Raw genomic sequence first — 42,419 nt, 5'->3', positions numbered from 1 at the left:
ATCCGTTCTCGTTCGACTTGCATGTGTTAAGCACGCCGCCAGCGTTCACTCTGAGCCAGGATCAAACTCTCCATAAATGAAGTGTATGATTTAACATACTGTTTGATACTGACAATTTATGTATTGTTATACAAAATTATCACTCAAATTAATAGACAAGAATTATATTCTTGTTATTATATGTATTTTATTTTATATCGCATTACTTACGATCATATTTAGAGTATTATATTCAGTTTATAAAGATTACTTTACAAACTTAAATTACATTGTTAAAGATCATCCATTTCTCGTAACACTTGGTGTCACTTAAATTGGACGGGAATTATAGGGGGTTTTATTTGCTTTGTCAAGGGAGTTTTGCTAAATGTTCGCTTAAATTTGTTAATTTGTGGATTTACTCTATTCTTTGTATACATAACCTGTTTTACTTTCAAGTTGTATTGTTCTTTTTTCATTAAATATATCGCTTAATTCAATTTTACAGTTGTTTATTATTTCATAAGAAATAGAATCATTTTCATTAGCACTTAATTTTGAATATATTTTTCCATCACTTCCAAAACTTAATTGTCCTAAAGAACTCGTTTCATTACAAGAAATATTTACAGTTCTAATATTAAAATTTTGTGATATTAATACATATTTACTATTTTTAATATTCTCAGTACAAGAGTTTGTACTATATATATTTTTTAAGGTGAGACTATCTTTTAGACTATCATCAATACCTGGATGACCAGAAGCATTTTTATCACTATATATTACATAATAGATACCACCAATAGTTTCTCTACATCTAAAAAATTTTAGAGTCCATCTTTTTTTGTGCCAAAGATTATCTGAATTACTAAATTTATCATTTATTAAAGACTGGTATCTTGTTTGTTTCAAATATAAAACTAATCTATTTGTTAAATCATCAATTTTACTTACTTTTACTTTTGGAATAAAAGATGTGTATAAAAAACCTAATAATACAATCATTAAAATTAATTCAAGAAGAGTAAAAGATTTTTTCATAATCTTATTTTATATAAACTTTATATAATTTTCTATTGTAATAACTTATTATAATTTTCAATTTGTATGTATCAAATTTTTCTAAGCTTATAAAATGTTTTGTACCTTCCTTTATTCCATAAAATCTTAATCTTAATAATAATTCATTATCATTACTTGAAACCATATTTATATTATTCTTTTTTAATTCTTGAGCCAATTCTTTTACAAAATCATATTTATAAATAAAATGTTTTTTTGGATTTGGTAAAAGTAAATATAAAGGTTTATTTACAATAGTAAAAAATACATTTATAAACAACATTAATAAAACCAAGGCCACACCAATATTATGTTTTTTTCTAAATTCTTTTAATCTAACCCTATATGAATGAAAAAATATTTTAAGCATTAAAGGCAAAGATATTACAACATAAGGAGCAAAATCTTCAATATAAACTCTTTGTCTAAAAGAAAAAAGAAAAGATAAAACTAAAGCTGTAGTCGAAATATACCAAGTTAAAGATTTTTCTTTTTGCTTAAATCCAATTCTATAAATAGTATAAAAGAAATACATAAAAAGTAAAGGTGAAAAAATAGATGCATAAATTGCAAAAGTATCCAAAAAGAAAGCTCTTGGTTTCCCAACTGTAGAAAAACCATAAATATACATAGATAAAGCAAATAAAATTAGTGAGATCCAAGGTAATTTGCTTTTTTTATCTTTAAGTGAATAGAAGAAAAGTGATAAATACAATATAGCAAAAGAATTATCTACAAATAAAAATAAAAATAACAGTACATAAGAATGATTGTTTGTTAACTTATAATAATATAAATATAATAACGTTAAAAAAATTACAATTATTGCACTATTTACCAATAAAGATGCACTTAATACACCTGGTAAAAGCATAAAAATACCAATAGATATTAATCTATCACTTTCATATGTAAAATATTTATCTGTTATCTTATACATTAAAATAACACTTAAAATATAAAAGACTATAAAGGGTAATCGTAGAGCAATATCATTTTGTCCAAATATATAAAGTGATGTATTTGTAATATAAGTTAAAACAGAAGTATTTACAAATACATTTAGGGCTTCTTTATATGAAATACTAAGCGTATTTGAAACAAACAGTAATACAATAACTAATAATGCTAATAAGGAATAGAAATAGTACTTGTATCTGTTTGTATTTGTCATAATTTTAGGAAGTTATCTATCATTTCATATCCATATTCACTCATAATTGATTCAGGATGAAACTGTACTCCATATATTTGTTTATCTTTTATTTCTAATGACATTATTTCATCATCATCAAGACTAACTGATGTAGGTATTACAACATCTGGTAAGTTATCTTTATTTACAATTAAAGAATGATATCTTGTTTCAATAAATTCTTTAGGTAAACCTTGAAAAATAACTGTATCTTTTAATACTTTTATTTTTGATGTTTTCCCATGCATCATATTTTTTGCTCGAATTACTTCTGCTCCAAACACTTGTGCAATACTTTGGTGACCCAAGCAAATCCCAAATATTGGTTTTTTACCTGCAAAATATTTTATTACATCTAAGCAAACTCCAGCATCATTTGGTGTTGCAGGACCTGGAGATATAATTATTTTTTCAGGATTAAGTTTTTCTATCTCTTCAACACTTAATTCATCATTTCTTATTACTTTTAAATTGGCACCTAATTCTAAACAATACTGCACAATATTATATGTAAATGAATCATAGTTATCAATCATTAAAATCATTTTATTTTATCCTTATGGAAAACCTATATTTATATAATTTGAGTATGATTATATCTTATTAAGGTTAGATTTTACATAAAATTTAACTTTTCTAATTTCTTTGATTAAAAGTCTTGAAAAATTTTTAACAAGTTTACATATTTAATTATTTATAAATTAGTTCAAATAATTTATATTATATTCTTACTGCTACTACAAAAATTACTTTTTTCAATATATTCATGTCCATAAAAATAACTGAAGATTTAACTTTCAATATAATATTTATTAAACTTGATAATCATTCTTACTATTAAGAGTAAATAAAGCTACTTTTTTCTATTATTCTAATAATAATTATCATTAACGATAAAAATAAGAAGGAAATTTATGTTCAAGAAACTATTATTAAGTGTAGCTGTATTATCAAGCTCATTATTAGCTAATGATGTAGTAAATGTTTATTCAAGTAGACATTATGATACAGATAAAATAATTCATAAAATGTTTGAAGAAAAAACAGGAATTAAAGTAAAAGTAATTCAAGATAAAGCTGATGCTTTAATCAAAAGAATGCAAAGTGAAGGTAAAAATTCTCCTGCTGATGTTTTTATCACAGTTGATGCAGCTAGAATTCAAAGAGTAAAAGAAAACAATTTATTCCAATCTATTGAGTCTGAATATTTAACAAAAAATATTGATAGTAAATTAAGAGATAAAGACAACGAATGGTTCGCACTTACAAAAAGAGCTAGAGTTATTGCAGTTAGAAGAGATAGTCCTCTTGCAAATGGTATTAAAACTTATGAAGAATTAGCAGATCCTAAATATAAAAACCAAATTATGGTTAGATCTTCAAGTAATGTTTATAACCAATCTTTAATGGCAGCTATGATTGCACATCATGGTGTTGAATATGCTACAAAATGGGCTAAAGGTATTGTTGCAAATATGGCAAGAGCTCCAAAAGGTAGTGATAGAGATCAAGCAAAAGCAGTAGCTGCTGGTCTTGGTTCAACAGCTATTATGAATACATATTATTTTGGTAAATTAGCTGTTAGTAATGAGTCTGATAAAGAAGTTGTTTCAAAACTAAAAGTTATTTTCCCAAAATTTGAAAATGGTGGAACTCATGTAAATATTAGTGCAGCTGGTGTTACTAAAACTTCTAAAAATAAAGAAAATGCAATTAAATATATTGAGTTTTTATTATCTAAAGAAGCACAAGAAGTTTACTCAAAAGGAAACTTTGAGTACCCAATCTTAAAAGAAGCACAAACTGCTCCTTTAGTTGCAGCTTGGGGTAAAGTTCAAGATGATAGTGTTACTATAAATGACCTTGGTAAATACAATAAAGATGCTGTAAAAGCTCTTGATGTTGCTGGATGGAAGTAAGAATTATTGAAAAATAAACTTTCATTTTTAAAAATAAGTAGTGTTTTTATAACACTACTTATTTCCATTCCTATGATTACAATATTTGTATACCTTTTTATCTCAAATACAGATAATTGGCAACATATAAAAGATACTGTTTTATTTGAGTATATTTATAATACTTTATTTGTAATGATAGGAGTTGGAGTTCTTACAACTCTTATTGGTTTTACTACTGCTTATTTAACTTCTTTTTATACTTTTTCTTTTTCAAAGTTTTTTGATTATGGACTTATTCTTCCTTTTGCTTTTCCTACTTATATTATCGCTTTTATGTACAATGGAATGTTTGGGATAACAGGTAATATCACAACTTGGGTTTTAAACTTAATGGATAAAAATTTAAGTGAAGTAGTATTTTTTGATATACAATCCGTACAAGGTGCTATTTTAGTAATATCTTTGGTTTTATATCCTTATGTTTATCTTGTATGTAGAACTTATCTAAACTTTGAATCTGCATCAATTATAGATGCTGCTAAGACTTTTAATCTTTCTTCTTGGAAGATTTTAAAAAAAGTAGTTTTACCAATTTCTAGACCTGCAATAATTGCAGGTGCAACATTAGCAATGATGGAAGCAACAGCAGATTTTGGTGTAATGCAATACTTTGGAGTAAATACATTTGTAACAGGAATATTTAAAGTTTGGGAAGGAATGGGAAGTATTGAAGATGCTTCAAAATTAGCAAGTATGCTAATGACTTTTCTTTTTATTTTAATTATTTTAGAAAAATTCCAAAGAAGAAACAAAGTATATAAAAGTTCAGGAAAAGATTTCCGACCAATTGTAAAAACAAAACTAACAGGTTCTAGTAACTTTTTTGCTTCTTTTATCTGTTTTATTCCAGTTTTCTTTGGTTTTATCTTACCTTTTATCCAATTAAGTGTTTGGTTTATACAATCTTATAAAACAGTTATTGATGATGAATTTATAGATTTATTAGTAAAAACTGTACAACTGGGTTTAATGTCTGCAACAGCTATAACTATTATAGCTTTATTAATAGTATATAACGCAAGATTAAACAAAGACAAAACTTCTTCATCATTAACTCAAATAGTTAAATTAGGTTATTCAATTCCTGGCGCTGTTGTAGCTATTGGAATATTGTCATTTTTTGGTATTTTAAATACTTATGTATTTGAAGTTTTATCTTTAGATTTTATAATATCAGGAACAGTTATAGCTGTACTTTTTGGATATATTGTAAGATTTATGGCTGTTAGTATTAATAACTTTGAATCTGGTTTCAATAGAATTCCTCAAAGTTATGATGATGCAGCACAAATATCTGGAATTGGAAAATTTAAAACATTTGTAAAAGTTTTTATTCCTTTACTAAAATCATCAGCTGCTGCTTCTTTTATAATCGTATTTATAGAAGTTGTAAAAGAGCTACCTCTTACTATGGTTTTAAGACCTTTTGATTACAATACTCTTGCTATTAGAGCATTTGAATTAAACGAACAATCTCAAACTGTAGAATCATCAGTTCCATCTATGTTTATAGTTATAATTGGAATTATCTCAGTTTTATTATTAATAAAAAATATGAAAAAGGCTCAAGATGCTAAGTATTAATAACTTATCAATATCTTTTAATGATACAAAAATTTTAGAAGATGTAAACTTTCAAGTTATGCAAGGTGAAATCACTACACTTTTAGGTTCAAGTGGTTGTGGTAAAACTACAATTTTAAGAGCAATTGCAGGACTACAAAGAGAACATGAAGGAACTATTTGTATTGGAAATACTTGTGTATCTTCAAAAGAAGTTTATACACAAGATAGAGAAGTTGGATATATTTTCCAAGATTATGCACTATTCCCTCACTTAAATGTAGAAGAAAATATAGCTTTTGCTTTAGATAAACTATCAAAAAAAGATAGAAATAAAAGAGTAAATGATTTATTAGAACAATTTGATATTGTATCTCATAGAAAAAAACAAATCCATCAGCTTTCAGGTGGACAGCAACAAAGAGTAGCAATTGCACGTGCGATGGCAAATAAACCAAAGATTTTATTATTAGATGAACCTTTTGCAAACCTTGATGCACAACTTAGATATAAAACTAAAATGTGGTTAAAAAATATTATCAAAAAGTATAATCTTTCTGCAATTTTAGTAACGCATGATAAAAAAGAAGCTTTAAGTATTTCAGATAAAATTGGTATTATTCATAATAAAAAATTACTACAATTTGATAAAACAGAAATCATTTATAATAAACCAGTTAATTATTATATTGCAAATTTTTTAGCAGAAATAAATATATTACCAGATATTTTTGTGGAAAACTTAGGATTAAAGATAAAGAATAATCAAATAGCAATAATAGAAATATCTAAATGTAATCTATCAAATAAAAACAATCTTGTTGAAATTGAGATTATTGATAAATCCTTTTGTGGAGAGTATTATGAAGTACTTATTAAACCAAAAGAGACAAAAAATAATGACTTAATAATGATCAAATCAACACTTGAAAACATAAATTTAGAAAAAAATATCTATTTAGATTTATTAAAAGAGGATGTAAAAGTTATTTTAAAATAAAATAATTAACTTCTGTTTATAATTATTTATGTATAATAATTTATGAAACTTTTTTATGTCTTATTTTTAATAATTATATCTATATCAAATCTTTTTTCAAAAGATACCCAAAAATTGACTTTACAATTAGATTGGCTAAATCAATTTCAATTTGCTGGGTATTATATTGCAAAAGAAAAAGGTTTTTACAAAGAAAATAATTTAGATGTAACAATAAAAGAGTTTAAAAATAAAACAAATCTTATTAAAAGTGTTTTAGAAAATAATAATACATATGCAATTGGAAAATCTTCATTAATAATTGATAAATTGAATAATAAAAATATTATTCTACTTGCAGCAATTTTTCAAACATCACCTTTAAGTTTAATGAGTCTAAAAAAATCTAATATAAATAATATTAACGATCTAAAAAATAAAAAAGTTATGATTACACCTTCTGCAAGGAATTCTGCAAGTATAAAAGCCATGATCAAATCTCAAGGTCTTTCCCTAGATGATATAGACTTTATACCTCACTCACTTAATATAAATGATTTAATTAATGGGAAAACTGATGCAATAGCTTGTAATTTATCAAATGAACCATATATCTTAAAAAATAAGAATATAGAATTTAATCTATTTAACCCAATTGATTATGGTTTTGATTTTTATTCAGGGATACTATTTACATCAAGTAAAGAATTAAATACAAATCCACAAAGAGCAAGAGATTTTTATGATGCTAGTATAAAAGGTTGGAATTATGCATTTTCAAATATTGAAGAAAGTGCCAAAATTATATATGAAAAATATAACACTCAAAATAAAACCTTAGATTCTTTAATATATGAAGGAAAGATATTAAAAACATTTGCTTATAAGAATAATCCAAAATATTTAGGTTATATAAATCCTTCTAAAATTAATGAACTTAAAAGATTATATTTAATTTTAGGTTTAGCTCATAATTCAAAAATCAATCTTGATAACTTTATTTTTGATGAGAAAAAAGTAATTTTAAGTTATCTAGAGAGTAAGTTCCTAAAAGATAATACTTTTGCTTTAATGACTAGTACAAAAAATATACCTTTTAGTTTTAAGAAAGAAAATACAGTAAAAGGTATTGAATTTGATCTGTTTAAATTAATTAGTAAAAGAATGGGTATTACCTACAATATAATTGAAAAACCAAAAGATCTTTCAATATTTAAATATATTAAAACTAATGATATTTATTTTGAATTTAATTACTCAAAAGATTTACTTGATTTAGACAAAATGATTTATAGTAATTCTATTTTTAATATTCCAATTGCACTTGCAACTAGTAATGATAAAAATTTTATTACAGATTTGTCAATATTGAGCGGAAAAAAAATTGCTATTTTAAAGAATTCTGATATTTATCATAAATTAAAATCAAAGTACAAAGATATAAATTACATACCTATTAAAACAAAAGAAGAAGGTTTTAAGTTACTAAAAAATAAAAAAGTTTTTGGATATATTGATAATGTTTTGTCCCTTTCTCACACCATAATAAAAGAAAAATTACCAAATATAAAAATATCTGGTACAGTTCCTTTTAATCTTGAAATGAGAATAGCGACAAATAAAGAAAATTTTCTATTAATAAATATTATTAATAAAATTATTCCTTACTTAAAGAAAGAAGAAAAGGAAGAGATTCTAAAACAATATCAGTTAACATTAATTAAACAAATTGATGATTATTCTTGGATTTATAAATATATTCTTCCATTGTTACTTGTATTAATAATTATTTCTATTTTTAATAATAGAATGAGAAAAGAAATTTTTAAAAGAAAACAAGCTGAAAAAGATTTAAAAGATTCTGCCAATAGAGATAGTCTAACATGTATTTATAATAGAGGCAAAATAGATAAGCTTATTGAATTACAAATTAAGAATTCTAAAATTTCAAAAGAAATGTTTTCTATAATATTCTTTGATATTGATAACTTTAAACAAATAAATGATACTTTTGGCCATAATAAGGGAGATAGTGTACTTATAGAAATGACTTCATTAATATCAAAAAATATCCGAGAAACAGATATTTTAGGAAGATGGGGAGGAGAAGAATTTATTATTATCCTTCCTAAAACAACTTCGGATAAAGCCTTTATTTTAGCAGACAATTTAAGGGAATTAATTAGTAAAAATGATTTTAATTTAAATAAACATATTACAATTAGCTTAGGCATAGCTCAATATACGAAAAAAGATACAAAAGAAGATTTAATTCAAAGAGCAGATGAAGCAATGTATTATATAAAAACAAGAGGGAAAAACGCAGTAAAGATTTTATAAAAGATAAGAAATAAATCTTATCTTCTATAGTTGATACTTTTTCTTAAACTCTTCACTTATATCAATAATTCCTCTTTTCTGAAGTGATTCTAATACACTTGGAGTACAATCAACATCATCAGGCCATCTTCTCTTAAAATTATCAAATGAGTTTTTATTTGTACCATCTAAACAAATAGTATTTGACTCGAAATAAAGATCTCTATTTGAATCAATATTATTAACAACTCTCCAAAGTAACATATAAAGATTATCTAGGTCATTTTGATTTGATGCATCTACAATAATCAATATTTTAATATTTTCTAAAAGTGGTTTTAAATCTTCAAATAAATGCTTTTGGTTTCTAGCTTTATCAACGCTTATTAGAGTTAAAGGATTTTTTGTATTTGTAAAATATTGTCTTAAATCTTTTACTTCATCTGTAATTGTTTGTGCTTTTAATAGTAATTCTTCATCACTTAACAGTGTAATTCCTAATTCATCTATTTCATCACCTGTACAATCAAGTCCTAGTTTTCCACCAAGTGCAAACTTTGGACTTGAATGATCAAGAGCATCAACTACACCTTTTGAAATCATAATATCATCAATATTTATTCTATTTAATATATGTTCAGTAATTGCTTTGTGATCATCTAAAGCAGGAGCATCTTCATTTACAAAAAGTGCGTGTTTTACAAAAGACATTTGTCCAACACCCCAAAAAGCATGCATCATTTGCTGAGCGTGACCTGGATATAATGTTTTTATTTTTGCTAAGATTAAATTATGAAATACTCCATTTTCAGGCATATAATAATCAATTAAATCGGGAGCAGTTGTTTTAAGTAATGGCAAGAAAATTCTCTCCGTTGCATGACCCATATATTTATCTTCTAAAGGTGGTTTTCCTACTACAGTTGCAAGAAAAGTTGGTTTTCTTTTACTTGTAATTGCAGTAACTTCCATAAATGGATACTCTTCTTCAAGTGTATAATAACCTGTATGATCACCAAATGGTCCTTCTATTTTCATTTTTGAAGGATCTACAAAACCTTCTATTACAAAGTCATTATCTTTTGGAACCCAAATATCATTTGTAATTGATTTTACTAATTGTGCATTTTTGTTTTTAACAAAACCATAAAGCATAAGTTCAAAAATTCCAATAGGAAGTGGTGCTTGTCCACACCAAATATACATAGGATCGCCACCAATTCCAATTGAAACTGGCATTTTTTTACCTGCTTTTTTGTATTCGTGGAAGAAGTGATTTGAATCTTTATGAATTTGCCAATGCATTCCTAAAGTATTATCAGAATAAACTTGAAGTCTATACATTCCAAGGTTTTTAAGCTCACCATTTAAAGAAGTAGTATAAACCTGTCCCATAGTTATAAAAGGTCCACCATCTTGCTCCCAAGTTGTTAAAATTGGTAAATCAGATAGCTTTGCATCAGCTCCAAGTTTTATAACTTCTTGACACTCCCCTTTTCCTTTGTTCTTTTTTGGAATTGTGTTTTTTAGTGCAAACATTTTTCCAAATGTTGATAGTTTTTCTGACATTGTTGTAGGTGGTTTCATTTTTAGTAAACTTTCAATTTCAGCACCTATTTTGTCCCCATCACCTATGAATAATTTTACTGCTTTTTCATTTGCAAAAACATTCATTAAAACTGGTATATCAAATTTTTTATTGTTTTTTTTATCAACTACATTTGTAAATAACAATGCTTTAGAATCTTCTTTTTTCACTTCAATATATGCGATATGAGGAATTTCTAAATTAATATCTAGTTCATCATCTATAATTTTTAATAAATCATTCTTTTTTAATAGTTCAATTGCTTTTTTCATATTTTCCTCAATTTTTTCAACCTAATAAGGTAATTAGTATAAATCTTATATCATTTTAGCAATAAAATATAGTTTATGGTAGGAGTTTTATATATGATTTATAATTTTGATGAAAAAATTAATAGAAAAGGTACAAATTGTACTAAGTATGATGGTCTAAAAAAGAAATTTGGCTATGAAGATTTAAAACCACTTTGGGTTGCAGATATGGATTTCAAAACTCCAAGTTTTATAAATGATGAAATAATCAAAGCTACAAAAAATTCTCTTTATGGATATAGTGTTGATAGTGATGAATTATATGAGTCTATTATTTCATGGCAAAAAAATAGACATAGTTGGGAAATAGAGAAAAAAAACATTTATATGATAAATGGTGTAGTTCCTGCTTATTCTGCTTGCATTGAAGCTTTTAGTGATATTGGTGATGAAGTTATTGTTCAAACTCCTATTTACCCTCCTTTAGTTAATTGTGTAAACACAAATAAAAGAAAAGTAGTAATAAATGAATTAAAAGAAGAAAATGGTTATTACACAATGGATTTGGAAGATTTAAAATCTAAAATCACTAAAAAAACAAAAATTTTAGCTTTATGTTCACCTCATAATCCAGTAGGAAGAGTTTGGAGTAAAAAAGAACTAGAAGATTTAAGCGATATTTGTATTGAAAATAATATCACTATTGTATGTGATGAAATTCACTCAGATATTACATTTAAAAAGTTTATACCTCTTGCTTCAATTAGTCCAAAAATTGCAGATATTACAATTACTCTTAATTCAGCTGGTAAAACATTTAATATTGCAGGTTTAAATTGTGCTTATGCAATTAGTAAAAATCCTAAACTTTTAAATACATTTAAAACAATTGCAATAAAAAGAGAGATAAATTCAATAAACTTCTTTGGATTTATAGCAACAAAAGCAGCTTATGAAAATGGTGGAGATTTTGTAGACCAATTAAAAGAATATTTAAAAGAAAATATAGAATTTACAAAAGAATATTTAGAAGAAAATGCTCCAAAAATTGATTTTATGTTACCAGAAGCAACATATCTTTTATGGTTAAATTTCAAAAAAACTGAGTTAAAACATAAAGAAATTGAACATAAATTATTAACACAATCAAAGGTAGCTTTAAATGATGGAGAATCATTTGGTATCAATGGAAATTCATATTTTAGATTAAATGTGGCACTTAGAAAAGAAGAGTTAAAACTCGCATTAGATGATATATCAAAGAGTTTCCAGTAATACCAAGTTATAAAGTATTACCTTTTTTCTCATTATGATAATAATAAATTTATAAAGGAGTTAAAACCTTTTAAGAACTTAGAAATTAGTGTACAATTTTAAAATAAAATTAATAAATAGGATATAAAATGTCTACAGAACTAGTTCTTGCATCTGTTATTTTTGTTACAATTGGTTTCATTTTAGTGGCAGTCTTCGTACTTACTAGATTTATAGGTCCTAAAGATGAACTAGCTCAAATGAAAAATACAGTATACGAAAGTGGTGTTTCGAACCCTGTAGGTGGCACTAATATAAGGTTTTCTATTAAATTTTATTTAGTTGCTATTTTATTCGTTTTATTTGATGTGGAAATAATCTTTATGTTTCCTTGGGCTGTAAATATTAAAGAACTAGGATACTTAGGACTTTTTGAAATGTTCATGTTTATGGGACTTTTATTTGCAGGATTAATATATATCTATAAGAAAAAGGCATTATCATGGGATTAGGAGCGGAAGCTAGTTTAGGCGATTCTATTGTAACAACAAAACTTGATCATGCAATAAATTGGGGTAGATCATACTCTTTATGGCCAATGGTTTTTGGAACTGCTTGTTGTGGTATTGAGTTTATGAGTGTTGCTGGTGCGAAGTATGACTTATCTAGATTTGGAGCTGAAGTTGTAAGATTTTCTCCAAGACAAGCTGATTTACTTATAGTTGCAGGAACTATTTCATATAAACAAGCTCCTATTTTAAAGAAAATTTATGAGCAAATGTGTGAGCCAAAATGGGTTATTTCTATGGGTGCTTGTGCTTGTTCTGGTGGATTTTATGATAACTATACAACTGTTCAAGGAATTGATCAAATTATTCCAGTTGATGAATATGTAGCTGGTTGTCCTCCAAGACCTGAAGCTGTATTAGATGCAATTATGCGAATTCAAGAAAAAGCTAATGATGAATCAATTTTAAAAGATAGAGTTAAAGAGTATAAAGGATTCCTAGATGCTTAAATGTGATATGATAATTGATTCAAGCGAAATAAAAACAACAATATTAAAATTAAAAAATGAAGAAGAATATACAATACTCTTAGATGTAACTATTATAGATTATTTAAAATATCCTGATGTTACGCCTAGTCGTTTTGCTGTTGTTTATATATTAAGAAATAAAACATTTAAAAAACAAATATCAATAAAATCATATATAGATGATTCAACATTAACAGTTGATTCTTTAACACAAATTTATAAATCAGCAAATTGGGCGGAAAGAGAAGCTTATGACCAATATGGTATTAACTTCAATGGTCATCCAAATTTAAAAAGACTTTTAAATCATCATCAATTCATAGGTCATCCTTTAAGAAAAGATTATGAAATTACAAAAGGTCAAATTTGTACAGAGACCGAAGATTTAATGGATGAAATGGATCCATTATTAATAAAAAAAGGTTATACACCAGAAGAAATAAACGATTTAATGCTTTTAAATGTTGGTCCTTCTCATCCTGCTTCACACGGTACAATTAGAAATTTTGTAGCAATGGAAGGTGAAACAATAACAGCTTGTGTTACAGAAATTGGATATTTACATAGAGGTTTTGAAAAATCTTGTGAAAACCATACATATTCACAAGTAATTCCTTATACAGATAGATTAAACTATTGTAGTGCTATTTTAAATAATATAGGTTATGCAAAAGCAGTTGAAGAAATGTTAAAAATTGATATTACACAACGTGCTAAATCAATTAGAGTAATAATTGGTGAGTTAAGTAGAATCATTGATCATCTTGTTTGTAATGCTGCAAATATGGTTGATTTAGGTGGACTTACAAATTTCTGGTATTTATTTGCCCCAAGAGATACTGCTTATGATTTATTATCAAAATTAACAGGTGCAAGACTTACTAATACTTATACTAGAATTGGTGGTTTAGAGTTTGATTTATATGATGGATTTGCCCAAGATTTAGAAAATGTATTAAAAGAAGTAGAAACAGCTTGTTCAGATGCATTAAGCTTAATTGCTCATAATAGAATATTTCAAGATAGAACACAAGATGTAGGTGTAATTGACTCTGATTTTGCTTTAAGTGCTGGTATTTCAGGACCAAATTTACGTTCAACTGGTGTTGCTTATGACTTACGAAAAGATAAACCTTATTATGGTTATGAAAATTACGATTTTGATGTTGTAATAGGCTCACATGGTGATGTCTATGATAGAATGATGTGTAGATTTGAAGAAATGGTTCAAAGTACAAAAATCATAAGACAAGCAATGAAAGAATTACCAGATGGTCCTATAAATGTAGATGCACCTGGTGTTTTATTACCATCTAAAAAAGATGTTTATGGAAATATTGAAGGTTTAATGAATCAATTTAAACTTACATTTGAAGGTATCAAAGTACCTAAAGGTGAATATTATTCTTCAACTGAAGCAGGAAATGGTGAGCTTGGTTTCTTTATAGTTAGTGATGGTGAAGGTAGACCTTACAAAGTAAAATGTAGACCTCCTTGTTTTTATTCACTTGGAGCTTATTCTAATATAGTAGAAGGTGGAATGCTAGCAGATGCTGTTGTAACAATGGCAAGTATGAACTTTATTGCTGGGGAGTTTGATAGATAATGAAAACATTTGTATTTACTAAAGAGAATGAAGAGAAATTTCAAGAACAATTAAAAAAATATCCTAATAGCGATTCTATGATGTTACCTTGTTTATGGCTAGTTCAAGAACAAGAAAACTGGATTTCGCCAGAAGCTATGATTTTTATTGCAAATAAATTAAAGAAAACTCCAATTCAAGTATATGAAGTAGCGACTTTTTATACTATGTTTAATTTAAAACCAATTGGTACTTATCATATTGAAGTTTGTAAAACATTGTCTTGTATGATGATGGGAGCAAATGATTTAATCAAATTTATGAAAGATACAGTTGGTATTGAACCTGGACAAACAAGTGAAGATGGTAAATTTCACTTAAGTACAGTTGAATGTATGGGTGCTTGTGGTGGCGCACCAATGTTTGCTATAAATGGTGAATATAAAGAAAATCAAAGTGTACAATCCTTGAAAAAACTTGTAGAAGGATGTAAATAATGCTAGTTAAAGTTGTAAGCAAAAAATTTGATATTCCAAATTATCATAAATTAGAAGTTGCACAACAAAATGGTGCATATTCTTCGATAGAAAAACTTTTTACAATGACTCCTGATGAAGTAACAAATGAAGTAGTAAATTCAGGTTTAAGAGGAAAAGGTGGAGGTGGTGCACCTTGTGGTCCAAAGTGGAAACTTATGCCAAAAGATGATCCAAGACCAGCATACTTAATAGTAAATGGGGATGAAAGTGAACCAGGAACTTTTAAAGATAGACAAATATTCCAATATGATCCACATCTTTTAATAGAAGGAATAATTTGTGCATCGTATGCAATAAATGCACATCATGCTTATATTTATATAAGAGGTGAATACAAATTTTTTAGTGATCGTGTTGATGAAGCAATACAAGAAGCATATAAAGCTGGAATTATTGGTGAGAGTGTTATGGGTCATGATTATAAAATGGAAATAACAGTTCATCGAGGTGCTGGGGCTTATATCTGTGGTGAAAAATCAGCACTTATTGAATCGCTTGAAGGTAAAAGAGGACATCCAAGACTTAAACCACATGGAAAAGAGTGTGAATGGTTCTTTGGAAATCCAGCAACTGTAAATAATGTTGAAACAATTGCAACTGTTCCTTTTATTGTTGAAAATGGATATGAAGCTTATACAGCTTATGGAACACAAAAATCACCTGGAACAATGTTATTTGCAATGAGCGGACCTGTTAAAAATCCAGGAGTTTATGAGTTAGCATTTGGAAACAAAATGATTGACTTCTTAAATGAAGTTGGTGGTGGTATGAGAGATGGTAAAAAACTAAAAGCAGTTATACCAGGAGGTTCATCTTGTCCAATTTTAACAGCCGATGAAGTAGAAAAAGCTGTATTGGATTATGAATCTATGTGGGATATTGGTTCTACATTAGGAACAGGTGGAATGATTGTAATTGATGAAGACACTTGTATGGTTAAAGCTGCAAAAAACTTAATTGAATTTTATCATCATGAATCATGTGGACAATGTACACCTTGTAGAGAAGGTTGTGGTTGGATTGATAATATATTGACAAAAATTCTTAACGGTGAGGGTTCAAAAAAAGATATTGATACGATAAATGATGTATGTGTATCTTTAAACGGTAAAACAATTTGTGTATTTGCACCAGCTGTTAAAGATATTATTCAAAGCATGGTGCAAAAATTCCCACAAGAATTTGAAGCATACTTTAAAAATTAAATTTTATATAGGAGAAACAAATAAATGGCAAAAAACACTTTTACGCTAACAGACAATAGAAATGGTAATTCATACGAATATAACGTACTTGATGGTACAAGAGGACCTAGTGTTGTAGATATTTCTACATTCTATAAAGATTCAGGAATGTTTACTTATGACCCAGGTTATACTTCAACTGCATCTTGTGATTCAAAAATTACTTTTATTGATGGCGAAAACTCTGAATTAAGATATAGAGGAATTGATATTAGAGATTTAGCAGGTAAGCGTTCTTTTTTAGATGTATGTTACTTATTAATGAGAGGTTCTTTACCAACAGAAGAAGCTTCTAAAAATTTTGATTTAGAAATCAGACATAGATCTTTTTTAAATGAAGGGTTAATTAGAATATTTGATGCATTACCAGATGGTGCTCATCCAATGGCAACAATGGGTGCTGCGACTATGGCACTTGCTGCTTTTTATAAAGATCATTTAAACTTAAAAGATGATAAACAATTTAAAATAATGAGAAGAAGAATTGTTGCAAAAATGCCAACTATTGCTGCAATGGCCTATAGAAATTCTATTGGTACACCATTAATATACCCAGATGTAAATAGATATTTTACTGAAAACTTCCTATATATGTTAAGAGCTTATCCAGGTGGAACTATGAAAAGACTTCCTGATGGGACTAACGAAGAAATTAAACAAGTAGAAGTAGAAGCACTTGATGCAATCTTTACTTTACATGCTGATCATGAACAAAATGCATCTACTACAACTGTAAGAAATGTAGGTTCTACTGAAGCTCATCCTTATGTTGCTATTTCTTCAGGTATTGCTGCTTTATGGGGATCTGCTCATGGTGGTGCAAATGAAAAAGTAATGGATCAATTAAAATTAATTGGTGATGTAAAAAATGTACCTACATATATTGCAAAAGCAAAAGATAGAAATGATCCATTTAGACTTATGGGATTTGGACATAGAGTTTATAAAAATAGAGATCCAAGAGCTGAAACATTAAAAGGTTTACAAGATAAACTAAGAAAAGAATTAAATCTTGATTCAAAATTATTAGATATTGCTGCTGCTGTTGAAAAAGCTGCCTTAAGTGATGAATACTTTAAAGAAAGAGGTTTATATCCAAATATTGATTTCTATTCAGGTGTTATTTTAACTGCACTTAAAATTCCAGTTGAAATGTTTACTCCAGTATTTGTTATTGGTAGAACTCCAGGTTGGATTGCACAATGGTCTGAATTAAAACAAGATCCTAAACATAAAATTGCAAGACCTAGACAATTATATACAGGTAACTAGAAATAAACTAACTTAAGTGTAAGGGGTAAATTAAATGAGCGAAATGGTAGAATTAACAGTCAATGGCGCACAAATGAAAGCTTCTAAAGGAAGCTTGTTAATTGATAAATTATTGGATGAAAATATCCATATTCCTCATTTTTGTTACCACCAAGCACTTGGTAAAGATGGTAACTGTAGAATGTGTATGGTTGAGATTGAAGGTCAAAAAAGACCTCAAATTGCTTGTGACACACCAATCAAGGATGGAATGATTGTAAGAACTAAGGGTGAAAATATCGAAAAAGTTAGACGAGATATTTTGGAACTTGAACTTATAAATCATCCAATTGATTGTCCTACGTGTGATCAAGCAGGAGAGTGTAAACTCCAAGATTACTATATGGAATCTGGTTTTTACGAATCAAGAATAAATACAGATACAAAAGTTCATGCAAGAAAAAGAGTTGATTTAGGCTCAAATGTAATGCTAGACCAAGAAAGATGTGTACTTTGTACTAGATGTGTAAGATTTTGTTCTCAAATTACAAAAACAAATGAATTAGGTGTAATTAATAGAGCCGATCATTCTGTTATTGGAACTTTTCCAGGACAAAAATTAGATAATCCTTACGCAATGAATGTTATTGATATTTGCCCAGTTGGAGCCTTAACAAATAAAGACTTTAGATTTAAACAAAGAGTTTGGTTTTTAGAAACTTTTGATGCAATTTGTAATGGTTGTTCAAAAGGATGTAATATTTATGTTGATCATAGAAAAGAAAAATATAAAGATGACCAAATATTTAGATTTAGACCTCGTGTAAATAAAAATATAAATGGATTTTTTATGTGTGATGAGGGAAGATTATCATATAAAAATGAAGCTATAAATAGATTTACTATAGGCTTATTAGACAATGCAGAAACAAATATAAGTAACACAATTACAAATATGTTTAAAGAGTTAACAACTCAAAAAAATATTTTATTTGTATTAAGTCCAAATCTTTCTTTAGAAGAAATGCAAAATGTAAATAATCTAGCAAATAAATTAAACGCAAGTGTATCAGGATATTCTCCAAATACTTTTGATGAAAATTTTAAAGATGATTATTTAAAAACAAATGATAGAAGTGCTAATAGAGCTGCGTTTAAAGAATTAGAAATAAATGAAGAAGAAACATATTTTACTAAAAAACTTAGTGATTCAACACTAGTAATTATAATTGATAATAACTATTTTGATGATAATTTAGAGTTACTTAAAAATAAAAAAGTAATTTCTCTTTTCTCTCACCATTGTTTAACTATTGGAAATTCAAATATTGCAATTCCAATATCCTCTTTTTATGAAAAATCAGGAACGTATATTAATAATGCAGGCATTAAACAAAAAGTAATATCAAAAATTAATAAAAATGAACCAATGGAATCAATTACTACTGTTATTGAACATTTAAAATCAATGATTGAAAAAGGAACTCTATGAGTAGTGCAATTGTAATAGCTGTAAATATAGCATTAGCTGCATTTCTAGCAGTTGGTCTTACTCCTGTTTTTGTATGGTGGGAGAGAAGAGTATCAGGATTTATGCAAGATAGAACAGGTCCAAATAGATGTGGAATTGGTCCAATTAGACTTGGTGGTCTAATTCAAAGTTTTGCAGATATGTTAAAACTAGTATTTAAAGAAGATTTTACTCCAACACATATAAAATATAAATTCTTTTTTACAATTGCTCCTGTAATTGTATTTTTTTGTTCATTTTTAACATTTGCAACTATTCCATTTGCTGATAACTTAGTAATAGATGGACAATCTTTTATTATGTCAGCAATTCCAAATCAACTAGGAATTATGTGGTTCTTAGCATTTGCTGGTTTATCTATTTATGGAATCATTTTAGGTGGTTATTCATCAAATAGTAAATATGGACTTTTAGGTTCAATTAGAGCAGCGGCTCAAGTAATTTCATACGAAGCTGCAATGGCACTTGCAATTATTTCAATGCTTTTATCTTATGGTTCAATTCACCTAACAGATATTGTTAATGCACAAACAGGAACATATTTTGGATTTATTCCAATGTGGGGAATATTTATTCAACCTCTTGCTTCAATTATTTTTATAGTTTGTGCATTTGCTGAAACAAATAGAGCTCCTTTTGATATAGCAGAGGGTGAATCTGAAATTGTTGCAGGTTATCATACAGAGTATTCAGCTATGAGATTTGGTCTTTTCCAAGTTGGTGAATATGCTGCAATGAGTGCATCAGCTGCAATTATTGTTACACTTATATTTGGTGGTTATCAAATTCCTTGGTTAGATACTCCAACTGTTCAAAATAATATGGATTATATTATGATGGCTCTAATTGTTATCTTACCTATAAAAGTATTTTTCTTTACAAGATGGATGAAAAAGAATAATAAATCAAAAAATAGTGAAGATAAATCAAGAGATTTAGAAACAAAAATCTTAACAATAGTATTTTGGACTATTGCACTTGTAGTTGTTGCATTACTTGCAACTTTTTTAAGTGTTGGTTTAGGACAAAATGGCGTAAATATTGCAACAGCAGTTCTTCAAGTTGGAACATTCTTAGTTAAATTTTTTATGATGGCATTTGTATTTATTTGGATTAGATGGACTGTATTAAGATTTAGATATGACCAATTACAAATGTTAGGTTGGAAAGTGTTATTGCCATTAGCTCTTTTAAACATTGTAGTAACTGCTACGTTTATTGTAGTACAAGGGAGTTAAGATGGGAATTAAAGTAGTACCAAGATATGGTAAGTCATTTAAAGACAAAATATACCTTCCTGCAATCATAGGTGGTATGAAAACAACTTTTAATCATTTTACTAAAAACTTAAAAGATGTTAACAAGCTAAAAACTATGCAATATCCAGAAGTTCAACCAACAGATTTGAATGAAAGATACAGAGGTGTTCATAGACTTACAAAATGGGAAGATGAAACAGAAAAATGTGTTGCTTGTTTTATGTGTGCAACTGCATGTCCTGCTGATTGTATTTTTATTGAAGCAGAAGAGAGATTTGATGAACATGATGAAAAACGTCCAAAAGAGTTTAAAATAGATTTACTTGAATGTGTATTCTGTGGTTATTGTGTAGAAGCTTGTCCTTGTGATGCAATTAGAATGGATACTGGAATTTTTTCATTTACAGGAAGTACACGTGAAGAATTTGTTTTAGATAAAAAAGCATTAATGGCAAATGACAGATCAAAGGATTTAAGTGATGATTGATGTAATATTTATAGCATTGGCTTTCCTAGCAATTTCTGGTGCAATTGCTATGATAGTATATGCAAATCCAATGTACAGTGCTCTTGGAGTTTTAATCTCAATGCTAAGTGTTGCAGGAATGTTTGCACTTCTAAATGCAACTTTTCTTTTCTTAGTTCAAATTATTGTTTATGCAGGTGCAATTATGACATTAATTCTTTTTATTTTAATGTTCTTGAATATAAAAGAAGAAGATTTACCAAAAGAGCCTAGAAAATTCCAATTTATAGCTATTGGTGCAATTATAATGATTCCACTTAATATTTTAATTTTAAAAGCAGTTTCAAAATTACCTGAAAAAGATTTCTCAATATCTAGTTCTAATTTTGGTGATATTAAACCAATTGGAATGCAATTATATACAAATTGGTTATTAGCATTTGAGTTAATCTCAATTTTACTTTTAGTTGCATTAATTGGTGCGGTTGTTCTTGCAAAAAAAAGAAAATCAAAAATTAATAATGCAGGAGAAGAATCATGATTTCATTAACATCTTATGCATTTGTTGCAATGATGCTTTTTTCTATTGGTGCAATAGGCGTAATTGCAAGAAGAAATATTTTTGTAATTTATATGTCAATTGAAATGATGCTAAATGGTATTAACTTATTCTTAGTTACATTTGCTAGATATCATTTTAATATGGATCCTCAAATAATTACAATAATGGTAATAGCAATTGCTGCTGCTGAAGCTGCAATTTTCTTATCTGTAATTATTCTTTTATATAGATCAAGAAAATCACTTGATACAGATATTTTTAACACTTTAATACAAGGAGAAAAATCATGAATACAAACTTGTTAGTTTGGATTATTTTAGCTCCTCTTTTAGGTGCTATTGTTAATACAGGATTTTACTTCTATCATATAAAGAAACAAAAAGTATCTGATTTAGTTTTTTCTATAATTGGAACAGCTACTCCTTTAATTTCTTTTTTAATTACTCTTAGTTTATTTTTAAGAATGAATAATGAAGGTATAACATTTAAACAAGAGTTATTTACTTGGATAAGTATTGATAAATTAAATATTAGTATGTCTTTTTTAGGTGATAACTTATCAATATTTATGAGTATGTTTATTACATTTGTAGGATGGTTAATTCATATCTATGCAATTGGTTATATGAAAGGTGATAATGGTTATGGTAAGTTTTTTGCTTACTTCAACCTATTCTTAGCATCTATGTTAATTTTAGTATTAGCAGATAATCCAATTATTCTTTTCATTGGTTGGGAAGGTGTTGGTCTTTGTTCATATTTATTAATTAAATTCTATTATGGAAAAGCAGAAAATGTAATTGCTGCAAATAAAGCATTTATTGTAAATAGAGTTGGGGATTTTGGTTTTTTACTTGGTGTTGTTACACTATTTTTTGCTTTAGGAGGAGTTGATTTATCATTTGCTTCTATTGAAGCAAATATAGGAAATGCTAGTAATGATTTATTAGTATTATCAGGAATTCTTCTATTTATTGGAGCAATGGGTAAATCAGCTCAAATTCCATTATATGTTTGGCTTCCCGATGCAATGGCAGGTCCTACTCCAATTTCAGCATTAATTCATGCTGCAACTATGGTAACAGCTGGTGTTTATATGGTTGCTAGATTTCATTTTCTTTATGTTGGAATTGAAAACATTGGTTTATTCATTGCTTATATTGGTGCATTTTCCGCTCTTTTTGCTGCAATTATTGCAACAAAACAAACAGATATTAAAAAAATTCTTGCATATTCAACTATGAGTCAATTAGGTTATATGTTTATAGCTGTTGGACTTGGTTTTTACTCAACTGGTTTATTTCACGTATTTACACATGCTTTCTTTAAAGCAATGTTATTTATGGGTGCTGGTGGAGTTATAATAGCTGTTCATCATGAACAAAACATATTTAAAATTGCACAACATAGAGCTGCTTTACCAATTATTGGATTTACTTTCCTTATTGGTGTTATTGCAATTTCGGGAATTCCTCCATTTTCTGGTTTCTTTTCAAAAGATGCAATTTTAGCATCAGCTTTCCAAGAAGGTCAATACCTAATTTGGGCTATTGCATTATTCACTGCATTTTTAACTGCATTTTATATGTTTAGATTATATTTTATTGTTTTTGTAGCTCCTACAAAGCATAATATAAAATATGAATACACATCAAAAACAATTACTTTTCCATTAGTTTTATTAGCAATTGGTGCAATTGGTGCAGGATTTTTAAACTTCCCAAGTATTTTTGGTGGTGAACATCAAGTCGATTCTTGGCTTGCACAATTAAATTCAAAAGAGATTCATTTAAGTCATATGACTGAATATATTTTAATGGCACTATCTATTATTGTTGCTGCTGCTGGTATTAAAGTTGCCCATAGTAAATATGCAAACTTTGATGTATATAAACCAGAAGAAGAAACAGGATTAATTGGTAATAAATTCTACATTGATGAACTTTATGACAGATTATTTGTTCAATCAAGTAAAAAATTATCTGTGTTTATTGATAAAGTACTTGATGATAAAATCATTGATGGCTTTATTATGAGTTCTTCACTTGGATTTATCAAAATTGGTAAAAAAGTTGCAATGATTCAAAATGCAAATATTAGATTTTATGCTGCTACTATGCTTGTTGGGATGACATGCATATTTATTTATTTATATATTAAGTTAGGATTATAATATGAGCTCAGATATACTTTCATTTATCATATTTTTACCTGCAATTGTGGCATTTGGATTAATGCTTACAACGAAGGATGTTAATACAATTAGAAATATTGCATTTCTAACTACTACTGTTATTTTAGCTCTTGTTCTTAAAATTTATATAGAGTTTGAACCAACTTCTGGAATGCAATTTGTTACAAATGTAACTTGGATTGAAACTTATGGAATAAACTATTATGTTGGATTAGATGGTTTTTCTTTAACTATTTTAATGATGATTGCGATTTTGATTCCTACTTCGTACCTTCTATTATGGGAAGGAAGAACAAAAGGATATTGGATAAATATGCTTTTAGTTCAAACAGGAGTTACGGGAACACTTTTATCTTTAGATGTTGTTTTATTTTATTTCTTTTGGGAAGTTATGCTTTTACCTGTATTCTTAATGATTGGTTCATATGGATTCGGGGATAAAATCTTCACAACAATAAAAGTAACAGTTTATACAATGGTAGGTTCATTATTAATGTTCATTGCTATTTTATATTTAGGTGTTGCTTATCATACAGAATTTGGTGTATGGTCGTTTGCATATAATGAATTAATGAGAATTACTACAATTGATTATTCAACAAAGGTATGGTTATTTTTAGCTTTCCTTGCTGCATTTGCTATTAAAATTCCAATATTCCCTCTTCATACTTGGATTATGGATACATATAAAAATGCACCAACGGGTGCTGTTTTCCTTTTATCTTCTATAATGGCAAAACTTGGAATTTATGCAATTGTAAGATTTATGATTCCAATTTTTCCAGAAATTTATATTGAATTTTCAATGTATTTTGTAGCTATTGGATTATTTGGATTAGTTTACTTTGGCATTGCAGCACTAATGCAAAATGATATTAAAAGAATGTTAGCATATTCATCAGCATCGCATTTAAGTTTTATTGCAGCTGGTATATTTTCATTAAATGAATATGGTATTAATGGAGCTTTATATTTAATTATTGCACATGCAATTGCAACTGGTGCATTATTTTTACTAATTGGTTTAATTCATGAAGAAACAGGATTTAAAACTATTAAAGATTTAGGTGGAATTGCAAAACAAGCACCTATTTTAACTTTTATATTTGCAATAATGTTATTTGCAAATATTGGATTACCAGGAACAAATGGTTTTGTATCTGAACTTTTAATTATCTTTGGTGTTTATGAATTCAATCATACTTTAGGTTATATCTCAGCTGTTACAGTAATTATTGGAGCATCTTATATGTTATGGATGTTTCAAAGAGCAATTCTTCAAGATAGACCAGAAGGTGCACCTGTTTTAAAAATGAGAGATTTAAAAATAAAAGAAATTATTGGTTTAGCACCTTGGGTTATATTGGTATTTTTAATGGGTATTTATCCTGATATTTTTATTGATAAATTTGAACCTACAGTTACTCACTACTTAAGTGATATCTTACATATTGGAGCTTCTAAATGAATGAAATTATCTATTTAATTCCAGCAATAACTGTTTTGATAGGTGCTTTAACACTTATGTTTATGAGTATGTATGATAAATATACTGTTAAAACATTTATTACAGTTTCTTCATTATTTTTAATAGTTGCCTTAGGTTTCTCATTATTAAGATTTACAGAATCTTATTCAGTTTTACCTTTTAGTGACTTATTAAACAATGTATTAATATATGATACTTTTTCAAATTTCTTTGATATTTTATTAATATTTGGAACTCTTTTAACTCTTTTAATTGGTGAGCATTATTTCCAACATAGATCATACTTTAAAGGTGAGTTTTTCTCAATTTTATTATTTGCATTATTTGGAATGATGTTATTAGGTCACTCAAATGAATTAATAACTGCATATATTGCACTTGAAATTGCATCATTTTCTGTTTATATTATGGTTGGTGTTAATACAGAAGATTCAAAAAGAGTTGAAGCTATATTTAAATACTTAGTTTTAGGTGCTTTTATTGGAGCATTTTATTTATTAGGAACAGTATTAATTTATGGTGCAACTGCTACAACAAATTTAAGTGAATTAGGTACATATATTGCATCTCATTCTGGTGATGATATGATTTTAGTATATATAGGATTAACATTAATTTTATTTATATTCCTTTTCAAAATTGCAGCTTTCCCATTCCAATCATGGCTTTTAGATGTATATAGAGGTGCGCCAATGGTTATTACTTCTTATATGGCATCTACATTTAAAATTGCTATTTTCTCATTTTTCTTAAGAGCAATTTTAACTGATATAGCTCCTATTATTGATTTTTGGGATGGAATTATGTATGTAATTATTATCCTAACACTTGTTTTTGGTACATGGTTAGCAATTACACAAACGATTATAAAAAGAATGTTAGCAGCCTCTTCAATTGTTCACACAGGGTATTTATTATTAGCATTTATTGCACTTTCATATAAAGATGGACATATATTAAATATTGAATCAGCATATGCCATGATGTTTTATTTAATTGCTTATTTATTATCAGCACTTGGTGCATTTGGATTAGCTTCACATATTATTTCAGAAACAAATGTTAGAGTTACATATAATGATTTTAAAGGTTTAGCACATGAAAGACCTTTTTTAGCCGCAATGATGACAATATTTTTATTTTCACTAGCAGGAATTCCTTCAACTATTGGATTTATTGGTAAATTCTATGTATTTACAGAAGCAATTAATGCAGGATATACAACACTTACAGTTGTAGCAATATTTGCAACTATCGTTTCAGTTTATTACTACTTTAAATTAATTGCAATGATGTATTTTTACCCTGCTCCTCTTACTTGTAGTATTGAAGGGTTTAATGATAAAAGAGTTTCAACATATGCGATTGCATTCATTGCGATACTAACTATCTTAGGTGGAGTTGGGACAGCTATTGTATTTTTTATACCTATTCTAAATATTGATGCAATAATTACTTTAACTCAAACTGCAGTTCAATCTTTATTTATAAAATAGAGTGTGTTAATACGTAACATACTCTTTTATAAATGTCACTTCTAAACAATTAATTTTTTAACACTCTTAAAGCCCATTAAATGGGCTTTAAAAACAGGCATACAATCAATCAATTATACTATTACAAGTTATTAATGTATATGCATATAAAGGAAATTGAAGTACATCTCCGCTATTATTATGCTATTAAAAAATAAACTAAATCACTGGAAAGGATTGAATATGAGTGACCTAATAGAAGGCTATTTAGGTAAAACCGTTGAGGGGAAAAAAAGTAGATTACCTGCTAAACTTGATTATCTACAAAGTGTTACAGGTGGATTCTTAGCCCTGTTTATGTGGGCACATATGTTATTAGTGTCTTCAATATTAATTTCTAACGACTTCATGTATGCAGTTACTAAGCTTTTTGAAGCAAGTTTTATTATTGATGGAGGAAGCCCAATACTTGTAAGTATTACAGCTTTTGTTATCTTTGTAATCTTTATTACACATGCAGGATTAGGGATGAGAAAACTACCTGGTAACTTCAAACAGTTCCAAGTAATGAGAGCTCATTCTAAAAGTATGGATCATGATGATACAAAGCTTTGGTTTACACAAGCAGGAACAGGTTTTACTATGTTCTTCTTAGGTTCTGTTCACTTATATATCATAATGACACATTCAGATGCAATTGGTCCATATGCAAGTGCTGATAGAGTTTGGTCTGAATGGATGTGGCCATTATATATTCTTTTATTAATTGCTGTTGAATTACATGGAACAATTGGTTTATATAGACTATGTGTTAAATGGGGATGGTTTGATGGAGAAAATCCAAAAGCTACTAGAAAAGCACTTAAAAAAATCAAATGGGCACTTACTGTATTCTTTTTAACTTTAGGTTTCTTATCATTAGCAGCTTATATGAAAATAGGTATGGATCACGCTAATAATGTTGGTGAAAGATATGTTCCTACAGCACAAATTATGGAATACAAAATTACAAATAAAACTCTTGGAGGAATCGCATAATGAAAATTAATTACTGTGATGCATTAGTTATTGGTGGAGGACTTGCAGGTTTAAGAGCTGCAGTTGCTGCACAAAAAAAGGGATTAAATACTGTCGTATTATCACTAGTTCCTGTTAAAAGATCTCATAGTGCTGCTGCACAAGGTGGTATGCAAGCATCTTTAGGTAACTCTAAAATGTCTGATGGAGATAATGAAGATCTACACTTTGCTGATACTGTAAAAGGTTCAGATTGGGGATGTGATCAAATCGTTGCAAGAATGTTCGTACATACTGCGCCAAAAGCTATTAGAGAATTAGCTGGTTGGGGTGTTCCTTGGACTAGAGTTAGAGAAGGTTCAAGAGAAGCAGTTATTAATGCTAAAAAAACAACAATTACTGAAGATGCTGACAGACATGGTTTAATTATGTCAAGAGATTTTGGTGGTACTAAAAAATGGAGAACATGTTATACAGCTGATGCAACTGGACATACTATGTTATTTGGTGTTGCTAATGAAGCGTTAAAACATGATGTTGATATTAGAGATAGAAAAGAAGCTTTATCATTAATCCATGAAGATGGTAGATGTTACGGTGCAATTGTAAGAGATTTAATTTCTGGTGAATTAGAAGCTTATGTTGCAAAAGGTACATGTATTGCAACTGGTGGATATGGAAGAATATTTAAACAAACTACAAATGCTGTAATTTGTGAAGGTATTGGTGCTGCAATTGCCTTAGAAACTGGAATTGCTACTTTAGGAAATATGGAAGCTGTTCAATTCCATCCAACTCCAATTGTACCATCAGGTATTTTATTAACTGAAGGTTGTAGAGGTGATGGTGGAATCTTAAGAGATGTTGATGGTCATAGATTTATGCCAGATTACGAACCTGAGAAAAAAGAATTAGCATCAAGAGATGTTGTTTCAAGAAGAATGATTGAGCATATTAGAAATGGTAAAGGTGTTCCTTCTCCATACGGTGATCACATTTGGTTAGATATTTCTATTTTAGGTCGAGAACATATTGAAAAGAACTTAAGAGATGTTCAAGAAATTTGTCAAATCTTTAATGGTATTGATCCAGCTGATGAAGGTAAAAAAGGATGGGCCCCTGTATTACCTATGCAACATTACTCAATGGGTGGAATTAGAACAAAACCAACTGGTGAATCTCAAACTTTAAATGGTTTATTTGCTTGTGGTGAAGCTTGTTGTTGGGATATGCACGGATTTAATAGACTTGGAGGAAACTCTGTTTCTGAAACAGTTGTTGCAGGTATGATTATTGGTAACTATTTTGCTGATTATTGTATAGATAATGATATTGCAATTCAAACTACTACTGTTCAAAAAGAATTAGATAAACAAAATGATTACATTACTGAAATTTTAGCTTATGAAGGTACTGAAGATATTTTCAGAATCAAAAACAGAATGCAAAATTTAATGGATCAAAAAGTTGGTATTTTTAGAGATGGACCTCACTTAGTTGAAGCTGTTGATGAATTAGAAGAACTACTTAAAAAAACTAAACATATTAATGTTAAGTCAAAAGAAAGAGTTGGAAATCCAGAGCTTGAAGAAGCATACAGAGTTCCAAGAATGCTTAAAGTTGCATTATGTGTTGCAAAAGGTGCTAGAGATAGAACTGAATCAAGAGGTGCTCACTATAGAGAAGATTACCTTAAAAGAGATGATGCAAACTGGTTAAAAAGAACAATTACATCTTGGCCAGATGCAAATGCTACTTTACCTACAATTACATATGAAGATTTAGATATTATGACTATGGAAATGCCTCCAGCATTTAGAGGTTATGGAGCTAAGGGTATGATTATTGAAAATGAATTATCAGAAAAAAGACAAGCACAAGTTGATGAAACAACTGAAAAAATGCAAGCAGAAGGTAAAGATAGACATGAAATTCAAGATGCTTTAATGTCATTTGATTTACCAATGAACTACAGAGAAAAAAATGAAAGAGCAGGAGATTTATAATGGCTATTGAAAAAGGTAGAGATATAACAATATCAGTTTTAAAATTCAATCCAAGATCTAAGGTTTCAAAACCTCATTTCGTGGATTACCATTTAGAAGAAACTCCAGGGATGACTTTATTCATTGCTTTAATGAAAATTAGAGAAGAATATGATCCAGATTTATCATTTGACTTTGTATGTCGTGCAGGAATTTGTGGTTCTTGTGGAATGGTAGTAAATGGTAAACCTGCACTTGCTTGTAGAACACTAATTGCAAACTACCCTACTGGGGTTTTACAATTAATGCCTATGCCAGCATTTGAACTTATCAAAGATTTATCTGTTAATACAGGTAAATGGATGGATGCAATGTCTAAAAGAGTTCAATCTTGGATTGTTGATAATGGTGAAGAAAAAGATATTACTAAACTTGAAGAAAGAATTGATCCAGATGTAGCTGATCAAACTTTTGAATTAGATAGATGTATCGAATGTGGTATTTGTGTTGCTTCTTGTGGTACAAAACTTATGAGACCAGATTTTGTTGGTGCTGTTGGACTTAACAGAGTTGCAAGATTTGAAGTTGATCCTCATGATAAAAGAACAGCTGAAGACTTCTATGAATTAATTGGTGATGATGATGGAATCTTTGGTTGTATGACTTTACTAGCGTGTGAAGATCATTGTCCAAAACACTTACCATTACAAAATAAAATTGCTTACTTACGAAGAAAGTTAGTAGCATTAAGATAGTTACAAAAGGGTTTTCCCTTTTGTAAAATCATTCAAGTAGAAAAAGTTAAGTATCAGATTATGGTATTTAACTTTTTGTATTTTAGGGAGATATAATGAGCTTAGCTAATGATTATTTTTTACTTTACCATGGTATAACATTTGAACAAACTTTAGATGCTGAAACAATTAAAACTGAAATAGATGAAGAATTCTTTTCTATTTATGCTTTAATTATAAGTGCAACAAGAAAAGATTATGAGAAATATTTACCATTAAACTCTTTTATAATTTTATGTGAGAAACTTAGTGTTAAAGCACCAACTAACATAAGTGAATTAAATCATTTACAACATACTATAGTAGAAACTATTATAAATAATAAATCGAAAAAAAATATTGATATATTACATGAATCTTTTAACTACTTAAAAAAAGAATCTATTTTAAATTATGAAAATTACGCAAAATTAATTTCTTTATTTGAATACCAAGAATTAGATATTATTGAAGAAGCAAGTTCAGAAGAAAATATCTCTAGTTTAGAAAATAATAAATCTTCATTTAAAGAATTAAAATCTATTTTAGAAAATATTATAAATGAATTAAAAATTCAAACATCAAATGAAAAAACTGTAGATGATTTAGATGAAGTAAATAAATATTTAAATACTCAAAAGTTTTCTATTGGAATTACTGGTGTTATGAATGCTGGTAAATCTACAATGCTAAATGCTTTAATGGGAAAAGAAATTTTAGGAAGTGCTGTTGTCCCTGAAACTGCAAACCTCACAATTGTAAAACATAATCCTACAGAAAGTGCAAAAGTATTTTATTGGAATCAAGATGAATGGAATAGAATAGAAAAATCTGCACTTCAATTAGAATCAATGAGAGATTATGTAAATGAAACAAAAAAGATTTTTGGTGATGAATTAAGTTCATATATAAAAAAAGAATCAAGATTTGATGAAGTAGATATAAAAGATTTATCTTCATATACATCAGCTGAAGCTGAAGGTAAAAAATGTAATCTAGTTAAATATGTTGAATTAGGTTCAAACCTTGATTTTTTAAATGATGGAATAGAAATTGTAGATACACCAGGATTAGATGACCCAGTTATTCAAAGAGAAGAAATTACAAAAGAATATATATCTGCATGTGATATGATGTTACACTTGATGAATGTATCTCAAAGTGCAACACTTAAAGATATTGAGTTTATAATTGATGCACTTTTATATCAAAATATTTCAAAACTACTAATAGTAATTACAAGAGCTGATACTGTTTCAAAAGAACAATTAGAAGAAGTAATTGAATATACAAAGACTTCAATTAAAAGACAACTAAAAGCACAAAATAAAGATTCAAAACTTGATTATATTTTAAAAACTATTAAGTTTATTCCAATTTCAGGGAAAATGGCACTTCTACATAGAACAGGAAGAGAAAAAGAAGCTCTTGATGCAGGATTTACGATAGAAGATACAGGAATATTAGAGATTGAAGAATATTTAAATGAAACACTATTTGGTTCTTCTTCACAAAAAGGTGAATTAATTATTCAATCAGGGAAATCTCAACTTCTTAAAACAATTGAAAAAGAAAGTCGTTCTTTAAATTATGAATTAAAACTTTTATCAAAATCAAAAGAAGAACTTAATAATGAACTTGAGGAATTTAATAAGAAAAAAGCTGTAAATAGTAGAATGTTTACAGCAATGAGTGAAGATATAACATATTATAAAAATGATGCTAATAATTATATAGAATCACTAGAATCATTTTTAGAAAGTGAACTTATTGACCTTCAAGTTGTTATAAAACAAAGAGTAATATCTGATGTTAGATATTCATTTGAAAAAACTAAAAAAAGACCTGAAAATTCTAGAATTAAAGTTATTGTAGAAACTGCAATAAAAGATGGTATTATTGATGTTATTAGAGATTACAGATATAAATTCATAAAAAAATCACAAACTATTGGTGAACAATGTGAGCAAAAATATCATGATTTTGGATTTTCAATTGGACATAAAAATGACAATTTTGATGCAAGAGGATTTTTCCAAGATGATTTTAAAGCAGGTTTCTTAACATCTAGTAATGAAGTACTTATCTCTCAGATAGTAAATGCAGTATCAATTTCAAAGGTAAATAAGTTAACTCAATTAGATATAGAAATTGAATCTTATATAAAAAATGAGTTTACAAGTATTGAACAAGATATAAAATCAAAAGCAAAAAAAGTATCTAAACTACTAATTGAATCATTTTTTCAGACACTTAATGCTCCTTTAAAAACGGTTGAGCAAAAAATGATTAATGATGAAAAAATAATTCAAAATCAAATTGCTTCATTTGAAAATAATGATAAAAATCGAGCTAAATTATCTATTGATATACACAAAAAAATAAAAAAACTAGATTCGATAAATAATAATATTAAAGGACTTAACTAATGAGTGCAAATATTAAAATATTAGAAAGTTTTATTAAAGAATATAATGAAACATATGCAACAAAAGAGGTGGTTTATGAAAATACCCTAATTGGAAGTATCAAAAAAATTCAAGATAAATTACTTGATGAAAAATTTGCACCTTCGACTCAATTAAAAAATATTTTTAAAAAACAAATAATAAGAGCAAGATATCCAATGGAAGTTGCAATTACAGGTCAATTTTCAGCAGGAAAATCAACATTCTTAAATGCACTACTTTCTAGAAATATTCTTCCAACAGGAATTACACCTGTTACTTCAAAAGTAAATTTTATTAATTATGGAGAAGAGTATAAATTAAAAATAACATATCATTCAGGTGCACAAGAATATGCACCAATTGAAGCAATTTCTGATTTTACTGATCAAAGACATGAGGAAATGAAAGATATAAAATATCTTACTCTTTATGCTCCAATGGAAATATTAAAAGAAATATCATTTGTAGATACTCCAGGGCTTAATTCACAATCTCAAGGTGATACAGATACAACAAGAAGTGTTTTAAGAAATGTAGGTGGTATTATTTGGCTTACACTTATAGATAATGCAGGAAAATTATCTGAAGCAGAAGTACTAGAAGAGTATATGGAAAACTTCAAAGAGAAATCACTTTGTGTGTTAAATCAAAAAGATAAATTTACACCAGAACAAATCGAAACAACAACAAAATATGTATCTAATAAGTTTAGTAAATATTTTGCACAAGTTACACCTATTTCTGCAAAAATGGCTCTTGATTCAAGACAATTACAAAAAACTGTTCTTATTGAAAATTCTGTTGATACTATTTTAAAAGAGTTTAAACAAGACTTGAGTAAAAATCTTGATGATGATTCACTTGAGTTCTTTAAAGATAAATTCCATAATTTCCAAAAAAATATAAAAGAAATTAAACAAAAAGATGTTTCTTCAAATATGAAACTATTAAAAGAATCAAATATTCAAGATGTTTTAGATTTTATAGAAAATACAATTAGACCACAAGCTGAAGAATCAAAAGAGTATGCAATTAAAAAAGATTTAAAAGGTGTTTGTGATATTTTAGAAAAAGAGTATCAAACTATAATTGGTGTTTATGATGCACTTGATGAAGTATTAAAAAATTGTGAAGGACATGTAATTGAGTCATTTAATTCTATTCATAAAAAATATTCTCAAGAACTATTTACTATATATAACTCACTTGAAGCAATTATGGAAAAAATTGCAAATGAAACATATAAAAATATAAGAAGAAAAAAAGCTTATAGATTTGAAGAATCAAAAGGTTCATTTCTTTCAGGAGATAAAATCCAAAAATTTGAATATCAAACATATTGGATTGATTCTGATAATGTCTATAAAAATCTATTTTATGATGACCAAAAAATTGATAAAATGTTTAAAAGATCAATAAAAATGCTTAAAAATATTGAGTTAAATACTGTTGAAGCATTTAGAGTTGTTTATCGAGATATTCATACTGAAGTTGAGAAATGGCAAGAGCCTTATGAACTTATAAAAAAACACAGAGAAATTTCTTCAGATACAGAATTTTCAAATACAAGACACTTTGCAGCAAAAGTTTATGAAAATGTATTAAGAACTTTTTATCGAGCTATTTTGGAAAATATTTCTGCATTAAGAAAAAAGTTTGCATATTTTAATGGTGCATTATCTTATTCATATATTCAAACAACTCAAGCAACAATTTCACATTTTGAACAACAAATATTTGAATCTGAAGAGTTGTTTAAAAAAGAACCAACACGATTTGCAATACAACATCCAAGAGAAGATGAAATTTTAACTAAGCTAAAAGCTAATTTTGGTTTTGAAAAAATAGAAGATTTTTTAACTTCTAAAAGAAATTATTTATTTAAAATTACAAAATATTCAAAAGAACAATATTTAGAATTAAATAAAGATAGAATTAATTTTGTAAATTCTAAGAAATCTGAATATATTGAAAAAATAGAAGATATACGAAGAATTAAAGAGGAAATTTAATTCTTTAAAAATAAACATAGGTTATCAAATTGAAAATTCTTTTGTATTTAACTCTTTTTTTATTATTAAACTTGAATGCTGAAGAATCAAAACTTGATTTAAAATTCTTTGGAACTTTAGGTGCTGTATATAATGATAATAGTGCTTATATATTTAGAAAAGACCCTTTTGAGAAAAATGGTTCTTCAAATAATTTAGATTTTTTTACAGATAGTATTTTAGGTCTTCAAGCAAGTTATAATTTTACTCATGATTTATCTTTAATTACACAAGGTATTGTAAAACAAGATTATTATGGAGATAAAAAAGCCTCAATTGATTGGGGATATTTAAAATATGATTCAAATGAAAATTTTATAATTAAAATAGGAAGGATTAGAGCTCCCTACTACAAAAATTCTAATAACCAAAATATTGGTTATTCAAAACTAATGATAAGAGAACCTATAGAAGTTTATGGTCAATTCCCATTTACTGCATATGATGGAATCGAATTTATTTATTCTAATATACTAAGTAAATATTTTTACACAATTCAAGCAAATTATGGTCAAGCTAAATTTGATATTCCTATGTATTCTGTAGATGAAGTATTAAAAAATGAGATTAAAGAAATCAAAGGATTAAACTTCACTTTTGGTAATGATATTATTGAAGCAAGAGCCACATATATGGAAGGATTATCAACAAGTAATAATAAATCAATAGATAAACTATTTTCAACGCTTAATGTAGATTTAGTAAATAAATATGCACTAAAAAATAAGAAATCTCAATATTTTGGTTTAGGTTTTTTTGTAGATTATAAAAACATTATTTTCTCAACTGAGTATGGGAAAAGAAAAATTAATGCTTACTATGCAAACTTGCATGGCTTCTATACGACGTTAGGATATAGAATTCTTTCTTTTACACCATACATCTCATATGCAAAAATTAAAATGGATGATAGCACTTCTATAAATACAGGTTCTATTTATTTAAATGAACTAATCAAAATACAAAATGTTAGCCAAAGTTCAAATACAGTTGGATTTAAATATCATATCAATGAAAACTTAGATTTTAAAATTGAATATAAAAGAATTAAACCAGAGGGACAATATGGAGGCTTTTATATAAGTGATTCATATCCAAATTCAACTCTAAATGTTTATTCTTTTGTATTAGACTTTGTATTTTAAGAGTGTTAAGATGAGATTACTTACCCTTTTATTATTCATTTTTATATCTTTTGTTCGAGCAGATATTGTTATTGTTACAAATAAAAAATCTGATATAAATCATTTATCAAAAGATGCTGTAAAATATTTATATTTAGCAAAAGTAAATAAAATTAATAATATTAAAATTAAAGCTTTACTTTCAGAAAATAGAGGTTTACATATAAGGTTCATTAATAATATTATTGGAAAAGATATTCACCAATATACTAGTTATTGGGCAAGGTTAGTATTTACAGGAAGAGAAGCAATCCCAAGAAGACTAAATGATGAAGAAATAGATGAAGCACTAAGTCATATAAATACTATAATTTATATGGATAGAATCAATGTAAAAAAGAATTGGAAAATAGTTTATGAACAGTAAAAGTATTGATGCAGTTAATATTCTTATTAAATATTATAATTCATTGTCGATATTAAAAAAGTTTCTTATTCCATCAATAGTGGGATTTATCTTTTTCTTATTTTTTTATATTTATATCTTATCAAATACTACTTATATGAAAAAAACTATTCAAGATGTAAATACAAAATCAATACCTGTTTATAAAACTATTTTTGACAACGAATTTTTATTACAAAAAATCTCTTATGAGTTACATAGTGCTGTTGTAGCAAATGAAGTAGATTGGATTAATGATACAGAAGTTTATGCATATAATTTTAGAAAAAATCTTGAAGGAATTAAAAAAAGTACTGTAAAAAATGAATTAATGACTATAGAAGATGCATTTAATATTTATTATAAAGAAGCAACAACCCTATCAAAAGAATTAATTATGAGTCAAAATAATTATGATTATATTCATAGAAAAACAGTCTTAGTAGTTAATAAATATAATAAACTTTTACATCTTTTTAAAGAATTACGAGAAAAAGTTAAAAATGATATTAAAAATGATATTAATTCTATATATTCTACTTCTAGCAAGATTTTATTAGATAGTAGTTATGCTTTTATTTTATGGATTATTTTATCTTCATTGGCTTTATTTTACATCTACAAAGATATGAGTTCACGAATAAATCAAATAGTAAGCCAATCAGAAAACATTGCCTCAGGAAAGGCAAATTTTCATAAAAGATTATCCACTATTTCTTCTGATGAACTAGGACTCGTTGTTAATTCTATTAATATTTTTATTTCTAAACTAGAAAAAAACCATCATGAACTAGAAGATGCTAGAGATGACATACAACGTTTTATTGCTGATACTGTACATCAAATAAGAACACCTCTTTCAAGTATATTAATTAATGCTGAAATGATAAGAGATTTACAAACAGATGATTCATTAAGTGAATTTATTGATTCAATTGATGCTTCAATTAATATGTTATCAAATTCATATGAAGATTTATCCTATGTAACGTCTTATGATTCAATACAATATAATCCTAATATAATATCTCTAAGTGATTTACTATATAAAAGAATAGATTTCTTTAAGACTATTTGTAAAATGAATTTAAAAGAGATTAAATCAAATATTCATGAAAATATTGATTTATATATCAATATTGTTGAATGTGAAAGAATTATAGATAATAATATTTCAAATGCAATAAAATATGCTGATATAGAAAAACCTATTTCAATCAATTTATTTAAAACAAAAGAAACAAATAAAATTACGCTAGAATTTAAAAGTTTTGCAAAAGAGATTAAAAATAAAAACAAAATTTTTGAAAAGAATTATAGAGAAGAAGAATCAAAAAGAGGTCTAGGATTAGGATTAAACATTGTAAAAAATATATGTGATAAATATAATATTTTTTATATCGCAAGTTATAAGGATAATCAAAATATTTTTACCTATACTTTTGAAGAAATTAAAAGAAAGTGATCATCAATAAAATATGAAATATATAAATCAATATCCACAAAATATACAAGACAAAATACAAAATTTAATTGATAAAGGTAAATTAACTGAATATTTAAAAAATAAATACCCAAAAGAGAACAACTATAAAACAGATAAAGCTTTGTACTCTTATGTAATTGACTATAAAAATGAGTATTTTAAAAAATATCAAGTATCAAAAGTGATTTATGATGGAAAAATAAATGTAATAAACAATGCCCTAGGACTTCATACAATTATTTCAAGAGTTCAAGGAAATAAACTAAAATCCAAAAATGAAATACGAGTTGCATCTATTTTCAAAAATGCACCAGAAAAGTTTTTGGAAATGATTGTAGTTCATGAATTATCACATTTAAAAGAAAAAGAACATAATAAAGCTTTTTACAATTTATGTACTTTTATTCAAGATGATTATCATCAAATTGAATTTGATTTGAGAGTTTATTTATTGCATTTAGATTTATATGGAAAGCTTTACTAAGCTTTTCCATATAAATATTTTTTCTTTATTCTATACTCTATTTTTCTAATTCAACAACATTTAGATAATCTCTAAAAGAGTCTTGACCTAAATTATCAGCTTTATATGAAGAGATTAAATCTCCTACAAAATCAACAAGTTTTGAAGCTTCAACTTTTACACCACTTTTATGTGCAATTCTACTTCCTTTAACACCTTGAAGTTGTCCACCTAATAATACATCATAACCTTCAACTCTTTTTCCTTCTTCGTCTCTTACTTTAGTTCCTACAAAACCAATATCAGAAATTTGAGGGTGAGAACAAGCATTTCCACATCCAGAAATTGCAATCATTACAGTTTCATCAAAATCAGGATTTCTTTTTTCTAGTTCTACTACTACTTTTTTTGCATATTCTTTTGTTTCAGTAATACCAAATTTACAAAATTCTATTCCTGTACATGATTGTAATCTTGCTCTAAAAACAGATGGTTCATAAGGATAACCTAAATCACTAATTTCATTTGCTAAGTTTAAAGCATCTTCAGTTTTTACACCATAGATAATAAAGTTTTGAGTAGAAGTTAAAGCCATTCCACCTGCATTATATTTATTACAAATATCACTAATTACTTTGAAATCTTGACCATCAACTCTTCCTGAGTTTGTTGCAAATCCAATAAATGATTCACCTTCTTGTTTTGCTTTGTGAATTCCAAAATGATTTCTATTTTCTAAAGGAGTAATTTCTGGTTCTACTAAACCATCTTCTAATTTATAACCAATTACTTTTTCAATTTCATCAACAAATCTTTCTAATCCCCACTCATTTACTAAGTGACGAACTCTAGCTTTATTTCTATTATATCTATTTCCATTATCTCTAAAGATTTCAGCACATGCAATTGAAACATCTTTAACTTGTTCAGGTGTTACATATTTATTTGCTCTTAATGCAATTTGTTTTGATTTAGAAAGCCCACCTGCTAATGTTAAATCAAATAAAACTCTTCCATTTTCATCTTTGAAAGCTGTAAAAGCTACATCTTGAATTTCATGAGCGGCTGCGTGTCTTGAACAACCAGAAATTCCAATTTTATATTTTCTAGGGAAATTACAGAATCTATCACTATTTTGATCAAAATAAGTATCAACTTCTTTTGCTAATATACTTGCATCAATAATTTCATCAGCATCAATTCCTCCAACAGGTGAAGTCATAATAGGTCTTGGACCATCTCCTGATGCCATTCTTGAAGTTAAACCAACAGATTCTAAAAGTTCAAAAATTGCAGGTATATCTTTTATTTGTATATAGTGAAATTGAATATTTTGTCTATCTGTAATATCAACTAAACCTTGAGCATATTCAAGTCCAATTTTTGACATAACTTCTAATTGAGCTAAATTCATTTTAGTATCAACTAATTTGATTCTTTTCATAAAATATTTTTTATCTTCAGTTTCATTTGTATTAATATGTGGATACATACCATACCATTTTAATAAACCAATATAATCAGCACTTAAAGGTATTCCTTCTTGTGCTTCTTTATACATATCTTCAACAACTTTTAATGGGTTTCTTGAAGCTTTTAATTGCTCTAATGCTGATAGTTCTTTTTCTGCCATAAAGGACTCCTGTAATTTATATTTTGATTAAATATATTTAATTTTAAAAATTATATCATATTTTTTTGAATATACTATAAAAATAAACTTGATTATTTTACTATAGTTTTATAAGAACTTGTATATAGGGGCTTAGTTGATTAGTATTTTATTGACTAGTTTAGTATAGAATAAGTAGAAAATGGGAGAAAAGTAAGAAATTTTAAATTTTCTTACTTTTTTATTTTTTATATCTTTTATTAATAGCTTAAATTTTGAAATTGAGTATCTAATAAACCTTTTGCAACATCCATAGGTTTTGCAACTGTAATTCCATCTAATAAAACTGATGCATCTTGTCCACTATTTGGTAAATATAAAGGACAAACTTGAACTTTTCCACCATTTTTAATAATAGCTTGAAGCATCATTTTTGGACTTTTATTCATTGGTTTAAAAAGCATACTTTTTTTACCCTTAACAGCTAAATCACCTGCACTTGAACAAAGAGTCATATTAACTTCTTTTTTTTGTTTTAATGTCATCATTGATAAAACCATCGCCATCATTTGACTTTGTCCATCAGCTGTAGTCAAAATAACATTTAAACCCTTTGTTTGGTTTGCACTTAATAAATTTGGGATAAATAGCATCGCTACTAATGTGATTGCAAAAATTCTTTTCATAAATAATTCCTTTTAAAATATATTTTAGTTTTATAACTAAAGTTAATAATTATATTAATAGTATGCTTATTTTATAATTAAAACAAATAATACTATTATAAAATATACTTATTTATTTTAATAAGTTAAATTTTGAAAATCTTTATCCAAAAGTTCTTTTGCTCCACCAACTGGCGTTGCTAATGTAATTCCATCTAATAATACTGATTTATCTTTATTTACATTTGGTAAATAAATAGGACAAATAGTAACTTTTGCACCTTTTTTGATTAATGCTTTTAAAAGCATTTTAGGAGATTTATTCATTGGTTTTAAAACTTCACTTTTCATACCCTTAACAGCTAAATCGCCCGCACTTGAACAAAGAGTCATATTTACTTGTTTGTTTTGATTTAAAGTAGCCATAGATAAAACCATTGCCATCATTTGAGATTGTGCATCTTTTGCAGTTACAATAACATTTAAACCTTTTGCCGAATCGGCACTTAATAAACTTGGAATAAACAGTGAAGCAACTAACGATAATATAAATAAACTTTTTTTCATAAAATATTTCCTTTTAATAGATTTTCTAGTTTAAAACTAAAACTTAATCATTATAAAGATTCACAGCTTAGTTAGTAATTAAAATATTTATGCATAATAATAATCAAAATAAACAAAGAAAAATAGAATTTTGACTATAATATCTGAAATTAAAATAGTAAGAGAAAATATGGAACTATCACAAGAACAAATAGATGAATTCAATGAAAATGGTTTTATTGTTTTAAAGAATTTTGCTTCAAAAGAGTTATGCGATGAAATTCTAGAAAAAGCTAAAAAGCATTTAGAGAGAAAACAAGCCCCCATTGAAACAGAACAAGAATATATGCAAGTTAGTGATGATAATATCACTGTTCGAAGATTAAGACAAGTTTATGATAGAGAAGAAGTCTTTAAAGATTGGATGACTAATAAAGAAATTAGACCAATGTTAAAACAACTATTAAACGACACTCCTGTACTTTCTTTAGCTCATCACAACTCAATTATGACAAAATTACCACGAGAAAGTACTAGAACTTTTTGGCATCAAGATAGAAGATATTGGCACTTTAAAAATGATGATTTAGTTTCTGTTTGGTTAGCTTTAGGTGATGAATATTTGGATAATGGACTTTTAGAGTTTATTCCAAAATCTCATAAAATAAATTTTCCAAAAGATAGATTTGATGAAAATTCAAACTTTTTAGATGAAAATAAAGAAAACAAAGAATTAATAAAAACAAAAACTTCACAAGATTTACAAAAAGGTGATGTAGTATTATTTCACTGTAAAACGCTACATCATGCAAGTAAAAATATAAGTGATAAAGCAAAAATTTCATTTGTTTATACAGTTCGTGCAAAATCAAATATTCCACTAGGAAGTACAAGAAGTGATTTTCGGGAAATAACTCTTGACTAGTGATTTACCTAAAGACTTAATTCTCCTTTTAAAAGAAAGAACAAAATTATCAAGTAAGTCAATACAAAATATAATCACCTTACTTGATG

37 protein-coding genes and 1 rRNA gene (1 of these 38 cut by a window edge) are annotated in these 42,419 nt (G+C 27.2%); 30 read left to right on the top strand and 8 right to left on the bottom strand.

Features of this window, described 5'->3' with window-relative positions; genetic code table 11:
- From D9T19_RS06310 to D9T19_RS06295, 4 genes are all read right to left on the bottom strand, one after another.
- Positions 1–77: ribosomal RNA gene (locus D9T19_RS06310) — 16S ribosomal RNA — on the bottom strand; the annotation flags it as partial.
- Positions 78–402: 325 nt separating this feature from the next.
- A complete protein-coding gene (locus D9T19_RS06305) occupies positions 403–1,023 on the bottom strand; it encodes a type II secretion system protein (protein WP_121627376.1) in 621 nt (206 codons plus the stop codon).
- A 4-nt stretch (positions 1,024–1,027) separates the two neighbouring features.
- Positions 1,028–2,218: a glycosyltransferase family protein gene (locus D9T19_RS06300; protein ID WP_121627375.1), complete on the bottom strand. Its 1,191-nt coding sequence runs from the start codon at positions 2,216–2,218 to the stop codon at positions 1,028–1,030.
- On the bottom strand, positions 2,215–2,784 hold the full coding sequence (locus D9T19_RS06295; protein WP_121627374.1) for an anthranilate synthase component II: 570 nt from the start codon (positions 2,782–2,784) through the stop codon (positions 2,215–2,217). Before D9T19_RS06295 ends, D9T19_RS06300 begins: the two co-directional genes overlap by 4 nt.
- Before the next feature lie 369 nt (positions 2,785–3,153).
- Between D9T19_RS06295 and D9T19_RS06290 the strand changes: the two genes are divergently transcribed.
- From D9T19_RS06290 to D9T19_RS06275, 4 genes are all read left to right on the top strand, one after another.
- Entirely contained in the window at positions 3,154–4,158 is a 1,005-nt protein-coding gene (locus D9T19_RS06290; RefSeq protein WP_121627373.1) for an extracellular solute-binding protein, read from the top strand.
- 6 nt (positions 4,159–4,164) lie between these two features.
- Positions 4,165–5,784 (top strand): ABC transporter permease, encoded by a 1,620-nt coding sequence (locus D9T19_RS06285; RefSeq protein WP_121627372.1) that lies wholly within the window; start codon positions 4,165–4,167, stop codon positions 5,782–5,784.
- On the top strand, positions 5,771–6,763 hold the full coding sequence (locus D9T19_RS06280) for an ABC transporter ATP-binding protein (protein ID WP_121627371.1): 993 nt from the start codon (positions 5,771–5,773) through the stop codon (positions 6,761–6,763). The genes D9T19_RS06285 and D9T19_RS06280 overlap by 14 nt, the downstream gene beginning before the upstream one ends.
- A 114-nt stretch (positions 6,764–6,877) precedes the next feature.
- On the top strand, positions 6,878–9,082 hold the full coding sequence (locus tag D9T19_RS06275) for a diguanylate cyclase (RefSeq protein ID WP_162984551.1): 2,205 nt from the start codon (positions 6,878–6,880) through the stop codon (positions 9,080–9,082).
- Positions 9,083–9,106: 24 nt separating this feature from the next.
- Here the strand turns inward: D9T19_RS06275 and D9T19_RS06270 are convergent, their stop codons facing one another.
- The gene (locus D9T19_RS06270; RefSeq protein ID WP_121627369.1) at positions 9,107–10,921 is read right to left on the bottom strand and encodes a menaquinone biosynthesis decarboxylase; all 1,815 of its coding nucleotides are present in this window, start codon (positions 10,919–10,921) and stop codon (positions 9,107–9,109) included.
- 93 nt (positions 10,922–11,014) lie between these two features.
- On the opposite strand from D9T19_RS06270, the gene D9T19_RS06265 reads away from it, so the two are divergent.
- The 24 genes from D9T19_RS06265 to D9T19_RS06150 all read left to right on the top strand — a co-directional run bounded on the left by D9T19_RS06265 (position 11,015) and on the right by D9T19_RS06150 (position 38,603).
- Entirely contained in the window at positions 11,015–12,175 is a 1,161-nt protein-coding gene (locus D9T19_RS06265) for a MalY/PatB family protein (protein WP_121627368.1), read from the top strand.
- Positions 12,176–12,303: 128 nt separating this feature from the next.
- Positions 12,304–12,666, top strand: coding sequence for an NADH-quinone oxidoreductase subunit A (locus tag D9T19_RS06260; protein WP_121627367.1), 363 nt, complete (start codon positions 12,304–12,306; stop codon positions 12,664–12,666).
- Positions 12,657–13,172, top strand: a complete 516-nt coding sequence (locus D9T19_RS06255) for an NADH-quinone oxidoreductase subunit B (protein ID WP_121627366.1) — start codon at positions 12,657–12,659, stop codon at positions 13,170–13,172. The genes D9T19_RS06260 and D9T19_RS06255 overlap by 10 nt, the downstream gene beginning before the upstream one ends.
- Positions 13,165–14,799 (top strand): NADH-quinone oxidoreductase subunit D, encoded by a 1,635-nt coding sequence (locus D9T19_RS06250; RefSeq protein WP_121627365.1) that lies wholly within the window; start codon positions 13,165–13,167, stop codon positions 14,797–14,799. Before D9T19_RS06255 ends, D9T19_RS06250 begins: the two co-directional genes overlap by 8 nt.
- On the top strand, positions 14,799–15,275 hold the full coding sequence (locus D9T19_RS06245; RefSeq protein ID WP_121627364.1) for an NADH-quinone oxidoreductase subunit NuoE family protein: 477 nt from the start codon (positions 14,799–14,801) through the stop codon (positions 15,273–15,275). Before D9T19_RS06250 ends, D9T19_RS06245 begins: the two co-directional genes overlap by 1 nt.
- Entirely contained in the window at positions 15,275–16,522 is a 1,248-nt protein-coding gene (nuoF, locus tag D9T19_RS06240) for an NADH-quinone oxidoreductase subunit NuoF (protein WP_121627363.1), read from the top strand. Before D9T19_RS06245 ends, nuoF begins: the two co-directional genes overlap by 1 nt.
- A gap of 24 nt (positions 16,523–16,546) precedes the next feature.
- Positions 16,547–17,833 carry a citrate synthase gene (locus D9T19_RS06235; protein ID WP_121627362.1) on the top strand — a complete coding sequence of 429 codons (1,287 nt, stop codon included), beginning with the start codon at positions 16,547–16,549 and terminating at the stop codon, positions 17,831–17,833.
- 34 nt (positions 17,834–17,867) lie between these two features.
- Positions 17,868–19,304 carry an NADH-quinone oxidoreductase subunit G gene (locus tag D9T19_RS06230; RefSeq protein ID WP_121627361.1) on the top strand — a complete coding sequence of 479 codons (1,437 nt, stop codon included), beginning with the start codon at positions 17,868–17,870 and terminating at the stop codon, positions 19,302–19,304.
- Entirely contained in the window at positions 19,301–20,581 is a 1,281-nt protein-coding gene (locus D9T19_RS06225) for a complex I subunit 1/NuoH family protein (protein WP_121627360.1), read from the top strand. Before D9T19_RS06230 ends, D9T19_RS06225 begins: the two co-directional genes overlap by 4 nt.
- Position 20,582: 1 nt before the next feature.
- Positions 20,583–21,089: a NuoI/complex I 23 kDa subunit family protein gene (locus tag D9T19_RS06220; RefSeq protein WP_121627359.1), complete on the top strand. Its 507-nt coding sequence runs from the start codon at positions 20,583–20,585 to the stop codon at positions 21,087–21,089.
- A complete protein-coding gene (locus D9T19_RS06215) occupies positions 21,082–21,609 on the top strand; it encodes an NADH-quinone oxidoreductase subunit J family protein (RefSeq protein ID WP_121627358.1) in 528 nt (175 codons plus the stop codon). The genes D9T19_RS06220 and D9T19_RS06215 overlap by 8 nt, the downstream gene beginning before the upstream one ends.
- A complete protein-coding gene (nuoK, locus tag D9T19_RS06210) occupies positions 21,606–21,920 on the top strand; it encodes an NADH-quinone oxidoreductase subunit NuoK (protein ID WP_121627357.1) in 315 nt (104 codons plus the stop codon). The genes D9T19_RS06215 and nuoK overlap by 4 nt, the downstream gene beginning before the upstream one ends.
- Positions 21,917–23,803, top strand: a complete 1,887-nt coding sequence (gene nuoL, locus D9T19_RS06205) for an NADH-quinone oxidoreductase subunit L (protein ID WP_121627356.1) — start codon at positions 21,917–21,919, stop codon at positions 23,801–23,803. Before nuoK ends, nuoL begins: the two co-directional genes overlap by 4 nt.
- A gap of 1 nt (position 23,804) precedes the next feature.
- Entirely contained in the window at positions 23,805–25,292 is a 1,488-nt protein-coding gene (locus D9T19_RS06200) for a complex I subunit 4 family protein (RefSeq protein ID WP_121627355.1), read from the top strand.
- Positions 25,289–26,809 (top strand): NADH-quinone oxidoreductase subunit N, encoded by a 1,521-nt coding sequence (locus D9T19_RS06195; protein WP_121627354.1) that lies wholly within the window; start codon positions 25,289–25,291, stop codon positions 26,807–26,809. Before D9T19_RS06200 ends, D9T19_RS06195 begins: the two co-directional genes overlap by 4 nt.
- A 222-nt stretch (positions 26,810–27,031) precedes the next feature.
- Positions 27,032–27,826, top strand: coding sequence for a fumarate reductase cytochrome b subunit (locus D9T19_RS06190; RefSeq protein ID WP_121627353.1), 795 nt, complete (start codon positions 27,032–27,034; stop codon positions 27,824–27,826).
- Complete coding sequence (locus D9T19_RS06185) at positions 27,826–29,811, top strand: fumarate reductase flavoprotein subunit (protein WP_121627352.1); 1,986 nt, start codon at positions 27,826–27,828, stop codon at positions 29,809–29,811. The genes D9T19_RS06190 and D9T19_RS06185 overlap by 1 nt, the downstream gene beginning before the upstream one ends.
- Complete coding sequence (locus D9T19_RS06180; RefSeq protein ID WP_121627351.1) at positions 29,811–30,545, top strand: fumarate reductase iron-sulfur subunit; 735 nt, start codon at positions 29,811–29,813, stop codon at positions 30,543–30,545. Before D9T19_RS06185 ends, D9T19_RS06180 begins: the two co-directional genes overlap by 1 nt.
- Positions 30,546–30,640: 95 nt before the next feature.
- A complete protein-coding gene (locus tag D9T19_RS06175) occupies positions 30,641–32,992 on the top strand; it encodes a dynamin family protein (RefSeq protein ID WP_121627350.1) in 2,352 nt (783 codons plus the stop codon).
- Positions 32,992–35,025 (top strand): dynamin family protein, encoded by a 2,034-nt coding sequence (locus D9T19_RS06170; RefSeq protein ID WP_121627349.1) that lies wholly within the window; start codon positions 32,992–32,994, stop codon positions 35,023–35,025. Before D9T19_RS06175 ends, D9T19_RS06170 begins: the two co-directional genes overlap by 1 nt.
- Before the next feature lie 29 nt (positions 35,026–35,054).
- Complete coding sequence (locus D9T19_RS06165; protein ID WP_121627348.1) at positions 35,055–36,209, top strand: hypothetical protein; 1,155 nt, start codon at positions 35,055–35,057, stop codon at positions 36,207–36,209.
- 10 nt (positions 36,210–36,219) lie between these two features.
- A complete protein-coding gene (locus tag D9T19_RS06160) occupies positions 36,220–36,615 on the top strand; it encodes a hypothetical protein (protein WP_121627347.1) in 396 nt (131 codons plus the stop codon).
- Positions 36,605–38,098 carry a sensor histidine kinase gene (locus tag D9T19_RS06155; protein ID WP_121627346.1) on the top strand — a complete coding sequence of 498 codons (1,494 nt, stop codon included), beginning with the start codon at positions 36,605–36,607 and terminating at the stop codon, positions 38,096–38,098. Before D9T19_RS06160 ends, D9T19_RS06155 begins: the two co-directional genes overlap by 11 nt.
- Before the next feature lie 13 nt (positions 38,099–38,111).
- A complete protein-coding gene (locus D9T19_RS06150; RefSeq protein WP_121627345.1) occupies positions 38,112–38,603 on the top strand; it encodes a YgjP-like metallopeptidase domain-containing protein in 492 nt (163 codons plus the stop codon).
- 37 nt (positions 38,604–38,640) lie between these two features.
- Here the strand turns inward: D9T19_RS06150 and D9T19_RS06145 are convergent, their stop codons facing one another.
- The 3 genes from D9T19_RS06145 to D9T19_RS06135 all read right to left on the bottom strand — a co-directional run bounded on the left by D9T19_RS06145 (position 38,641) and on the right by D9T19_RS06135 (position 41,426).
- Positions 38,641–40,215 carry a nitrite/sulfite reductase gene (locus D9T19_RS06145; RefSeq protein WP_121627344.1) on the bottom strand — a complete coding sequence of 525 codons (1,575 nt, stop codon included), beginning with the start codon at positions 40,213–40,215 and terminating at the stop codon, positions 38,641–38,643.
- A 239-nt stretch (positions 40,216–40,454) separates the two neighbouring features.
- Positions 40,455–40,880 (bottom strand): DsrE family protein, encoded by a 426-nt coding sequence (locus tag D9T19_RS06140; RefSeq protein ID WP_121627343.1) that lies wholly within the window; start codon positions 40,878–40,880, stop codon positions 40,455–40,457.
- 117 nt (positions 40,881–40,997) lie between these two features.
- The gene (locus D9T19_RS06135) at positions 40,998–41,426 is read right to left on the bottom strand and encodes a DsrE family protein (RefSeq protein ID WP_121627342.1); all 429 of its coding nucleotides are present in this window, start codon (positions 41,424–41,426) and stop codon (positions 40,998–41,000) included.
- A 169-nt stretch (positions 41,427–41,595) separates the two neighbouring features.
- Between D9T19_RS06135 and D9T19_RS06130 the strand changes: the two genes are divergently transcribed.
- Positions 41,596–42,330: a phytanoyl-CoA dioxygenase family protein gene (locus D9T19_RS06130; protein ID WP_121627385.1), complete on the top strand. Its 735-nt coding sequence runs from the start codon at positions 41,596–41,598 to the stop codon at positions 42,328–42,330.
- A protein-coding gene (locus D9T19_RS06125; protein WP_121627341.1) for a helix-hairpin-helix domain-containing protein crosses the window boundary here: on the top strand, positions 42,323–42,419 show its 5' end (the start). Its footprint extends 2,036 nt past the window's final position; the window shows 97 of its 2,133 coding nt (coding positions 1–97); its start codon is at positions 42,323–42,325; the stop codon falls past the right edge of the window. Before D9T19_RS06130 ends, D9T19_RS06125 begins: the two co-directional genes overlap by 8 nt.

It is taken from the genome of Poseidonibacter antarcticus, from assembly GCF_003667345.1.
Taxonomy (GTDB): Bacteria; Campylobacterota; Campylobacteria; order Campylobacterales; family Arcobacteraceae; genus Poseidonibacter; species Poseidonibacter antarcticus.
The sequence above is the reverse complement of the archived record's forward strand: the minus strand, read 5'-3'. Positions and strand labels throughout refer to the sequence as shown.

Bases quoted from the DNA above. Each gene is read 5' to 3' on its own strand.
- D9T19_RS06305 (WP_121627376.1), bottom strand. From the start codon at position 1,023: ATGAAAAAATCTTTTACTCTTCTTGAATTAATTTTAATGATTGTATTA.
- D9T19_RS06300 (WP_121627375.1), bottom strand. From the start codon at position 2,218: ATGACAAATACAAACAGATACAAGTACTATTTCTATTCCTTATTAGCA.
- D9T19_RS06295 (WP_121627374.1), bottom strand. From the start codon at position 2,784: ATGATTTTAATGATTGATAACTATGATTCATTTACATATAATATTGTG.
- D9T19_RS06290 (WP_121627373.1), top strand. From the start codon at position 3,154: ATGTTCAAGAAACTATTATTAAGTGTAGCTGTATTATCAAGCTCATTA.
- D9T19_RS06280 (WP_121627371.1), top strand. From the start codon at position 5,771: ATGCTAAGTATTAATAACTTATCAATATCTTTTAATGATACAAAAATT.
- D9T19_RS06270 (WP_121627369.1), bottom strand. From the start codon at position 10,921: ATGAAAAAAGCAATTGAACTATTAAAAAAGAATGATTTATTAAAAATT.
- D9T19_RS06265 (WP_121627368.1), top strand. From the start codon at position 11,015: ATGATTTATAATTTTGATGAAAAAATTAATAGAAAAGGTACAAATTGT.
- D9T19_RS06260 (WP_121627367.1), top strand. From the start codon at position 12,304: ATGTCTACAGAACTAGTTCTTGCATCTGTTATTTTTGTTACAATTGGT.
- D9T19_RS06255 (WP_121627366.1), top strand. From the start codon at position 12,657: ATGGGATTAGGAGCGGAAGCTAGTTTAGGCGATTCTATTGTAACAACA.
- D9T19_RS06250 (WP_121627365.1), top strand. From the start codon at position 13,165: ATGCTTAAATGTGATATGATAATTGATTCAAGCGAAATAAAAACAACA.
- D9T19_RS06245 (WP_121627364.1), top strand. From the start codon at position 14,799: ATGAAAACATTTGTATTTACTAAAGAGAATGAAGAGAAATTTCAAGAA.
- nuoF (WP_121627363.1), top strand. From the start codon at position 15,275: ATGCTAGTTAAAGTTGTAAGCAAAAAATTTGATATTCCAAATTATCAT.
- D9T19_RS06235 (WP_121627362.1), top strand. From the start codon at position 16,547: ATGGCAAAAAACACTTTTACGCTAACAGACAATAGAAATGGTAATTCA.
- D9T19_RS06230 (WP_121627361.1), top strand. From the start codon at position 17,868: ATGAGCGAAATGGTAGAATTAACAGTCAATGGCGCACAAATGAAAGCT.
- D9T19_RS06225 (WP_121627360.1), top strand. From the start codon at position 19,301: ATGAGTAGTGCAATTGTAATAGCTGTAAATATAGCATTAGCTGCATTT.
- D9T19_RS06220 (WP_121627359.1), top strand. From the start codon at position 20,583: ATGGGAATTAAAGTAGTACCAAGATATGGTAAGTCATTTAAAGACAAA.
- D9T19_RS06215 (WP_121627358.1), top strand. From the start codon at position 21,082: ATGATTGATGTAATATTTATAGCATTGGCTTTCCTAGCAATTTCTGGT.
- nuoK (WP_121627357.1), top strand. From the start codon at position 21,606: ATGATTTCATTAACATCTTATGCATTTGTTGCAATGATGCTTTTTTCT.
- nuoL (WP_121627356.1), top strand. From the start codon at position 21,917: ATGAATACAAACTTGTTAGTTTGGATTATTTTAGCTCCTCTTTTAGGT.
- D9T19_RS06200 (WP_121627355.1), top strand. From the start codon at position 23,805: ATGAGCTCAGATATACTTTCATTTATCATATTTTTACCTGCAATTGTG.
- D9T19_RS06195 (WP_121627354.1), top strand. From the start codon at position 25,289: ATGAATGAAATTATCTATTTAATTCCAGCAATAACTGTTTTGATAGGT.
- D9T19_RS06190 (WP_121627353.1), top strand. From the start codon at position 27,032: ATGAGTGACCTAATAGAAGGCTATTTAGGTAAAACCGTTGAGGGGAAA.
- D9T19_RS06185 (WP_121627352.1), top strand. From the start codon at position 27,826: ATGAAAATTAATTACTGTGATGCATTAGTTATTGGTGGAGGACTTGCA.
- D9T19_RS06180 (WP_121627351.1), top strand. From the start codon at position 29,811: ATGGCTATTGAAAAAGGTAGAGATATAACAATATCAGTTTTAAAATTC.
- D9T19_RS06175 (WP_121627350.1), top strand. From the start codon at position 30,641: ATGAGCTTAGCTAATGATTATTTTTTACTTTACCATGGTATAACATTT.
- D9T19_RS06170 (WP_121627349.1), top strand. From the start codon at position 32,992: ATGAGTGCAAATATTAAAATATTAGAAAGTTTTATTAAAGAATATAAT.
- D9T19_RS06160 (WP_121627347.1), top strand. From the start codon at position 36,220: ATGAGATTACTTACCCTTTTATTATTCATTTTTATATCTTTTGTTCGA.
- D9T19_RS06155 (WP_121627346.1), top strand. From the start codon at position 36,605: ATGAACAGTAAAAGTATTGATGCAGTTAATATTCTTATTAAATATTAT.
- D9T19_RS06150 (WP_121627345.1), top strand. From the start codon at position 38,112: ATGAAATATATAAATCAATATCCACAAAATATACAAGACAAAATACAA.
- D9T19_RS06145 (WP_121627344.1), bottom strand. From the start codon at position 40,215: ATGGCAGAAAAAGAACTATCAGCATTAGAGCAATTAAAAGCTTCAAGA.
- D9T19_RS06140 (WP_121627343.1), bottom strand. From the start codon at position 40,880: ATGAAAAGAATTTTTGCAATCACATTAGTAGCGATGCTATTTATCCCA.
- D9T19_RS06135 (WP_121627342.1), bottom strand. From the start codon at position 41,426: ATGAAAAAAAGTTTATTTATATTATCGTTAGTTGCTTCACTGTTTATT.
- D9T19_RS06130 (WP_121627385.1), top strand. From the start codon at position 41,596: ATGGAACTATCACAAGAACAAATAGATGAATTCAATGAAAATGGTTTT.